The organism is Variovorax sp. PAMC26660 (assembly GCF_014302995.1).
Lineage (GTDB): Bacteria > Pseudomonadota > Gammaproteobacteria > Burkholderiales > Burkholderiaceae_C > Variovorax.
This window is the reverse complement of the sequence record NZ_CP060295.1, coordinates 3,054,223-3,110,147: the sequence shown is the minus strand read 5'-3', so window position 1 is coordinate 3,110,147 and position 55,925 is coordinate 3,054,223. Positions and strand designations below refer to the sequence as shown.

51 protein-coding genes (2 of these 51 only partly in view) are annotated in these 55,925 nt (G+C 66.9%); 20 read left to right on the top strand and 31 right to left on the bottom strand.

What is annotated here, in order from left to right; translation table 11 throughout:
- The 7 genes from H7F35_RS14925 to argS form a co-directional block, all read right to left on the bottom strand.
- Nucleotides 1–51 carry the start of a phospholipase D family protein gene (locus tag H7F35_RS14925; RefSeq protein ID WP_187113604.1) on the bottom strand. 1,563 nt of this gene lie to the left of the window's left edge, so 51 of the gene's 1,614 nt are visible here — the first part of the coding sequence; it begins with the start codon at nucleotides 49–51; its stop codon lies off the left edge, out of view.
- Nucleotides 52–61: 10 nt separating this feature from the next.
- A complete protein-coding gene (gene rpoN / locus H7F35_RS14920; protein ID WP_187113603.1) occupies nucleotides 62–1,660 on the bottom strand; it encodes an RNA polymerase factor sigma-54 in 1,599 nt (532 codons plus the stop codon).
- A gap of 17 nt (nucleotides 1,661–1,677) precedes the next feature.
- Nucleotides 1,678–2,472, bottom strand: coding sequence for an LPS export ABC transporter ATP-binding protein (gene lptB / locus H7F35_RS14915; RefSeq protein WP_187113602.1), 795 nt, complete (start codon nucleotides 2,470–2,472; stop codon nucleotides 1,678–1,680).
- Nucleotides 2,469–3,182: a lipopolysaccharide transport periplasmic protein LptA gene (gene lptA, locus H7F35_RS14910; RefSeq protein WP_187113601.1), complete on the bottom strand. Its 714-nt coding sequence runs from the start codon at nucleotides 3,180–3,182 to the stop codon at nucleotides 2,469–2,471. Before lptA ends, lptB begins: the two co-directional genes overlap by 4 nt.
- Nucleotides 3,183–3,380: 198 nt before the next feature.
- Nucleotides 3,381–4,028 (bottom strand): thiol:disulfide interchange protein DsbA/DsbL, encoded by a 648-nt coding sequence (locus H7F35_RS14905; RefSeq protein WP_187113600.1) that lies wholly within the window; start codon nucleotides 4,026–4,028, stop codon nucleotides 3,381–3,383.
- A 265-nt stretch (nucleotides 4,029–4,293) separates the two neighbouring features.
- Nucleotides 4,294–5,070, bottom strand: coding sequence for an SPOR domain-containing protein (locus H7F35_RS14900; RefSeq protein ID WP_187113599.1), 777 nt, complete (start codon nucleotides 5,068–5,070; stop codon nucleotides 4,294–4,296).
- Between the two features lie 8 nt (nucleotides 5,071–5,078).
- Entirely contained in the window at nucleotides 5,079–6,764 is a 1,686-nt protein-coding gene (argS, locus tag H7F35_RS14895; protein WP_187113598.1) for an arginine--tRNA ligase, read from the bottom strand.
- A 131-nt stretch (nucleotides 6,765–6,895) separates the two neighbouring features.
- Here argS and H7F35_RS14890 point away from each other — a divergent pair, with 131 nt between their 5' ends.
- Nucleotides 6,896–7,231: a hypothetical protein gene (locus tag H7F35_RS14890; protein ID WP_187113597.1), complete on the top strand. Its 336-nt coding sequence runs from the start codon at nucleotides 6,896–6,898 to the stop codon at nucleotides 7,229–7,231.
- A 73-nt stretch (nucleotides 7,232–7,304) separates the two neighbouring features.
- Here H7F35_RS14890 and H7F35_RS14885 read toward each other — a convergent pair whose 3' ends face one another.
- From H7F35_RS14885 to H7F35_RS14865, 5 genes are read right to left on the bottom strand one after another with little or no spacing between them, the layout of a single operon-like run.
- Entirely contained in the window at nucleotides 7,305–7,757 is a 453-nt protein-coding gene (locus H7F35_RS14885) for a DUF2214 family protein (protein WP_187113596.1), read from the bottom strand.
- A gap of 60 nt (nucleotides 7,758–7,817) precedes the next feature.
- A complete protein-coding gene (locus H7F35_RS14880; protein ID WP_187113595.1) occupies nucleotides 7,818–8,744 on the bottom strand; it encodes a LysR family transcriptional regulator in 927 nt (308 codons plus the stop codon).
- Between the two features lie 40 nt (nucleotides 8,745–8,784).
- Nucleotides 8,785–9,771, bottom strand: coding sequence for a Bug family tripartite tricarboxylate transporter substrate binding protein (locus H7F35_RS14875; RefSeq protein WP_187113594.1), 987 nt, complete (start codon nucleotides 9,769–9,771; stop codon nucleotides 8,785–8,787).
- A gap of 4 nt (nucleotides 9,772–9,775) precedes the next feature.
- Nucleotides 9,776–10,978: a CaiB/BaiF CoA transferase family protein gene (locus H7F35_RS14870; RefSeq protein WP_187113593.1), complete on the bottom strand. Its 1,203-nt coding sequence runs from the start codon at nucleotides 10,976–10,978 to the stop codon at nucleotides 9,776–9,778.
- Complete coding sequence (locus H7F35_RS14865; protein ID WP_187113592.1) at nucleotides 10,971–11,906, bottom strand: hydroxymethylglutaryl-CoA lyase; 936 nt, start codon at nucleotides 11,904–11,906, stop codon at nucleotides 10,971–10,973. Before H7F35_RS14865 ends, H7F35_RS14870 begins: the two co-directional genes overlap by 8 nt.
- A 117-nt stretch (nucleotides 11,907–12,023) precedes the next feature.
- On the opposite strand from H7F35_RS14865, the gene H7F35_RS14860 reads away from it, so the two are divergent.
- Entirely contained in the window at nucleotides 12,024–12,764 is a 741-nt protein-coding gene (locus tag H7F35_RS14860; RefSeq protein WP_187113591.1) for an IclR family transcriptional regulator, read from the top strand.
- A 322-nt stretch (nucleotides 12,765–13,086) separates the two neighbouring features.
- Here H7F35_RS14860 and H7F35_RS14855 read toward each other — a convergent pair whose 3' ends face one another.
- Entirely contained in the window at nucleotides 13,087–14,058 is a 972-nt protein-coding gene (locus H7F35_RS14855) for a Bug family tripartite tricarboxylate transporter substrate binding protein (RefSeq protein ID WP_187113590.1), read from the bottom strand.
- Nucleotides 14,059–14,103: 45 nt separating this feature from the next.
- Nucleotides 14,104–15,084, bottom strand: coding sequence for a histidinol-phosphate transaminase (gene hisC / locus H7F35_RS14850; protein WP_187113589.1), 981 nt, complete (start codon nucleotides 15,082–15,084; stop codon nucleotides 14,104–14,106).
- Nucleotides 15,085–15,308: 224 nt separating this feature from the next.
- Here hisC and H7F35_RS14845 point away from each other — a divergent pair, with 224 nt between their 5' ends.
- Complete coding sequence (locus H7F35_RS14845) at nucleotides 15,309–17,483, top strand: malate synthase G (RefSeq protein WP_187113588.1); 2,175 nt, start codon at nucleotides 15,309–15,311, stop codon at nucleotides 17,481–17,483.
- Between the two features lie 138 nt (nucleotides 17,484–17,621).
- Nucleotides 17,622–18,899, top strand: a complete 1,278-nt coding sequence (locus H7F35_RS14840; RefSeq protein ID WP_187113587.1) for an MFS transporter — start codon at nucleotides 17,622–17,624, stop codon at nucleotides 18,897–18,899.
- A gap of 39 nt (nucleotides 18,900–18,938) precedes the next feature.
- Here the strand turns inward: H7F35_RS14840 and H7F35_RS14835 are convergent, their stop codons facing one another.
- Nucleotides 18,939–20,240, bottom strand: coding sequence for a YhcG family protein (locus tag H7F35_RS14835; protein WP_187113586.1), 1,302 nt, complete (start codon nucleotides 20,238–20,240; stop codon nucleotides 18,939–18,941).
- 55 nt (nucleotides 20,241–20,295) lie between these two features.
- Here H7F35_RS14835 and H7F35_RS14830 point away from each other — a divergent pair, with 55 nt between their 5' ends.
- Nucleotides 20,296–21,324 carry a hypothetical protein gene (locus H7F35_RS14830; RefSeq protein ID WP_187113585.1) on the top strand — a complete coding sequence of 343 codons (1,029 nt, stop codon included), beginning with the start codon at nucleotides 20,296–20,298 and terminating at the stop codon, nucleotides 21,322–21,324.
- A gap of 11 nt (nucleotides 21,325–21,335) precedes the next feature.
- Here the strand turns inward: H7F35_RS14830 and H7F35_RS14825 are convergent, their stop codons facing one another.
- Both H7F35_RS14825 and H7F35_RS14820 read right to left on the bottom strand, forming a co-directional pair.
- On the bottom strand, nucleotides 21,336–22,115 hold the full coding sequence (locus H7F35_RS14825) for a hypothetical protein (protein ID WP_187113584.1): 780 nt from the start codon (nucleotides 22,113–22,115) through the stop codon (nucleotides 21,336–21,338).
- A complete protein-coding gene (locus tag H7F35_RS14820) occupies nucleotides 22,108–22,335 on the bottom strand; it encodes a hypothetical protein (RefSeq protein ID WP_187113583.1) in 228 nt (75 codons plus the stop codon). Before H7F35_RS14820 ends, H7F35_RS14825 begins: the two co-directional genes overlap by 8 nt.
- Between H7F35_RS14820 and H7F35_RS14815 the strand changes: the two genes are divergently transcribed.
- Together H7F35_RS14815 and H7F35_RS14810 are read left to right on the top strand one after the other, a co-directional pair.
- Nucleotides 22,334–22,747: a hypothetical protein gene (locus H7F35_RS14815; RefSeq protein WP_187113582.1), complete on the top strand. Its 414-nt coding sequence runs from the start codon at nucleotides 22,334–22,336 to the stop codon at nucleotides 22,745–22,747. The genes H7F35_RS14820 and H7F35_RS14815 overlap by 2 nt on opposite strands.
- Entirely contained in the window at nucleotides 22,744–23,313 is a 570-nt protein-coding gene (locus H7F35_RS14810; protein WP_187113581.1) for a fasciclin domain-containing protein, read from the top strand. Before H7F35_RS14815 ends, H7F35_RS14810 begins: the two co-directional genes overlap by 4 nt.
- 37 nt (nucleotides 23,314–23,350) lie before the next feature.
- Here H7F35_RS14810 and H7F35_RS14805 read toward each other — a convergent pair whose 3' ends face one another.
- A complete protein-coding gene (locus H7F35_RS14805; RefSeq protein WP_187113580.1) occupies nucleotides 23,351–24,286 on the bottom strand; it encodes a LysR substrate-binding domain-containing protein in 936 nt (311 codons plus the stop codon).
- A gap of 82 nt (nucleotides 24,287–24,368) precedes the next feature.
- On the opposite strand from H7F35_RS14805, the gene H7F35_RS14800 reads away from it, so the two are divergent.
- The 3 genes from H7F35_RS14800 to H7F35_RS14790 all read left to right on the top strand — a co-directional run bounded on the left by H7F35_RS14800 (nucleotide 24,369) and on the right by H7F35_RS14790 (nucleotide 26,799).
- Entirely contained in the window at nucleotides 24,369–24,689 is a 321-nt protein-coding gene (locus tag H7F35_RS14800) for a DUF2917 domain-containing protein (protein WP_187113579.1), read from the top strand.
- Between the two features lie 128 nt (nucleotides 24,690–24,817).
- Nucleotides 24,818–25,996, top strand: a complete 1,179-nt coding sequence (locus H7F35_RS14795; RefSeq protein ID WP_187113578.1) for an acetyl-CoA C-acetyltransferase — start codon at nucleotides 24,818–24,820, stop codon at nucleotides 25,994–25,996.
- Nucleotides 25,996–26,799, top strand: coding sequence for an enoyl-CoA hydratase-related protein (locus H7F35_RS14790; RefSeq protein WP_187113577.1), 804 nt, complete (start codon nucleotides 25,996–25,998; stop codon nucleotides 26,797–26,799). Before H7F35_RS14795 ends, H7F35_RS14790 begins: the two co-directional genes overlap by 1 nt.
- Nucleotides 26,800–26,827: 28 nt before the next feature.
- Here H7F35_RS14790 and H7F35_RS14785 read toward each other — a convergent pair whose 3' ends face one another.
- On the bottom strand, nucleotides 26,828–27,721 hold the full coding sequence (locus H7F35_RS14785; RefSeq protein WP_187113576.1) for a DUF4261 domain-containing protein: 894 nt from the start codon (nucleotides 27,719–27,721) through the stop codon (nucleotides 26,828–26,830).
- Between the two features lie 247 nt (nucleotides 27,722–27,968).
- Here H7F35_RS14785 and H7F35_RS14780 point away from each other — a divergent pair, with 247 nt between their 5' ends.
- Complete coding sequence (locus H7F35_RS14780) at nucleotides 27,969–29,231, top strand: 6-phosphofructokinase (protein ID WP_187113575.1); 1,263 nt, start codon at nucleotides 27,969–27,971, stop codon at nucleotides 29,229–29,231.
- Nucleotides 29,231–29,458: a cysteine-rich CWC family protein gene (locus tag H7F35_RS14775; RefSeq protein WP_187113574.1), complete on the top strand. Its 228-nt coding sequence runs from the start codon at nucleotides 29,231–29,233 to the stop codon at nucleotides 29,456–29,458. Before H7F35_RS14780 ends, H7F35_RS14775 begins: the two co-directional genes overlap by 1 nt.
- On the opposite strand, the gene H7F35_RS14770 is transcribed toward H7F35_RS14775, so the two are convergent.
- Nucleotides 29,449–30,804 (bottom strand): putative zinc-binding metallopeptidase, encoded by a 1,356-nt coding sequence (locus H7F35_RS14770; protein WP_261803630.1) that lies wholly within the window; start codon nucleotides 30,802–30,804, stop codon nucleotides 29,449–29,451. The two genes, H7F35_RS14775 and H7F35_RS14770, sit on opposite strands and share 10 nt — an antisense overlap.
- Before the next feature lie 125 nt (nucleotides 30,805–30,929).
- Here H7F35_RS14770 and H7F35_RS14765 point away from each other — a divergent pair, with 125 nt between their 5' ends.
- The 4 genes from H7F35_RS14765 (at nucleotide 30,930) to H7F35_RS14750 (ending at nucleotide 36,850) form a co-directional block, all read left to right on the top strand.
- The gene (locus tag H7F35_RS14765) at nucleotides 30,930–32,432 is read left to right on the top strand and encodes a DHA2 family efflux MFS transporter permease subunit (RefSeq protein WP_187113573.1); all 1,503 of its coding nucleotides are present in this window, start codon (nucleotides 30,930–30,932) and stop codon (nucleotides 32,430–32,432) included.
- A gap of 75 nt (nucleotides 32,433–32,507) precedes the next feature.
- On the top strand, nucleotides 32,508–33,647 hold the full coding sequence (locus tag H7F35_RS14760) for an ABC transporter substrate-binding protein (protein ID WP_187113572.1): 1,140 nt from the start codon (nucleotides 32,508–32,510) through the stop codon (nucleotides 33,645–33,647).
- Between the two features lie 76 nt (nucleotides 33,648–33,723).
- The gene (locus H7F35_RS14755) at nucleotides 33,724–34,491 is read left to right on the top strand and encodes a class II glutamine amidotransferase (protein ID WP_187113571.1); all 768 of its coding nucleotides are present in this window, start codon (nucleotides 33,724–33,726) and stop codon (nucleotides 34,489–34,491) included.
- 115 nt (nucleotides 34,492–34,606) lie between these two features.
- Entirely contained in the window at nucleotides 34,607–36,850 is a 2,244-nt protein-coding gene (locus H7F35_RS14750) for a TonB-dependent receptor (protein WP_187113570.1), read from the top strand.
- A gap of 19 nt (nucleotides 36,851–36,869) precedes the next feature.
- Here the strand turns inward: H7F35_RS14750 and gshB are convergent, their stop codons facing one another.
- The 8 genes from gshB to leuS all read right to left on the bottom strand — a co-directional run bounded on the left by gshB (nucleotide 36,870) and on the right by leuS (nucleotide 48,178).
- A complete protein-coding gene (gene gshB / locus H7F35_RS14745; protein WP_187113569.1) occupies nucleotides 36,870–37,823 on the bottom strand; it encodes a glutathione synthase in 954 nt (317 codons plus the stop codon).
- Complete coding sequence (locus tag H7F35_RS14740; RefSeq protein WP_187113568.1) at nucleotides 37,823–39,094, bottom strand: benzoate/H(+) symporter BenE family transporter; 1,272 nt, start codon at nucleotides 39,092–39,094, stop codon at nucleotides 37,823–37,825. Before H7F35_RS14740 ends, gshB begins: the two co-directional genes overlap by 1 nt.
- Before the next feature lie 21 nt (nucleotides 39,095–39,115).
- Nucleotides 39,116–40,984: a potassium transporter Kup gene (locus tag H7F35_RS14735; protein WP_187113567.1), complete on the bottom strand. Its 1,869-nt coding sequence runs from the start codon at nucleotides 40,982–40,984 to the stop codon at nucleotides 39,116–39,118.
- Between the two features lie 165 nt (nucleotides 40,985–41,149).
- The gene (gshA, locus tag H7F35_RS14730; protein WP_187113566.1) at nucleotides 41,150–42,466 is read right to left on the bottom strand and encodes a glutamate--cysteine ligase; all 1,317 of its coding nucleotides are present in this window, start codon (nucleotides 42,464–42,466) and stop codon (nucleotides 41,150–41,152) included.
- Nucleotides 42,467–42,558: 92 nt separating this feature from the next.
- Nucleotides 42,559–43,851, bottom strand: a complete 1,293-nt coding sequence (locus H7F35_RS14725; protein WP_187113565.1) for a glutamate-5-semialdehyde dehydrogenase — start codon at nucleotides 43,849–43,851, stop codon at nucleotides 42,559–42,561.
- Nucleotides 43,852–43,920: 69 nt separating this feature from the next.
- Nucleotides 43,921–44,994, bottom strand: coding sequence for a DNA polymerase III subunit delta (gene holA, locus H7F35_RS14720; RefSeq protein WP_187113564.1), 1,074 nt, complete (start codon nucleotides 44,992–44,994; stop codon nucleotides 43,921–43,923).
- Between the two features lie 20 nt (nucleotides 44,995–45,014).
- Complete coding sequence (gene lptE, locus H7F35_RS14715; protein WP_187113563.1) at nucleotides 45,015–45,536, bottom strand: LPS assembly lipoprotein LptE; 522 nt, start codon at nucleotides 45,534–45,536, stop codon at nucleotides 45,015–45,017.
- Nucleotides 45,537–45,547: 11 nt separating this feature from the next.
- A complete protein-coding gene (leuS, locus tag H7F35_RS14710; RefSeq protein WP_187113562.1) occupies nucleotides 45,548–48,178 on the bottom strand; it encodes a leucine--tRNA ligase in 2,631 nt (876 codons plus the stop codon).
- A 160-nt stretch (nucleotides 48,179–48,338) separates the two neighbouring features.
- On the opposite strand from leuS, the gene H7F35_RS14705 reads away from it, so the two are divergent.
- Complete coding sequence (locus H7F35_RS14705; RefSeq protein WP_187113561.1) at nucleotides 48,339–49,313, top strand: Bug family tripartite tricarboxylate transporter substrate binding protein; 975 nt, start codon at nucleotides 48,339–48,341, stop codon at nucleotides 49,311–49,313.
- On the top strand, nucleotides 49,306–50,385 hold the full coding sequence (locus H7F35_RS14700) for an NAD/NADP octopine/nopaline dehydrogenase family protein (RefSeq protein WP_187113560.1): 1,080 nt from the start codon (nucleotides 49,306–49,308) through the stop codon (nucleotides 50,383–50,385). The genes H7F35_RS14705 and H7F35_RS14700 overlap by 8 nt, the downstream gene beginning before the upstream one ends.
- Here the strand turns inward: H7F35_RS14700 and H7F35_RS34785 are convergent, their stop codons facing one another.
- The 3 genes from H7F35_RS34785 to H7F35_RS14685 are packed head-to-tail and all read right to left on the bottom strand — an operon-like array spanning nucleotide 50,386 to nucleotide 52,957.
- Nucleotides 50,386–50,982: a peroxidase-related enzyme gene (locus tag H7F35_RS34785; RefSeq protein ID WP_187113559.1), complete on the bottom strand. Its 597-nt coding sequence runs from the start codon at nucleotides 50,980–50,982 to the stop codon at nucleotides 50,386–50,388.
- Entirely contained in the window at nucleotides 50,979–51,500 is a 522-nt protein-coding gene (locus H7F35_RS34780) for a CMD domain-containing protein (protein ID WP_187113558.1), read from the bottom strand. The genes H7F35_RS34785 and H7F35_RS34780 overlap by 4 nt, the downstream gene beginning before the upstream one ends.
- A 5-nt stretch (nucleotides 51,501–51,505) precedes the next feature.
- Nucleotides 51,506–52,957, bottom strand: a complete 1,452-nt coding sequence (locus H7F35_RS14685; RefSeq protein ID WP_187113557.1) for a SidA/IucD/PvdA family monooxygenase — start codon at nucleotides 52,955–52,957, stop codon at nucleotides 51,506–51,508.
- Nucleotides 52,958–53,085: 128 nt separating this feature from the next.
- On the opposite strand from H7F35_RS14685, the gene H7F35_RS14680 reads away from it, so the two are divergent.
- Together H7F35_RS14680 and glgB are read left to right on the top strand one after the other, a co-directional pair.
- Nucleotides 53,086–54,759, top strand: coding sequence for an alpha-glucosidase (locus H7F35_RS14680; protein WP_187113556.1), 1,674 nt, complete (start codon nucleotides 53,086–53,088; stop codon nucleotides 54,757–54,759).
- 5 nt (nucleotides 54,760–54,764) lie between these two features.
- A protein-coding gene (glgB, locus tag H7F35_RS14675; protein ID WP_187113555.1) for a 1,4-alpha-glucan branching protein GlgB crosses the window boundary here: on the top strand, nucleotides 54,765–55,925 show its 5' portion. 1,014 nt of this gene lie beyond the right edge of the window; only the first 1,161 of its 2,175 coding nucleotides appear in the window; it begins with the start codon at nucleotides 54,765–54,767; its stop codon lies off the right edge, out of view.

Genomic DNA, 55,925 nt, shown 5'->3' with positions numbered 1-55,925 from the left:
GACCCAACGTCCACAGCGCGACAGCAGGCGGCTCCGTGGGCGATGGGCCATTGGCGGTCTTCTACAGGGCTTTGCGCAGGTTCGCGGGCGCGATGCGCAGCGCTTCGCGGTACTTGGCCACCGTGCGCCGCGCGCATTCGATGCCTTGTTCCTTCAGCATCTCGGAGATCTGGCTGTCCGACAGCGGCTTCTTGATGCTCTCGGAGGTCACGAACTGCTTGATGAGCGCGCGCACCGCGGTGCTCGATGCGTTGCCGCCGGTCTCGGTGCCCAGCGCAGAGCCGAAGAAATACTTGAGCTCGACCGTGCCGAAAGGCGTGGACATGTACTTGGCGGTGGTCACGCGCGAGATGGTCGACTCGTGCAGCCCCAGTTCGTCGGCAATCTCGCGCAGCACCAGCGGCCGCATCGCGAGTTCGCCGTGCACGAAGTAGCTCTTTTGCCGTTCGACGATGGCATTGCTCACGCGCAGGATGGTGTCGAAGCGCTGCTGGATGTTCTTGATGAACCAGCGCGCCTCCTGCAGACGCTGCGACAGCGCCTGGCTGCCCTCGCCCTTGTGCGCCTTGAGCGCGCCAGCATAGATGTCGTGCACGCGCAGGCGCGGCATCACCTCGGGGTTCAGCATGACGCGAAACTTGATGCCGGTGCCGCGTCCGGTCTTGGTGACGATCACGTCGGGAATGACGATGTTGCGCTCGACGTCGACAAAGCGGCGCCCCGGCTTGGGTTCGAGCCGCGCAATGACCTGCAGCGCCGAGCGCACCAGCTCCTCGTTGCTGCGGGTGAGCGTGGCCAGCCGCTTGAAGTCGCGTCGCGCGAGCAGCTCCATCGGCTGCTTGCAGATGGCAATGGCGATCTTGTAGACCTGCGCCTGCGCTTCGTCCATGTCGCGGTCTTCGGCAGCCAGTGCGCGCAACTGGATGCCCAGGCATTCGCCCAGGTCGCGCGCGCCCACGCCCACGGGCTCCAAGCTCTGCAGCAGGCCCAGCGCCACCTGAAAGTGGTGCACGAGGTCGTCGAACTGATCGTTGTCGTCGCCCGCGAGGCCCGAAGCCAAGGCAGGCAGCGAGTCTTCGAGGTAGCCGTCGTCGTTGAGCGACTCGATCAGGAAGCGCAGCGCGGCGCAGTCGTTTTCGTTCAGGCGCAGGCTCAGCGCCTGGCGGTGCAGGAACGATTGCAGCGACTCCTGGCTGCGTGCGAGTTCGGTGGCGTCGGCGCGCTCGTCGTTGCCCAGGTTGTTCTGTCGCGCGGGTGCATCGCTGCCCCACTCGCTGTCGTCCGGTGCCATGTCGACGGTGCCGTCGCCTTCCCAGTCGGGCTCGCGCTCGGCGATCTCGGCGGCGGGGCCGTCGGATTCGCCCGGGGTGCTGGTCTCGGTGGACGCGGTGCTCGTGCTGCTGGTGGGCGCCGAGGCGAATTCGCTTTCGGCGGCTTCGCCTGCCTCGTCGCGCTGGACCGGCGTGTCGACGGCATCGAGCCCGAACTCCTCACGCGCCGCTTCTTCGGCGGTGCGTTCGAGGAACGGGTTCTCGTCGAGCATCTGCTCCACCTCCTGGCTCAGTTCGAGCGTGGAGAGCTGCAGCAGACGGATCGACTGCTGCAGCTGGGGTGTGAGCGCGAGATGCTGCGAGACGCGAAGGGACAGCCCTTGCTTCATGGGGAAAGCCGCCCTCCCTACATCCGGAAGTGTTCGCCCAGGTACACCCTGCGTACTTCGGCGTTGTCGACGATCTCCGAGGGCGTGCCTTGTGCCAGCACATGCCCGTCGCTGATGATGAACGCGTGATCGCAGATGCCCAGCGTTTCACGCACGTTGTGGTCGGTGATGAGCACGCCGATGCCGCGCTCTTTCAGGAAACTGATGATCCGCTGGATTTCAATGACCGCGATCGGGTCGATGCCGGCAAAGGGTTCGTCCAGCAGGATGAAGCGCGGCTGGGTGGCCAGCGCGCGCGCGATCTCGACGCGGCGGCGCTCGCCGCCCGACAGGGCGAGCGCAGGCGAATCGCGCAGGTGGTCGACCCGCAGGTCGGTCAGCAGCTCGGTCAGGCGCTCTTCGATGTGCTGCTTCGACAGGGACACGAGCTTGCCGCTTTCGTCGGGCTCGCTCTGGAGTTCCAGCACGGCACGCACGTTTTCCTCGACCGTGAGCTTGCGGAAGATCGAGGCTTCCTGCGGCAGGTAGCTCAGGCCCATGCGGGCACGGCGGTGGATCGGCATGTGGGCGATGGGCTCGCCGTCGATCGTGATGTCGCCCGCGTCGGCACGCACCAGGCCCACGATCATGTAGAACGAAGTGGTCTTGCCGGCGCCGTTGGGCCCCAGCAGGCCGACGACTTCGCCCTTCTGCACGTCGAGCGAGACGTCCTTGACGACCGTGCGGCTGCCGTAGCTCTTCTTCAGGCCGCGCGCGACCAGGCGGCTGCCCGGCTTGCCGTTGGCGTCCTGGGTTCCAGCGGTTTCGATCACTTTCGGGTTTCTCCCTCGGCACCGAGCGTGGTGGTCGAACGCAGGCCCTTGCCGGCGGCCGGGGTGGGCGCCGCTGCCGCAGGCTTCGCGCCGGCCGGGGCGGAAGCGCCGGCTGCAGGCGCCGGGACGGCCTTGGGTGTAAGGATGGTCTTGACGCGGCCGGTCGGGGACGACGCGTTGACCGCCGTGTTCGGCGGCACGGTAGAACCGTTGACCGTGTAGGTGTCGTTGCTCTGGTCGTAGACGATCAGGGCGCCGTGGCTCTCGTCGTTCGGCGTCGAGCCGAGCAGGCGGCGCATCTCGGCATTGCGGATGAACTTGACGTTGTCAGCGCGGCTGTCGTACTCGATGACTTCGGACTCGCCCTCGATCCACTCGTCGGGCGCATTGCGTTTCTGCTTGTAATACGCCCGCTTGCCAGGCGCCGCCGTGACCACGCCGTACTGGTAGCCCTCTGGGTCCTGGCGCACATCGAGGCGCGCGCCGCGAATGATGATGGTGCCCTTCGTGACCAGCACGTTGCCGGTGAACACGCTGGTCTGTTTCAGGTCGTCGTAGCGCATCGCGTCGGACTCGATGTTCATCGGCTTGGAGCGGTCGGCGGTCTCGGCCAGCGCGCCTGAGGCGAGACCGGCCAGCAACAGCGCGCTGGCGGCCAGGCGGCCGATGCGACGGAGGAGGGAAGTGATGGGGTAAGAATGCAATGTCATAGAGGCACGAAACTTGCTCTGCGGCATTGTATGCGGCTGATTACAGCAGCCCACCATCGCCGATGAAAAAGCCCGCCAAAGCGAGCTTGTGTTCCATTCAGGAAACACCCTGAAACCGATCGGGCCGGTTCGCCGGTGCCATCCCTGTGGAAAGAAGGCGCCGCGGACACGAAGTGCCCCGCGCCTGGAAAGGGCCGATCAGCCCTTCTTTGCTTCGCCGACCAGGTAATTGACGACCTGGAGCACCTTGGTCATGCTGCCGGCGGTCTCGCCATCCACATACCAGCGGCCGGCCACGGCCATGGCCGGCACGCCGGCCACCTTGTAGGCGTCGGTCATCTGCGAGGCGCGCTTGGCCTTGCTGGCCACGCCGAACGAGGTGAAGACTTCCTTGAACTTGGTGCCGTCCAGGCCGTTCGCCGCTGCCCAGGCAATGATGTTGGCGTCGCCGTTCACGTTCTGGCGCTGTGCGTGGATCGCGTTGAACACCTTCGGCTGGTATTCGTCGATCTTGCCCATGGCTTCGAGCGCGTAGTACAGGCGCTGCTTGGCTTCGACGTCGTTGCCCACGAAGGGCACCGGGATGCGACGGAAGGCCACTTCCTTCGGTGCTGTCTTGACCCAGGCTTCGAGCGCCGGCTCGAAGTCGTTGCAATGCGGGCAGTTGTACGAGAAGAACTCGACCACCTCGATCTTGCCGGCCGGTGCATCGACCGGCACGCGCTTGTCGAGCACCAGATACTCGGTGCCGGCCTTGGGCGCGCGCGCCTGGGCGTGGGCCGGGTTGGCAGCCAGGGACAGCAGCCCAAGCGAAGTGGCGGCCAGCGAAAAGTCACGACGTTTCATTGAAAGGGTTCTCCTGTTGGTACGGCAGACTGAGCCGGTGCGCGGCGGGGAGTTCCCCCGCTCACGGCGCGCCCAAGGCGATGAATGGTGGCGGCAAACGCCGCGCGGCGAAGCTTAAAGGCTATTTGTGGCGGCGCCCCGCCGACAAGGTGTGAAGAAACCGTAGCGAGCGCGCCGAGCTTGCATCGAGGACCGCAGCCGTACTCTGTACGGTGAGGACCGCAGGTGCGAGATCGGGGCGCGCAGCAGGTTTATTCACACCTTGTCAGCGCTGCACGCGGACCAGGGCTGACTCCAGGCCGCCGCCGTCAAGCCGCTCCTTGAGCCGGTCGGCGTCGTCCTTCTTGTTGAACGGGCCGGCGCGCACGCGGTAGACCGTGCGGCCCGCCTGCTCGCGCTCGGTGACCTTGGCCTCGACGCCCATCAGCGACAGCTTGGCGCGCTGGGCCTCGGCATCGTCGGTGGTGCGGAAGGCGCCGGCCTGCACGAAGTACATGAACGGATCGGCGCCCGAGGCGGCCGCCGGGGAGGTCGCCGTGCTGTTGGCGTGGCTGCTCGGCGCGGCCGAGGCCGTGGTCGTGCTGCCCGAGCCGCCACCCGAGCGCGCGCGGGCAAGGTCACCCAGCGGATCGTTCGACGGCGGCAGCGCATTGGCTTCGGCCGGCACGGGCGCGGTGCGCGGCGGCTTGGTGGTGGGCGCCACCACCACGGGCACCGGCGGCGCGGTCGTGGGTGGCACGGTCGTCGGCGTCACGGCAGTCGTTGCCGGCTCGCCGGTGACGGGGTTGACGGGACCGGTGGCGGTCGGCGCGGGCTTGGCGGCTCCAGCCTTGCCAGCCAAGGGCGCGTTCGGGTCCCAGTCGCGGTTCTTGCGCGCTTCGGCTTCGTCCTGCTCGGCGCCGCCCTTCTGGGTCTTGGTCACGAACGGGATCGGCACCTTGGTCACGTAGACCGCGATGCCCAGCGCGACGCCAAGGCCGAGCACCAGTCCGATGATCAGGCCGATGACGATGTTGCCGCGTTGTCTGGTTGTCTTCTTCATGGTGGGATTTACATCTTGCTCGGCGCACTGACGCCAAGAATCGCGAGGCCATTGTGCAGCACCTGCGCGGTCGCGGCGACCAGCGCCAGCCGGGCCAGCTTGACCGCCTCGTCGTCGACCAAAATGCGCTCGGCGTCGTAGTAGCTGTGGTAGCAGGCGGCCAGTTCGCGCAGGTAGAAAGTGACGTCGTGCGGCGCGAAATCCTTGGCCGCGGCCGTGAGCATGGCCGGGTACCTGGCCAGCAGCAGCATCAGCGCCTGGGCCGCCGGGCTTTCGAGCGGCGACAGATCGACGCCCTCCAGCGTGGCGCGGTCTCCGCCCCAGCCCGCCAGCACCGAGCAGATGCGCGCATGGGCGTACTGCACGTAGTAGACCGGGTTGTCGTTGTTCTTCGTCACCGCAAGGTCGATGTCGAAGGTGTATTCGGTGTCGGGCTTGCGGCTGAGCAGGAAGAAGCGGATCGCGTCGGTGCTGGTCCACTCGATCAGATCGCGCAGCGTGACGTAGCTGCCGGCGCGCTTGCTGATCTTGACCTCTTCGCCGCCCTTCATCACGCGCACCATGGTGTGCAGCACGTAGTCGGGGTAACCCTCGGGGATGCCCTCGCCCGCAGCCTGCAGGCCGGCGCGCACCCGCGCGATGGTGCCGTGGTGGTCGGTGCCCTGGATGTTGATGACCTTGTGAAAGCCACGCTCCCACTTGGCGATGTGGTACGCGACGTCAGGCACGAAGTAGGTGTACGTGCCGTCCTGCTTCTTCATGACGCGGTCTTTGTCGTCGCCGTAGTCGGTCGACTTCAGCCACAGCGCGCCATCTTGTTCGTAGGTCTTGCCCGCGGCCACGAGCTTCTGCACGGCGGCTTCGACACGGCCGCTGGTGTAGAGGCTGGACTCCAGGTAGTACTGGTCGAAATGCACGCGGAAGGCCTGCAAATCGAGGTCCTGTTCGCGGCGCAGGTAGGCCACCGCGAACTCGCGGATTGCGTCGATGTCCTCGATGTCGCCGGTGGCGGTGACTTCGCGGTCTTCCGACTTGACGGTCTTCTTCTGCTTGAAGTCTTCGGCGATCTCGGCGATGTAGTCGCCGTTGTAGGCCGGCGCCTTTTCGCCGCTGGGCCATTCGGCGTCGCCGGGCTTGAAGCCGCGCGCGCGCAGTTGCGTGCTGTTGGCCAGCGTCTGGATCTGCACGCCGGCGTCGTTGTAGTAGTACTCGCGCCAGACGCTCTCGCCCTGCGAGGCGCGCAGGCTGCAGATGGCGTCGCCCAGCGCGGCCTGGCGGCCGTGGCCGACGTGCAGCGGGCCGGTCGGGTTGGCCGAGACGAATTCGACCAGCACCTTTTCGCCAGTGGCGGGCTGCTGGCCGAAGGTTTCGCCGGCGGACAGCACCTCGCGCACGATCTGCTGCTTGGCAGCCGTCTTCAGACGGATGTTGAGAAAGCCGGGGCCGGCGATCTCGATGGCTTCGACCCATTGGCCGAAAGCGGGGGTGGCGAGCAGCGCAGCGCTCAGTTGCTCGGCCAGTTCGCGAGGCTTGCGCCCCAGCGGCTTGGCGAGCTGCATCGCGGCAGTGCTGGCGAAATCGCCATGCGCTGCCACCTTGGGCGACTCGAACGCGGCTTTGGGGCCAGCGCCGGGCGAGAGGGATTCGAGCGTGTTCGCGAGCGCCGCGAGCAACTCTTGTTTGACCAATAGCATCCGTGAATTTTACCGGGGGCAAACCCGGGGACAGTTAACGTTGGTCATCCGATCGTTGTCCTGGCCCGTTAGGATGGTCGGCCCCGAGGAGGGGCTCCTGTCAAACCAACCTTGCAAGGACACATCCCATCATGAAGAAGCTCCTTTCCCTGGTCGTTCTGGGCGCATGCCTTTCCTTCGGCGCCGCGCAGGCTCAAGACAAGGCCGCCGCACCGGCAGCAGCCCCCGCCGCTGCGGCCGCACCCGCCGCCGGCGCAAGCTGTGACGCCAAGGCTATCGACAAGAACGGCAAGGCCCTGGCTGGCGCCGCCAAGGCCAGCTCGATCAAGAAGTGCGAGAAGGAAACCAAGGCTGCAGCGGCGCCCGCTTGCGCGACCAAGGCCATCGACAAGAACGGCAAGGCCCTGGCCGGTGCCGCCAAGAACAGCTTCATCAAGAAGTGCGAAGCGGATGCAGCCAAGGGCTGACACCGCGCTGCGCTGAATCTGGCGCAAGAAAGAAGGCCCGCCGCGTGCGGGCCTTTTTCATGGGCCGGCTTGCTTACTTGCCGAAACCGCGCGCGAGGAACACGGCCACCAGTGGAATCAGCGCGATCAGGTGCGCCTGCACCATCACCAGCTTGCGCGTCTTCTTGATGTCGTCTTCGAGCGGCAGCTTGCCGGTGGCGCGCAGCGTCTTGCGCCAGCGGAAGTAAGTGAGCGTCGGAAAGATCGACAACACGCCCACGATGATGAACAGCCCCAGCTTCACGTGCAGCAGCGGGTTGGTCCAATACCAGGCCGTGCCCTTCACGCCCCACCAGGTGCGCGCGATGCCGGTCGCGAGCACCGCGATGGCCGCGATGCCGTAGACCATGTCGATCTTGGCCAGCCGCTCCACCACCGCGGCATTGAGCCACTGCACCCGGCACAGCGCGGCTTCGCTGGAAATGAAGACAACCATCGTCAGGATGGCCAGCAAGTGCAGGTACGCGAGGATGGCTTCGAGCGTCATCGATGGCTTTCTTCTCAGTGAGTTGCAAATGCAAACAGATTGTGCCGCCACTGAAGCACCCTACGCCCTGCCTCCCCAGAATTCCGGGTTTCCGTACTGCGCCTTGAGGAAATCAAGCCACAGTCGCACCCGCAGCGGCAGGTGCTTGGCGCCTGCGAACACCGCGTAGATGCCGTTGGGCGGCGCGGCGAAGTCGTCGAGCAGCGGCACCAGCAGGCCCGCATCGATCTCGGCCTCGACCTCCCAGGTGCTGCGCCACGCAATGCCGTGGCCGGCCAGGCACCAGTCGTGCAGCACCTGTCCGTCGGAACAATCGAGCGGTCCGCTCGGGCGCAGATGGATCAGATCCTGTGCGCCGCCCTCGGCGGTAATGCGAAAGGCCCAGCCGCGCGTCTGCGAGGCATCGCTCGACAGCGTGAGACAGGCAAAGCGCGTGAGTTCGCCGGGGTGCCGCGGCATGCCGTGCCGCCGGATGAATTCGGGCGTTGCCACGCAGCGCCGGCGATTGTCGGCCAGCCGCACGCTGACCAGCGACGAGTCGGGCAGGTCGCCCACGCGCACCGCGCAATCGAAGCTCTCGCCGGTCACGTCGACCACGCGGTCGCTGAGATTGAGCGAGATCGTCACCTCGGGATGCAGCGCATGAAAGCGCGGTACCAGCGGCGCCACATGGCGACGGCCGAAGCCGGCCGGCGCCGTCACGCGCAAATGCCCGCTGGCCTTGATGCCGCCGGCGCTCACGCTCGCTTCGGCATTCGCGAACTCGGTCAACAGGCGCTGGCAATCTTCGAGGAAGGCGCTGCCCTCGTGCGTGAGCGTGATGCGGCGCGTGGTGCGCACCAGCAGCTTGACGCCCAGCCGCTCTTCGAGCGCGTCGAGGCGACGCCCCATGATCGCGGGCGCCACGCCCTCGGCCTTGGCCGCGGCGGTGAGCCCGCCACGCGTCGCGACCGAGACGAAGGATTCGAGTTGCTTCAGGCGGTCCATGGGGCCGGAACTATATCGCCCGCTGGCGGGGCGGCGGCGCTTATTCGGGCTGGACACCCGCCTCGCGCACTGCCGCGCCCCAGCGCGCATGCTCCGACCGGATGTACTGCGCCGCCTGCTCCGGGCTGCCGCCACCGGGCGTGCTGCCCTCGGCCAGCAGTTGCGAGATGGTGGCGGGCTTGGCCAGCGCCCGGTCGATCGCGGCATTGAGCCTCTTCACGATGTCGGCGGGCGTGCCGGCCGGCACGACGATGGCCTTCCAGTCCACCGCCTCGAAGCCCTTGTAGCTCTCGCCCACGGTCGGCACCTCGGGCATCACCGGCAGCCGCTTGGCCGAAGTGACGGCCAGCGCGCGCAGCTTGCCGCCCTTGACCATGGCGAGCGCGCCCTGCGGCGTGGCGAACATGTAGTCGGTCTGGCCACCGAGCAGGTCGGTGATGGCGGGCGCGGCGCCCTTGTACGGCACGTTGAGCACCTTGAAGCCGGCGCGCTTGGCCAGCACTTCGCCGGCCATGTGGCCCAGCGTGCCGGTGCCGGCGAGCGCCTGCTTGATCTCGCCGGGCTTGGCCTTGGCGGCCGTGACCAGGTCGGCCAGCGACTTGAACGGCGCGTCCGCCCGCACCACCAGCACCACAGGCTGCGAGGCGACGATCGACACCGGCACCAGGTCCTTCAGCGCGTCGTACGGCATCTTGGGGAACAGCGTCGGGTTGATCGCCAGGTTGGCGGTCTGGCCCAAGCCGACGGTGTAGCCGTCGGGCCTGGACTTGGCCACCACGTCCATGCCGATGTTGCCGTTGCCGCCTGCGCGGTTGTCGACGATGAAGGTCCACTTGGTGTCGTCGATGAGCTTCTGCGCGATCAGGCGCGCCACGATGTCGGTGGCGCCGCCCGGCGTGTAGGGCACGACGAGGCGCACCGGCTTGTCGGGCCAGGCGGCGGTGTCCGCGGCGATGGCGTCGATGACGGGAAGGCATGCAGCGGCTGCGGCGCAAGCCAGCAAGGCGCGCCGTGTGAATGAAAACATGGGGTCAGTCTCCGAGGGTGATGTGGTGTGTCTTGAGGGCGGCGATCTCTGCGTCGCTGTAGCCCACTTCCTTCAGCAACTCGCGGCTGTGCTCGCCGATGTGCGGCGGCTGCAGGCGGATGCCCGGCCGCTCGCCGTCGAGCGTGAACGGCATCAGCGGCACCTTGGCCGTGCTGCCGTCGTTCATGCGCACCGGCGCCAGGCCGCCGGTGGCGTTGAGGTGCGGGTCGTCGAACAGGTCCTGCGGCTTGGTGATGGGCGCGAAGGGCAGCTCGTTCTTTTCGAACACCGCGCTGAGTTCGGCCGCGCTGCGGCCCGCCAGATGCGAGCGCAGGATCGGCATCATCCAGTCGCGCGCCAGCACGCGGTCGTTGTTGGTCTTCAGGCGCGGGTCGGCCAGCATCTCTTCGAGGCCGAAGGCCTTGCAGAAGATGGCCCACTGCTTGTCGCTGACGGCGGCAAGGAAGATCTGCTCGCCGTCCTTCACGGTGAACACGTCGTACACGGCCCAGGCCGAGATGCGGCTGGGCATCGGGTCGGCCGCCTTGCCGGTGGCGGCGAACTGCATCATGTGCTGCGCGACGAGGAACACGTTGTTCTCGAACAGCGCCGACTGCACCTCGCAGCCCTTGCCCGTGAGGTCGCGCTGACGCAGCGCGGCCATTGCGCCGATGGCGCCGAACATGCCGCCCATGATGTCGTTCACGCTGGTGCCCGCACGCAGCGGATCACCCGAGCGGCCGGTCATGTAGGCCAGGCCGCCCATCATCTGCACCACTTCGTCGAGCGCGGTGCGATGGTCGTACGGGCCGGGCAGGAAGCCCTTGTGGCTCACGTAGATCAGGCGCGGGTTGAGCTTGACCAGCGTGTCGTAGTCGAGCCCCAGCTTCTTCATCGTGCCGGGCTTGAAGTTCTCGCTCACGATGTCGGCGGTGGCGATCAGGCGCAGCGCGGCTTCCACGCCTTCGGGCTTCTTCAGGTCGAGCGCGATGCTCTTCTTGTTGCGGTTGAAGGTCGGGAAGAAGCCCGAGCCCGAGCCGAGCAGCCGACGCGTGTTGTCGCCCTCGATGGGCTCGACCTTGATGACCTCGGCACCGAGGTCGGCCAGCAGCAGGCCGCAGGTCGGGCCCATCACCATGTGGGTGAACTCGACGACGCGGATGCCGGCGTACGGCAGCGGATTCGGCGATGTGTTGGCTTCAGACATGTGCGTTGTTTTCCTGGACAAAGCCCTTGGGCAGGCCGGCTTCGGGCGTCATGCCGTAGACCGGTTCGCCGGGCAGGCCGGCCATGAGCGGCGCGCGCGCCGCGATGAGTTTTTGAATGTCGATGCCCGTGCGAACACCCATCGCCTCGAACATGAAGACGAGGTCTTCGGTCACCGCGTTGCCCGACGCGCCGGGCGCATACGGGCAGCCGCCGAGGCCACCGAGCGACGAATCGAAGGTGCGCACGCCCTCGTCCCATGCCGCCAGACAGTTCGCAAGGCCAAGGCCGCGCGTGTTGTGCATGTGGGCGGCGCCCGCATGCTGGCCGATCTCGGCGCGCAGCCGCTTGAAGAGGCGACGCACCTGCGCGGGGTTGGCATAACCCACGGTGTCGGAAAGTCCCGATTCGTCGGCGCCGGCCTCGATGCATTGCGCGGCAAGGCGGATCACGTCGTCTTCCGGCACCAGTCCTTGCAGCGTGCAACCGAAGGCGGTGGAAATGCCGGCTTCGAGCTTCACTTGCGGCGCGATGGCGCGGCGCAGTTCGGCGATGGCACGCACCTCCTCGACCATCTCCGTCGGCGTCTTGCGCACGTTGGCCAGCGAGTGCGCCACGCTGGCCGACACTGGCATCGTGAGCTTGTGCACGCCCGCCTCCAGCGCGGCCTGCGCGCCCTTGCGGTTGGGCACCAGCGCCATCACCACGAGACCGGGCAGCGTGATCGCATGGCGCACCACCTCGGCGGCGTCGGCCATCTGCGGGAGAAGCTTCGCGGGCACGAAGGACGCGACCTCGATCTCGCGCACACCGGCCGCGTAGAGCGCGTCGATCCAGCGCAGCTTGTCGGCCGTGGGCATGGTCGCCTTAACCGATTGCAGGCCGTCGCGCGGGCCGACCTCGCTGATGAGGACATCGGGGGATGTCATTGAATTTGTCTCCTTGCAGCGATCCGGCTCGAATCGCTTGACAGTTCTATTAGACAGAACTAAATTCCGCCAAACAGAATTAAACCGCCGGTCGACTTTCACTGTCAAGCCCAAGCCATGCCCCGCAAAGCCCAGACCGAATCGGTTTCCGACCTCAATGCCGCCCCCGGCGGTGCCGCCGCAGTCGACCGTGCGCTGAGTCTTCTCTCGACCTTCCAGGCGGGCGACGAGGCGCTGACGCTCGCGCAATTCGCCGAGCGCACGCAGCTCTACAAGAGCACGGTGTTGCGGCTGCTGGCGTCGCTCGAACATGCGCGCCTGATCCGCCGGCAGGACGACGGGCGCTATGCGCTGGGCATGGAAATCGCGCGGCTGCATGGGCTCTATGCGGCCTCTCAATCGCTCGACGGCATCGTGTTGCCGGTGCTGCGTGCGCTCGCAACCGCCACCGGCGAGAGCGCGGCGTACCACGTGCGGCAGGACCAGGGCGACAGCTGGGTGCGCCTGTGCCAGTTCCGGGTCGACTCATCGCATGTGGTGCGCGACCACGTGCGCGCCGGCGACCTGCTGCCCAACGACCGGGGCGCGGGCGCACGCGTGCTGATCGCCTTCGGACCCGAGGCCGAACGACCGCGCGGCGCGAAGGAACGCAAGCTGTACGAAGCCATTCGCGCGCAGGGCTACTGCGCGTTGGTGGGCGACCGCACGGCCGAGTTGGCCGGCATCTCGGCACCGGTGTTTCGTGCCGATGGCAGCCTCGCCGCAGCGGTCACGCTGACGATGCCTACGCACCGCTATGACGAGCGATACGTCGAGCCGGTGCGCGCTGCGGCGAAGGAACTCAGCGGGCAGGTTTGAACTGCGTGCGTGGTGTACGTGCCGATTCAGGGCGGGTGCGAATGACACCAGGTGCTCCCCTCCGCGAATGTCCCCCGCTTCGCTCCTCCTTTATTTCGCTGCGGGGAGCACCTGGCGTCATTCGCACAGAGGCACGCTGCTGGTGATCCTGAGATCAACGACCGCTCTGAGCGCTCACGCCGATACGGGGCTCTTTTTAGCTAAACAAAGGAGGAGCGAAGCGGGGGACATTCGCGAAAAAGAGCACCGTGTCGGCGTGAGCGACGCCCTGAACAGCAGCGCCAACACAAGCGCCCAGAACAGACGACAGACAGCAGCAGTCTCAGGCGTCAGCCTTGAAGCCCGAATTCTTGACCGGCATTTCCCAGCGCTTCAGATGCGCGGCCTGAATCGCGGCAAGTTCAGCCGGCCCCGCATGCGTAGGAACCAGCCCCAGCGCGTAGATCTTTTCCTGCACATCGGGTGCCCGCATCGCATCGGCCACGGCCTTGTCGATGCGCGCGACCAGGGCAGGCGACATCCCCGGCGGGCCATACAACCCGAAGAAAGCGTCGGCCGTCACATTGAGTCCTGCCTCCTTCAGCGTCGGCACATCGGGCAGCGCACGATTGCGTTGGTCTCCCGTCACCGCGAGGATGCGGACCTTGCCGGCGCGGTGGTGCTCGATGGTTTCGGAAGCGGTGTCGACCATCAACGGCACCTGCCCACCGATCAGGTCCTGCGCGGCAGGCGCACCGCCGCGATAAGGCACGTGCGTCATCGGCACGCCGGCAGCCTGCGCGATCAGTTGGCCGGCAAAGTGCGGCACCGTGCCCGCGCCCGAGGTGGCGTAGTTGGCCTTGGCGGGGTTAGCCTTCATCCACGCCAGCACGGCTTTGAGGTCGCCGGGCGGCGCGCCGGGCCCGGCCGTCACCGCGAAGTCGAAGGTGCCGCCGAGCGAAATCGGCGTGAAGTCCTTCGCCGGGTCGTAACCGAGGTTCGGGTACAGCCACGGGTGAATCACCATCGCGCCGCTGGGCGAAAAAGCCAGCGTGTTGCCATCCGGCGCCGCGCGCCGCAGTTCGCCCAGCGCAAGGCGGCCGGCCGCGCCCGGCTTGTTGTCGATGATGACGGTCTGCCCCAGCGACGCGCGCATCTTGTCGGCGAGCACACGCGCCACCACGTCCGCCGACCCACCCGGCGGAAAGCCGACCAGGATGCGCACCGTGCGATCCTGTTGCGCGAGAGCCATCGGCGCGATGGCCGCGGTTGCGATGACGGCAGCGGCCTGCGCTGCGAACTGGCGGCGTTTCATGGGCTTTGTCTCCTCGGGTGGTGGTTGTCGGAAGGCGTGAACGGGTCAGCCGCGCAGCGCGGCCAGCACGGCCTTGTTCTGCGCCGGCAGGCCGATGCTGATGCGCAGCCACTGCGGCAGGCCGTAGGTGGCGAGCAGCGAGACCTCGATGCCGGCGGCCAGCAGGCGCGCGTGCACCGCCTGGCCGTCGCCGACCTGCACCGTCAGGAAGTTGCCCGAAGAGGGGATGTACGTCAGGCCCAGTTCGGTGAAACCTGCCGCGAGCTGGTCACGTCCGGCGGCGTTCAGTTCATAAGTGCGCGCGAGAAATTCGGCGTCGGCCAATGCGGCCACGGCTGCAGCCTGGGCCGGCGTCGTCACGTTGAAGCGCGGGCGTTGCGCGTTCATGCGCGCCGTCAACGCCGGCTGCGACACGCCATAGCCGATGCGCAGACCCGCCAACCCGAAGGCCTTGGAGAAAGTGCGCGCCACGATCAGGTTGGGCAGGCGCCGCACCCATTCGATGCTGTTGTAGCGCTGCGCCGGCGAGAGGTACTCAGTGTAGGCCTCGTCCAGCAGCACCGTCACATGCGCGGGCACCGACTGCAAAAAGGCCAGCAGCGGCGCAGCATCGATGAAGGTGCCGGTGGGGTTGTTGGGGTTGGCAACGAACACCAGCTTCGTGTCGTCGCCGATGGCCGCGCGCATCGCGTCCAGGTCATGCCCGAAATCGCGCGAGGGCACGACGGTGGCGTGCGCATGGGCATGCGCCGTGGCCGCCGCATAGACGATGAAGCCGTACTGTGAATAGACGACGCCCTCGCCCGGCTTCAGGCTCACCTGCGCCGTGAGTTCGAGGATTTCGCTCGACCCGCTGCCGAGCGTGAGCCATTCGGGCGGCACATCGAGCTTTGCGGCGAGTGCGTTCTTGAGCGCGGTGCCGTTGGCATCGGGGTAGTTGCCCGCACCTTCGAGGGCGGAGGCTGCCGCGCGGCGGGCCGATTCGGGCATGCCGAGGGGGTTTTCGTTGGAGGCCAGGAGGATCATTGCGGCAGGCGTGGATTTATTTAAGAAGTTAAATATATCCCGCGTTGAAGACCTCCCCATCAGGGCCTACCCTTTGAGCGGAACGGCGCCCTTACGCCGATTACCTTCATTTTTGTCACTGATAAATCCCGCTTTCGACTCTTACTCACCAGCAAAGTATCGAATAAAGTTCAGCCATCCTTCGTTTTCAAGTTTCAGCATTGCGTTCTCTAGGAGAGAAAAACATGACTGCCCGCACCCCCTCCCACGGACTCCAGGTCGCGACCGAGCTTTACCGTTTCATCGAAGACAAGGTCCTGCCCGCCAGCGGCGTGGCCAGCGAGGTCTTCTGGAAGGGCTTCGACGCCATCGTCAGCGACCTCGCGCCGAAGAACATCGCGCTGCTCGCCGAACGCGACCGCCTGCAGATCGAACTCGACACTTGGCACAAGGCCCACCCCGGCCCTATCGCCGACATGCCGGCCTATCGCGCCTTCTTGGAGAAGATCGGCTACCTGCTGCCGCAACCCAAGGGCGCCAAGGCCACGACCGCGAACGTCGACTCCGAACTCGCGCTGCAAGCCGGCCCGCAACTGGTGGTGCCCATCCTCAACGCGCGCTATGCACTGAACGCCGCCAATGCACGCTGGGGCTCGCTGTACGACGCGCTCTACGGCACCGATGCCATTCCCGAAACCGATGGCGCCGAAAAGGGCAAGGGCTACAACCCCGTGCGCGGCGCCAAGGTCATCGCGTTCGCGCGCAACGTGCTCGACCAGGCCGCACCGCTGGCCAACGGCTCGCACAAGAACGCCACCGGCTACAGCGTGAAAGACGGCCAACTGGTCGTCGCGCTGCAAAGCAGCAGCACCGGCCTGGCCGACCCCACGCAGTTCATCGGCTACCAGGGCGATGCAGCCGCACCGTCTTCCGTGCTGCTCAAGCACAACGGCATTCACCTGGACATCCGCATCGACCGCAGCACCGCCATCGGCAAGACCGATGCGGCCGGCGTGAGCGACCTCGTGCTCGAAGCCGCGCTCTCCACGATTCTCGACCTCGAAGACTCGGTGGCCGTGGTCGATGCCGCCGACAAGGTGGTCGCGTATTCGAACTGGCTCGGCATCGTCGAAGGCACGCTCACCGAAGAAGTCGCCAAGGGTGGCAAGACCTTCACGCGCGGCCTGAACGCCGACCGCGAATACACCGGCGCCAACGGCCAGCCCGTGAAGCTGCATGGCCGCTCGCTGATGTTCCTGCGCAATGTGGGCCACCTGATGACCAACCCGGCCATCCTGTACGCAGGCGGCAAGGAAATCCCCGAAGGCATCCTCGATGCCGTGGTGACCACCACCATTGCCACCATCGACCTCAAGCGCAAGGGCAACTCGCGCACCGGCAGCATCTACATCGTCAAGCCGAAGATGCACGGCCCGGCCGAAGTGGCCTTCGCCAGCGAGCTGTTCGGCCGCGTCGAGCAACTGCTCGGCCTGCCCGCCAACACGGTGAAGCTGGGCATCATGGACGAGGAGCGCCGCACCAGCATCAACCTGAAGGCCTGCATCGCCGAAGCCGCCGCGCGCGTGGCCTTCATCAACACCGGTTTCCTCGACCGCACCGGCGACGAGATGCACACCGCCATGCAGGGCGGCCCGATGATCCGCAAGGGCGACATGAAGTCCAGCGCGTGGATCGGTGCTTATGAAAAGAACAACGTGCTGGTCGGCCTGTCGTGCGGCCTGCGCGGCAAGGCGCAGATCGGCAAGGGCATGTGGGCCATGCCCGACCTGATGGCCGCCATGCTCGAGCAGAAGATCGCGCACCCCAAGGCCGGCGCCAACACCGCCTGGGTGCCCTCGCCCACCGCCGCCACGCTGCATGCGCTGCACTACCACCAGGTCAGCGTGACCGCGGTGCAGCAGGAGCTGGAAAAGATCGACGCCGACGCAGAGCGCGACAACATCCTCAACGCGCTGCTGCAGGTGCCGATCGCACCCGAAGCCAAGTGGACCGCCGAAGAGCGCCAGCAGGAAATCGACAACAACGTGCAGGGCATCCTGGGCTACGTGGTGCGCTGGATCGACCAGGGCGTGGGCTGCTCGAAGGTGCCCGACATCCACAACGTCGGCCTGATGGAAGACCGCGCGACGCTGCGCATCTCCAGCCAGCACATTGCCAACTGGCTGCTGCACGGCGTGGTGACCAAGGCGCAGGTCGACGAGACCTTCCAGCGCATGGCGAAGGTGGTCGACGGGCAGAACGCGGGCGACGCGCTGTACCAGCCGATGGCCGGCCACTTCACGACCTCGGCGGCCTACAAGGCGGCGCAGGACCTGGTGTTCAAGGGCATCGAGCAGCCGAGCGGCTACACCGAGCCGCTGCTGCATGCATGGCGCCTGAAGGTCAAGGGCGAGGCTTGATCCCCTGACGCGCATCGGCCCGGCACCCTGCCGGGGTTGACCGAACGAACGGCGCCCGAGGGCGCCGTTCTGCATGAAGCGCGGCATGCCATTAGCATTCGTGCCGCCCCCCTTCTTCTTTCAGCTCCTCCCCTTTCGATGAACACGAACGCGGCATCGCCGCCCCCGCCGCGCTGGTCGACCTCCGCGGCCGCCATGCTCGTGGCCCTTGCCAGCGCCTTCGCGCTGAGCCAGGCCTTCCGCACCGTCGGCGCCATGATGGCCACGCCGCTCAGCAGCCACTTCGGCCTGTCGCCCCAGCAGCTCGGCACATGGGCGGGCACCTTTCACTTCATGTTCGGGATCATGCAGCTCGCGATGGGCGTGTCGATCGACATGTTCGGCGTGCGGCGCACGGTGCTCACCGCCTTTCCACTGGCCATCGCGGGCGCTGCGCTGTGCGCGGTGGCATCGAGCTTTCACATGCTGCTGCTCGGGCAGGCGCTGATCGGCGTCGGCTGCGCGCCGGCGTTCCTGGCCTGCACGGTGTTCATCGCGCGGCACTTCGACGCCTCGCGCTTCACCGCGATGTCGGGGCTGGTGATGAGCATGGCCGGCCTGGGCATCGTGTTCACCGGCACGCCGCTGGCGCTGCTGATCGAGGCCGCCTCCTGGCGCGCCGGCTATGCGGTGCTGGCCGCGTTCGCGGTGCTCTCGTGGATCGTCATCTTCTGGCGCGTGCGCGAACCGGCGCGCGCGGTGGACGCAGCGCCGCAGTCGGCGCCGACCGAACGCCAGTCGCTGCGCAAGGCCGTGCGCGAACTGCTTCCGCTGTTTGCGATGCCGCACACGCTGGGCCTGCTGTGCTTTGCCTGCGTCTCGTATGCGGCCTTCATCACGCTGCGCGGCCTGTGGCTCGGGCCGGTGCTGCACGACCGCCACGGCCTGTCGCTCGTCGCCAGCGGCAACGTGGCGCTGGTGATGACCGTCACCGGCATGATCAGCCCGATGCTGTTCGGCCGCATGGACCCGGGCGCCACGCGGCGCCCCCGCTGGATGATGGGCTGCGCCTGCGCCGGCGCGCTGATGTTCGCGGCGATGGCGCTGACGCATTCGCGTGTGGTCGATATCGGCCTGCCGATCATCTACGGCCTTCTCTCCGGCTACAGCGTGCTGCAGTACGCGTACACCAAGAATGGCTACCCAGCCGCCATGACGGGGCGCGCGATGGCGCTGATGAACATGGCGATGTTCCTGGGCGTGTCGTTGATGCAATGGACGACGGGCGTGGCCGCGTCGTGGGCGGTGGCGCATGGCGTCGAGCCGTTTCGCGCGGTGTTCCTCACGGTGGCGGGGATGCTGGCGGCGGGGACGCTCGCGTTCCTTGTGCTGCCGCGCGCGCATGAACGCTCTGATACTGCATCAGCCGTTCTTTGACCGAAGCACCACGCAGCACCTTCCGGTGCCGTCTTCTTTTTATGCGCCTCGTTTCGCCTTCTTTTTTGCGGGTGCGCGGGCTGGCGCTGCCGTCGACAGTTGGCGAATTTCGCGGCGCAATTCCCGCTCGAGTTCCTGCTCGGTCGGCAAATGCAACTGATAGCGGCTGGCGAAGATGTTGCGTTCCTGTTGCTCGCCCAAGGTGTACTTCACCACTGCATCGTTCTTGTCGGGGCACAGAATGACGCCCAATGTCGGGTTGTCGCCTTCGGTGCGACGCTCGCGATCGTAGTAGTTCACGTAGAACTGGATTTGCCCGAGGTCAGCGTGAGTCAGCTTGCCAACCTTGAGGTCGATCAGTACATAGCATTTCAGCACCGCGTGATAGAAAACCAGGTCGATATAGAAATGGTCGCCATCGATCGTGATGCGCTCCTGCCGTGACACGAATGCGAAGCCTTTGCCCAGCTCGAGAAGAAAGGTCTGCAGGTTGTCGATCAACGCCTGCTCCAACGCCGACTCCACGAGCCTCGGGGATTCGGGCAGCCCGAGGAATTCGATCACCACCGGGTCTTTCAATGCATCGAGAGGCTGTGTCACCTCCTGCCCGTGCGTTGCCAGCCGCATCAAGCCCTTCTTGTCCTTGCTCTTCGCCAGGCGGTCATACAACAGGCTCGCCGTCTGGCGCTGCAACTCGCGCACCGACCATGCATTTCGGATCGCCTCAATCTCATAGAAAGCGCGTGCTTCCAGCCGTGTCACGCGCAAGAGCTGTCGGTAGTGACTCCAGGAAAGAGAAGGATGCAGCGCACCGGGCAGCCAGTCCGGCTCGGTTGTCGATTTCCGAGACGGTGTCGCGGAAATCGGCTGCAGGGGCAACACTTGAGCCGCGGGAAATTTCCGAGGCATCGTCTCGGAAATCAATTGCGGGTAGTCAAGATAGAACTGCCGGAACGCCTCAAGGTTGTCCACCGAGTAGCCGCGACCGAATTCCGTGTTCAAGCGAGCGGACAGCTCGGCAAGTAGCTTTGCGCCATAGCCGGCGCGCCGCTGCCCGCGCTGTTCTTCCTCGACGATCTCGCGCCCGATCAACCAATTGGCGGCAACCTGCGTCGTGTTGACTGTCCGAGCTACACCCTCACGCGCGGCCTCCAGAATCTCGCGCACCCGCCCGAAAAGAGGGCGCGTGGAAGGTGCGGCCTTTGCGCGAGTTGGCGTCGTCGCGCGAACATGGGAGTTGTCGGAAGTTGGCAATGCAGCGCTCTGAGGGAGTTCTTCAGGAATTATGCAGGTGTGATAGACGACCGACAGACGGCCAGGGCGAGCCAGTTCCGGTGCCATCGCGCTCGTGATGCTCGTCCTGTGCGGGCAACGACGCGCTTCTATCATCGTGGCGATGAACCCTCGCATTCACAACGCGCTCACCCGCTGCCTTCACGCGATCGCCCTCGACAACACCTTCGGCTATTCCCCGAGCGCCGAGCAGAAAGCACAGCTCGATGCGCTGGCCGTTGAAATCCAGCCGCTGATCGACGCGCTCGCTGCCGAGCCCTACGCGGGCAAGGGGCTGGGTTGCGGCTACCTGGGCCATCGCGGCTATCGCACGCCGTGGGCCGGCATGATGTACCAGCTGCGAGGCAACCGCAGCGGCGACAGCCTGAGCTGGAAGGATCGCATCGAAGTCCTGTTCGACACGGCCGGCCTCGACGCCAGCGAGATGCTGGCCTGGACGCTGCAGGTGGACGACGACATCCTGCGCGACCATCTGCTGCTGCACATTGCAGCCGATCTCGCGATCGAAGGCGAGATGGCGCGCGTCGAGCAGGAGATCACGCCGCGCCTGCGCCCCGACATGGCCCATCGGGCCGACCGCGTGCTGCTGATGGAATACGCGCGTCGTGGCGATGTCGATAACTTTCTGCGCAAGCACAAGAAATCCGAACAGCGCAAGGAACGCCACACGCTGCTCGATGCGCGCGAGTTGCTGGTCGAGCAGGTGGCCGCGCGGCAAGGCCTCGATGCGGCACTGCGCCTGTGCGAAGAGACCAAGGGCTTCGGCGACAGCTATCGCGAAACGGCCATGCGCACCTATGCGGCCACGGTGAATGTGGCAGCGATGCGCGCATGGATCGCGGCGCACGCGACGCTCTTCGCATCGACACCGGGCTTGGAAGAAGAACTGCTGGTGAAGGCCTATGCCAAGGGGCCGCGACCCGATGGCATCGACAGCAACGACGGCAGCGATCCCTTCGACGAACTGTTCGCCAGGGTCGATGCGCTCGACAAGTCGCTGCGCCACGGGGCGGCCCGCTTGCGCGATGCGCTGCTGCTCGACCTGGGCATGGCCGTGGGGCCGGGCGCGCGCCGGCTGCTGTGCCGAAAGAAGATCGGCAATGCGTCGATCAAGCGCGAGCTTGATGGTTAGACGCGCGCACCTCAGGCCCCGTCGCCGAGACGCGCCCGCACTTCGCGGCGGCTCAACTGGCGCTTGGCTGCGGCATAGACATACGGTTGTCCGTACATCGCCTGATTGCTGGACACACCAAAGGCTGGCCGGCCACAGGCGCTGGAGTTCGTCACCCAACACCGCCGCAGCACGTCGTAGCGCTTCTCCCAGACCCCCGGCGCCTTCATCGGCGGCGAAGGTGCAAGCGTGACTTCAAACCAGTCGCCATTCACGCAATGCCATTGGGTGACCTGGTCAATCACGTGGAAGGATGCATGCGCCTTCTTGCCACGCCGCTCGGCACTCTCGCCCCGAGCCCACTGCAGCGCTTGAGCAAGACGGCGGTTGGGCAGCAGGATGCCCGTGCCCGGGTGCACGAACAACGCCACATGTGGGGCTTCGTGCAACGGCGCGCGACTGCCGTCGCTCCACCAGCGCGATCGCACCCACACCTCGCCGTCGCGCATCACCGCCTCGCGTTCGACGAACTGATCGATGTGCTCGAAGATGTGCGCCTGCACCGTGCTGCGACGGTCGATGCCGCTGCAGAGTTCCGCATACACCTTGTCCCACGGCCGGTGCACCTGCTTGTGCAGCCAGCGCTTGAGCGGCGCGAGGTTCTCGTTGAGCCACTTCCTGTGCTTGTAGCCGCGCCTCATGCCCAGGTGCGAGCCCGCCTCCTTGCTGTTGCGCCAGATGCGCCCATCGCCCTGCACGCGCCAACCGGTTCGCGGCCGCTCGACGATGACCTTGTCCATATCGTCACGCATCGTCGCCCCTCCCCACCAGGCTGCGTGCAGCCTTCTGCAAAGCCACCTTCTGCGCACGCCGTTCCGCACGGTGCGTGCGCAGATGGCGCCCTGCGCCCTGGCTCGATTCGCGGCGTGCCATCGCGGCCACCACGGGATTGCGAGGTGCCGTTGCCGGCACCGAAAAGTAAAACCGGCCCAGACGCTTCTCGTCGTCGCGGGCCTTCCGTTGAGCACTCATGTGCGCACACTCCAAAAACAAAAAGGCCCCGGCGAATGGCTGCGCGGGGCCTTTGTCGATGGGCCTCGGCGGATGCGTGGATGCACATCCGGCCGGGGCGGTCGGTGTGCGGGTCAGGTGTTCAGAAAACGGTTCATTGATGTGTGTTGTCGCCCGGGAGGTTGGTCGTCGCCAGGCGAGGAGAGAAAAACTGTTGCTGAAAAACGAAGGGCGGATTGTGGCGAGCGCGCATGCGATGCGCAAGCACTCCACCCAGCGCTGTGGCGCAAAGCCGACGCGCAACAAATCCGTCGACGGGTGCGAATCCAAACGCGAACAGGCGCCGTATTCGATTCAAGCGCATCGCGCCCCCGAGCTGTTGGCGGTTTCCACAGACACCTCAAGAACCATTCTTTCCAGGAGCCTTCAATGAAAAAACTCATGATTGCAGTCGGCGTTTCGGTCCTGCTCGGCGCTTGCGCGGGCGGCATGGGCATGAGCGGCAGCGGCATGTCGTCGAACCCGATGGTCGGCGGCGCCGCGATGTACCCGACGAAGGACATCGTCGACAACGCCGTGAACTCGAAGGACCACACCACGCTGGTCGCCGCCGTCAAGGCCGCAGGCCTGGTCGATACGCTCAAGAGCCCGGGCCCGTTCACCGTGTTCGCGCCGACCAACGAAGCCTTCGCCGCACTGCCGGCCGGCACGGTCGACACGCTGCTCAAGCCCGAGAACAAGCCCACGCTGACCAAGGTGCTGACGTACCACGTGGTGCCCGGCCGCATGGACGGCCCGGCGCTGATGAGCGCGATCAACGCAGGCGGTGGCAAGGCCGTGCTGAAGACCGCCAGCGGCGGCACGCTGACCGCGACGATGAGCGGCGGCAACGTGTGGGTGACCGACGCCAAGGGCGGCACCGCGATGGTGACGATTGCCAACGTGTACCAGTCGAACGGCGTGATCCACGTGGTCAACAAGGTGCTGCTGCCGGGTTGATCTTTCTGCAGCGCGGCAACGGCGCGGCGGGCCTTCATCAGGTCCGCTGCGCCGCGTCCGCTTCGTCGCGCAGCCATTGCGCGAAGTCGAGCGCGTCGCGGTTGTTCGCAGCGCGCTTCGAAGTTTCGACGAAGTAGGCGCGACGCGATGCGGCGCCCTCGCCCAGCGGTGCCACCAGCCGGCCTTCGCGCACCAGCTCGCGCAGCAGCGGCAACCGGCCGATCACCACGCCCTGGCCCGCCACGGCGGCCGCCACCGCATCGGCGTATTGCGTGAAGCGCAGCGTGCTCTTCATGCGCAGGTCGTCCAGCCCCATCACCTTGAGCCAGGGTTCCCAATCGACAGTGGGGGCTTCGCTGTGGTCCGGGTATTCGACGGTCAGCAGCGTGAAGTTGGCAAGGTCCGACGGCTTGCGCAGGGTTGCAGCGAGTTGCGGCGAGCACAGCGGCACCACCGATTCCTCGAACAGCGCCGGGCCGACACCACGGCCGATGGGCGCGAAGCGTACCGCCAGGTCGATGCGGCTGCTTTCCAGGTCGAGCACGTCGAGCGTGGCCGACACGCGCACATCGACCTGCGGGTGCGTGCCGGTGAAGCGCGCCAGCTTGGGAATGAGCCACAGCGATGCAAAGCCCGGCGTGGTGGTGATCGCCACCTGGCGCGGCGCGGAGCTGGCACGCACGCGCGCCGTGGCATCGCGCAGGCGCTCCAGACTGTCGGTCACGGCCCTTTGCATGACGCCGCCCGCTTCGGTGAGCGACAGCGCGCGATGGTGGCGCTCGAACAGCGGCACGCCCAGGCTGGCTTCGAGCTGCTGCATCTGCCGGCTCACGGCCGATTGCGTCAGGTGCAACTCGCCGGCCGCCAGCGTGAAACTGAGCCGCCGCGCAGCCGCCTCGAAACTGCGCAGCAGTTCGAGCGGTGGCAGTTCGCCACCCACGGCGCCAAGGGCTTTCGCATTCTCTGGATGCATGCAACGAGTTCCAAATGACCGCGTGTAAAGGAGGAGCCGGCTCACTATATTCATTCGTATCACGAATGCAATGGAGCTTGTCATGAGCACCCGGAACCCCTCTTCCCGTTTTCACCTCAGCCTGCAGACCCGGTCCATCTTTGCGGTGCCCGATGGTGCCGGCGTGGGCATCGAATGCCGCAGCGGCTCGGTCTGGGTCACGCTCGACCGCGATCCGCGCGACATCGTGCTGACACCCGGCGAGCGCTTCGAGGGCACCGAGCACCGGCGCGTGCTGGTGTCGGCGCTGGAATCCTCGTGCATCACCGTGTCCGATGCACAACCGGCTGCAATGCCGCTGCCCAAGCCCGTGCGCCAGTGGTCGCCTTGGCGACTTCTGCCCCACGGGTTGTCCCCGGCTTGACCTGAGTGCCACCGGCATCGACCCTCGATGCCATGGACTTGCCGAAACTGAATGCCGCCGTTGTGACGGGCGGCTTTTTGCTTTGGGCGCACGATTGACGCTGTTTTCTTTTTGAGAAGGACATGAACATGGCAGAGGCATACATCGTGGCCGCCGCACGCACGGCGGGCGGGCGGCGTGGCGGCAAGCTCGCGGGCTGGCATCCCGCGGATCTGGCGGCGCAGGTGATCGATGCGCTGGTGGCGCGCAGCGGCATCGACCCTGCGGCGGTGGAAGACGTGATCCTCGGCTGCGTGAGCCAGGTCGGCGAGCAGGCGACCAACATCGCGCGCAACGCGGTGCTGGCGTCGAAGCTGCCTGAATCGGTGCCGGGCACTTCGGTCGACCGGCAGTGCGGCTCGTCGCAGCAGGCGCTGCATTTCGCGGCGCAGGCCGTGATGTCGGGCAGCATGGACGCGGTGATCGCAGGCGGCGTCGAGAGCATGACGCGCGTGCCGATGTTCACGCCCAACGTGCTGCCGGCCAAGGCCGGCCTGGGCACCTACATGAGCCCGGCGATGAAGAAGCGCTACCCCGGCGTGGAGTTCAGCCAGTTCACCGGCGCCGAGATGATCGCGCGCAACTACGGCATCGAGAAGGACATGCTCGATCGCTACGCGCTCGAAAGCCACCACCGCGCCATCGCTGCGAGCCGCGTGGGTGCGTTCAACGAAGAGATCGTGCCCATCGAGATCCTGCTGGCCGACGGCACGGGCACGGGCGAGCAGCACACGGTGGACGAAGGCATCCGCTTCGATGCAACGCTGGAAGGCATCGCGGGCGTCAAGCTGATTGCCGAGGGCGGACGCTGCACCGCCGCCACAGCGAGCCAGATCTGCGATGGCGCGAGCGGCGTGCTGGTGGTGAACGAACGCGGCCTGAAGGCGCTGGGCGCAAAGCCCCTTGCGCGCATCCACCACATGAGCGTGATGGGGCACGACCCGATCATCATGCTGGAGGCACCGCTGCCCGCCACGCAGCGCGCGTTGAAGAAGGCCGGCATGCGCATCGAGGACATCGACCTCTACGAAGTCAACGAAGCCTTCGCGCCCGTGCCCATCGCATGGCTGCAGGCGCTGGGTGCCGACCCGGCGCGGCTCAACGTGAACGGCGGCGCGATCGCGCTGGGCCATCCGCTGGGCGCCTCGGGCACCAAGCTCATGACCACGCTGATCCACGCACTGGGCCAGCGCGGCAAGCGCTACGGCCTGCAGACCATGTGCGAAGGCGGCGGCATGGCCAACGTGACCATCGTCGAAAGGCTCTGATGACCACGCCGCAATACGTCCTCTACGAACTGGCCGACGGCATCGCCACGCTCACGCTGAACCTGCCGGCCAAGCTCAACCCGATCGCGCATGGGCTGCAGGTCGAGCTGAAGGAAACGCTGGAGCGCATCCGCGACGACCACGCGGTGCGCGCCGTGATCCTGACCGGCGCCGGCAAGGCCTTCTGCGTGGGCGCCGACCTGAGCGCGATGGCGCCCAACGAAGCGGGCAAGTCGCTCGGCACGCAAGCGGCCGAAAACATGCAGACGCTCAGCAACCCGCTGATCGAAACGCTGCGCACACTGCCGATTCCGGTGGTGGCTGCCGTCAACGGACCAGCGGCCGGCGCGGGCGTCGGCCTGGCGCTCGCAGCGGACGTGACGATCGCGGCGCGCAGCGCCTACTTCTACCTGCCCTTCCTGCCCAAGCTGGGCATCGTGCCGGACCTGGGCTGCACCTGGGCCATTCCGCGCCGCGCCGGCAGGGCGCGCGCCATGGGCATGGCGCTGCTCGACGAGCGTGTGGGGGCCGGGCGTGCCGTGCAATGGGGACTGATCTGGGCCTGCGTGGACGACGAGCAACTGCTCGAAGAAGCCCGCAGGATCGCGCAGCGCCTGGCGAGCCTGCCGGCGCACGCGGTGGTGGAGGCCCGCGAAGCCTTCGAGGCCTCGGAACGCCACACGCTGAAGGAGCAGTTGCACTACGAGAGCGAGCGACAGCGCGAGCTGATCGACCGCCCGAGCTTTCGCGAAGGCGTGAGCGCGTTCATGCAGAAGCGCCCGCCGGTTTTCGAGAGCCGCTGAACGGGACTCAACGCGACGGATCGCGGGGTCAATGCGGGCGCGAATTGACCTCGTCGGCGCCGATCAATTCAGCTACCAGCACGGCGTCGGGGCCATCGAGAAAGTACTCCGTTGCGAGCGGTGCACGCAGTCGCATGAACTTGTCTTCACCGACCTGCATGGTGTGGCCCGCGCCCATCTCGGCGCCGCTGTCGATCAGGTAGCGCAGGACATTGCCGAACACATCGAAGTACTTCTGGCCTTCGTGGTGGCCCTCGGCCAGCGCGGCGAAATCGGGATGGCCGAAGTGATGCGCGCCATAGGTGCGCATCCAGACGCCCTGCACGCCTTCGACCTCGTACTTGACGAAGCCGCAGTACAGGGCCGGCAGGTCGAAGTGCCGCAGCAGTTCGATGCTGTCGCCTTCGTTCTCGGCGTCGAACACGCCGGCCGGCAACGAGGTGCGGGCCGATTCGTTCAGCACCGCCAGCGCACCGAGGCGGGCCAGTGCGCCGGCCACGGTCGCGAGGGCCACGTACTGTTCGAGCACCGAGGCCTCGTAGCCCGCGTAGTAGAGGATGACGTGGCTGCGGTGCGCGCGAACCCGGGCCTTGAGTTCTTGCGGATAGTGCGCTGGCGCGACGCAAACCTCGACCGATTCGCCCGGCATCGGCGCGTCGAAGCCGACCATCCGTACCACGTGTTTCTTCCAGCCCGCCAGCGCAAGAAAGGTGCCGGCTTCTTCCGCGATCTCGCAGCGCGCGTCGCCGGTGGAGGGGTGGTAGGCGCGCAATGCCTGCGCGAATGCAGCGACATCGATGGCCAGCGCATCCGCGAACACGACCGTCAGCGCAATAGGGTCCTCGAGGTCGGGGTTGGCCACCAGCGCACCGGCATCGCCTGGTTCGTCCGTGCGGCCAAAGAAACGGGAAAAGATGCTCACGCGCGGACTCCTGAAAAGTTGTGTGTCTGTTGCCCAGGGGAATGGCGCGGCTCCGGTTGCGCGCCATGCGCGCACGCCCTCGTGCGCAGCGTGCAGAAACGAACTGTAATCGCGCGGGATCGATCGATCGGCCATTGGCCTGCGGCTGGCGATTGCGCCAGAATGGCCCTCCCGCGAAGCGTTGCCGCCATGCGCCCTGGATGCCCCCAGGGCGATGACCGTCGCGCCACAGCACGGAGATTGCCCAATGAGCACCGCCATCCTCAACGCCTTCTACGCCCAGTCGGGCGGTGTCACCTCGGTCATCAACGCGTCGGCCTGCGGCGTGATCGAAACGGCGCGCCGGCACCCTGACCGCATCGGCAGGCTCTACGCCGGGCGCAACGGCATCATCGGTGCGCTGACCGAGGAGCTGATCGACACCGGCGCCGAATCGGCGGAAGCCATTGCTGCATTGCGCTCCACGCCCTCCGGCGCGTTCGGCTCGTGCCGCTACAAGCTCAAGTCGCTCGAGAAGAACCGGCGCGAGTACGAGCGGCTGATCGAGGTGTTCAAGGCACACGGCATCGGCTATTTCTTCTACAACGGCGGCGGCGATTCGGCCGACACCTGCTTCAAGGTGAGCCAGTTGTCGCAGTCGCTGGGCTATCCGCTGCAGGCGATCCATGTGCCCAAGACCATCGACAACGACCTGCCGCTGACCGACTGCTGCCCCGGTTTCGGCTCGGTCGCGAAGTACGTGGCGGTGTCCACGCTGGAAGCCTCGTTCGACGTGCGCTCGATGGCGGCCACCTCGACCAAGGTGTTCGTGCTCGAAGTGATGGGGCGGCATGCGGGCTGGATCGCGGCAGCCGGTGGGCTGGCGGCCGACCACGGCATTCCGGTGGTGGTGCTGTTCCCCGAGATCGAATTCGACAAGCCGCGCTTCATCGCGCGCGTCGACGAGTTGGTGAAGCAGCACGGCTACTGCTCGGTGGTGGTGTCCGAAGGCTGCCATCACCCCGACGGCACCTTCCTGGCCGAGCAGGGCACCCGCGATGCCTTCGGCCATGCGCAGCTTGGCGGCGCGGCGCCGGTGGTGGCGCAGATGGTCAAGGACGCGCTGGGCCACAAGTTCCACTGGGCCGTGGCCGACTATCTGCAACGGGCCGCGCGCCACATCGCCTCGGCCACCGACGTGAAGCAGGCCTACGAGCTGGGCCAGCGCGCGGTGGAGCTGGCACTCGAAGGCCGCAACGCGGTGATGCCGACCATCGAGCGCATCTCCGATGTGCCGTATGCCTATCGCCTGGGCAGCGCGCCGCTCGAATCGGTGGCGAATGTCGAGAAGCCGATGCCGCGCGATTTCATCTCGGACGACGGCTACGGCATCACCGAGAAGTGCAGGCGCTACCTGCTGCCGCTGATCGAAGGCGAGGACTATCCCGCCTACCGCGATGGTCTGCCGGTCTACGTGACGCTGCAGAACGTGGCGGTGGCGAAGAAGCTGCCGGCTTTCAAGATCGCGTGATGACAACGACCGCTGCGATCATCGACACCACGCGCTGCCCGCTGTGCGGCGAGTTGAACCGCTGCGCGATGGAGATCGAGCGCGAGACGGGCCAGGTGCAGCCGCCCTGCTGGTGCATGCAGGCCGACTTCAGCAATGCGCCGCTGACCAATCTGCCGGAGACCATGCGGGGCATGTCCTGCATCTGTGCCCGCTGTGCCGCGGGCGCCGCGCCCGCTCAGGACTGACCAGTCCCCTGCGACTGCGACTGGGTCTGCACCTGTTGATCGGGGGCAGGCTGCTGCTCGACGGGCTCGGGGGCTGGCGCCACCACGTCGCTGGCCATCACCATCGTCGGCGCGGAGCCGTACCGCTGCCCGGTGATCACGCCATGGATGAACTGCAGCTTGCCCACTGCCGCGCGCGGCAGCACGAAGGGGTAGTAGTCGGGCTGACCCATGCTGCGCGACAGCTCGTTCAGCACGTTGGTCAGCAGCACCCAGCCGTTGATGAAGTCAAGGAATTTCGCGGCATCTGGATGCTCGGGCTGCCAGAGGTCATCGACGGTGAAGAGGTCGCTCGCCAGCTCCACGGTGGTGGCATCGACACCGAAGCTCATCGCAGTGTCGGCCGTGTCGGCCATGTGCAGGTAGTGGGCCCAGGTCTCTGCCCAGTCTTCCCACGGATGCGTGCTGGCATAGCTGCTGACGAAGCGATCGGCCCAGTCGGGTGGCGGTCCCTGCTCATAGTGCGTCTGCAGTGCGGCGGCGTAGTCGGCACGGTCGTCGCCGAAGAGCGCGCGGAAGTCGTCGATCCACGGCGTGGGCAGCACCAGCAGGTCCCAGTAGTAGTGGCCGATCTCGTGGCGGAAGTGGCCGAGCAGTGTGCGGTAGGGCTCGCGCATTTCGGCGCGGATGCGCTCGCGCACGGCGTCCTCGGCTTCTTCCGCGTTGAGGGTGATCACGCCGTGCTCGTGGCCCGTCATCACGTGCGGGCCGCCCGGCATGTTGCTGAGGAAGTCGAAAGCCAGGCCGTGCACCGGGTCGGCATGGCGGCTCACCACCGGCAGGCCGAGCGCGAGCAGTTGCGAGATCAATCGGCGCTTGGCGGTTTCGAGCTTGCGCCAGAGTTCGCCGTTGCTCTCCACCGAGAGATCGGGAATGGTGCGCGTGACGCTGCATGCCAGGCAGTAGCCGGGCGCCAGGCCCTGGGTGTCGACGGGAATCGTCTCGCCCTCGCGCGGCGCCGGCACCATCCAGCTGCAGGCGGCGGGGGTCATGAGGTTGGCGCAGCGGCGGTACGTGGGGCCGTGCGGATCGCCGAAGACGGTGAAGGTGTCGGGCAGCGCGCCTCCGTCCACGGCCGGTGCGAGCGGCATGACGCCGAGGCGATCGATCACGTAGCCCAGGGGCGTGTGGCAGGCCAGGCATTCGCTGTTGCGCAGGAACACGGGGCGGCCGCACTGGCAGCGGTAGGCACGGCTGACGGTCGGCGCGGCAAGCTCGGTCGCGAGCGTGGGCGCGGCCTCCGGCTCGGTGTTGCCGGCGGGACCGTCGAGCGGGCCGTTGGCTTGTTCGTTCAATGGAGAGTCCATGTCGTTGTACGGCGCTTGACGCGAAGGGGACAGCCGCTGCATTGTGCGACCGCCCGATGCGCCCTTCGCCGCGCAAACACCGATATGCTTGTAGGACGACGGACCCCGAGACATTCCGCCGCCCCATGACCTCCCCACAGACATCCGAAGCCGCGATCACGCCGGCCCCGCCTTCCATCGGCACGCTGCGCCAGCGCTATGGCGAACGCTATCGCTGGTACCTGCTGCTGTCGGTGATGGTGGGGACGATGGCATCGATCATGTCCTCGACCATCGTGAACGTGGCGATCCCCGGCATGAGCCATCACTTCTCGCTCGGGCAGGAGCGCGCGCAATGGGTGAGTTCGGGCTTCATGGTGGCGATGACGGTGTCGATGCTCACCACGCCCTGGCTGCTGTCGCGCTACGGCTACCGGCGCACCTATGTGGGCACGATGTTGCTGCTTCTGCTGGGCGGCATCGTGGGCGGGCTGGCCAACAACTTTTCTCTGGTGCTGTTCGCGCGCGTGGCCGAAGGGCTGGCGGCGGGCGTGGTGCAGCCCATTCCGGCCATCATCATCCTGCGCGCCTTCGAGCCGCACGAGCAGGGGCGCGCGAGCGGCATCTTCGGCATGGGCGTGGTGCTGGCGCCGGCCATCGGGCCGAGCATCGGCGGCGTGCTGGTCGATCTGTTCGGCTGGCGCTCGATCTTCTTCATGGTGGTGCCGTTCTGCCTGGCCTCGCTGTGGCTGGCCTACAAGTTCGTGCCGACCACGGCGCCCGGTGGCGTGGCAGCCGTGCGCGGCGGCGGGCTCGACGGGCGCGGACTGGCGCTGGGCACGGTCGGCACGCTGTGTCTGCTGAACGGGCTGGTCGAGTTGCGCGGCGATTCGCCCCTGCAGGCAGCCCTGCTGCTGGCCGGCGCGCTGGCGGCTTTCTCGGCCTTCGTGTGGTGGCAACGGCGGCTCGCGGCCTCGGGCGGCACGCCGCTGATGAACCTCGCGCTGTTCCAGTACCGGCAGTTCGCGATGGGCAGCGTGGTGGCGTTCATCTACGGCACGGCGCTGTTCGGCTCGACCTACCTGCTGCCGGTGTACATGCAGGTCGGGCTGCACCTGTCGGCCTCGCATGTGGGCACGATCCTGCTGCCGGCGGGCATCGTGCTGGCGGTGACCATCGCGGGCGTGGGCCGGCTGGCCGACCGGCATCCGACCTGGGTGCTGGTCACCATCGGACTCGTGCTGCTGGCCACCTCGTTCACGCTGATGATGCTGCTGCGGCTCGACAGCGCGCTCTGGCTGCTGGTGGCCTTCGCGATCATCGGGCGCATCGGGTTGGGGTTCATCCTGCCGTCGCTCAACCTCGGCTCGATGCGGCCGCTGGCCAAGCCGCTGATTCCGCAGGGCGCGAGCGCCATCAACTTCGTGCGCATGCTGGGCGGGGCTGCCGGCGTGAGCCTGTGCGCCATCGTGCTGGAGTGGCGGCTTGCAGCGCATGGCGATTCGCTCGCCAACCCGATGAGCAGCCCGGCGCGGCTGGCGGCGTTCGACGAAGTGTTCGCGATGCTGGCGGGGCTGTGTGCGCTGGCCGTCTGTGCCGCGTGGCAACTGCGCGAAAGCCCAAAGAGGACGGCGCGCAACACGGGGTAAACCACCGCCGGTGGGGAGGGTCGCTTTCGCATTCAATTGTTATCAGTTGTATCGATATCGCGAAACGGGTTCCCCATGCACCGCAGAAATTTTCTTGCCGCCTCGGCTGCGGCCATGGCCGGGCTCAGCCCCTTGTCGTCCGCCATTGCCGCGGAGAGTGGCGTGAGCGATGGCGAAATCGTGCTCGGCCACACCGGCATCCTGAGCGGCCCGCTCGGGGCGCCGATCAAGGTGGTGATGGCTGGCGCAGGGCTGGCCTTCGACGCGGTCAACGCACAGGGCGGGCTGTCGGGCCGCAAGATCAAGCTGGTCTCGCTGGACGACGAGCTGGTGCCCGAGAAGGCCGTTGCCAATTACGAGAAGCTGCTGGGCGAGCACCATGCGTTCGCCTTCTTCGGCTGCGTGGGTTCGGGCACCACCGCCGCGGCGGCCAAGGTGCTGAACCAGAGCGGCGCGCCGATGGTGGGCGGCTATGCGGTGTCGGACTCGGCGCGCGACAAGGTCAACGGCTCGGGGTACTTCGTGCGTGCCACCTTCGCGCGTGAAGCGCAGGCGCTGGTGCAACACCTGACGACCATCGGCGTGTCGCGCATCGGCGTGGCGTACCTTGACAACCCGGGCGGCGCCGAAGTGGCCAAGCTCGTCGAGTCGGCGTTGACCGCGCTGCAACTGAAGCCGGCGGCGGCCGTGCCGGTGAAGGGCGACGGCTCGACCAACGAGGCCGCCGGCAAGGCGCTCGCGGACAGCAAGGCGCAGGCGGTGATCATGTACCTGGGCGGCGGCATCGGCGGCGAGGTGATGAAGAGCGCGTGGGCGGCGGGCGGCCGCCAGATGTTCTACGGCATGTCGATCGTGCCGGGCGACGTCACGGCCAAGCTGGTGGGCGACAAGACCAGCGGGCTGGCCATCTCGCAGATCGTTCCGTACCCGTGGAGCGAGGTCGATGCGGTGGCGCGCGACTACCGCCAACTGGCCGAGCGCGCCAAGGTCGACGTGGGCTACCTGAGCTATGAGGGCTATGTCAATGCGCTGGTAATGATCGAGGCGCTGCGCCGCACGGGCCGCGAACTGACGCGCACGAAGCTGCACGCCACGCTCAAGGCCATGAAGCTGCGCGTGGGCAACATGGAGATCGACTTCACCGGCGCCAGCAACACGGGCTCGCGCTTCATCGAGATGGTGCGGGTGACCAAGGAAGGCAAGTTCCTGCGCTGAAGCGCTGCAGCGCGAAAAGGTCGGATAAGCGGCATCGGCGGCGGGGGCCTGCGGGAATCGCGGTCTAATCGCTGCCATGTGCCAATTGCTAGGGATGAACTGCAACACGCCGACCGATGTGACCTTCAGCTTCACGGGGTTCGCGCAGCGCGGCGGCCGCACGGACCATCACGCCGACGGCTGGGGCATCGCGTTCTTTGAAGACCGCGGGCTGCGCCACTTCGTCGATCACCAGCCGGCGTGCGAATCGCCGGTGGCGGAGCTGATCCGGCGCTACCCGATCCAGAGCCGCAACGTCATTGCGCACATCCGCAAGGCGACGCAGGGCGAGGTCAATCTGCAGAACTGCCACCCCTTCGTGCGCGAGCTGTGGGGCCGCTACTGGGTGTTTGCCCACAACGGCGACCTGAAGGATTTCCGCCCGCGCCTGCACGGCAACTTTCACCCGGTCGGCAACACCGACAGCGAACATGCCTTCTGCTGGCTGATGCAGGAGCTGGCCAAGTCGCATGCGGGCGTGCCGAGCGTCGAAGAGTTGACGCTCACGCTGCGCGAACTGGCGCCGCAGCTTGCGAGCCACGGCACTTTCAACTTCATGCTGTCCAACGGTCAGGCGCTGTGGGCGCATGCCTCGACGAACCTCTGGTACGTGGAGCGCCAGCACCCCTTCGTCACCGCGCAACTCTCCGACGAAGACCTGGCGATCGACTTCGCGCAACACACCACGCCCACCGACCGCGTGGCCGTGGTCGTGACCGCGCCACTGACCACCAACGAGACCTGGACACCCTTTGCACCGGGCGAACTGCTTGTGTTCGTGGACGGGCAGCGCTCCACCCCCTGAAGATCGCATGTAGCCTTTTTGGCTGACACATTTTTGCAACAGTGCAAGAAAGTATCAGCGGTTCGACGCAAACAGAGAACAATAACGGTTCTCATTTGCATCTTACGAACCGTCCATGTCCGTCCCCTTCTTCCATCTCCGGCCCACCGTGGCCGCGTCGCTGCTCGCCCTCAACGCCCTGACGGCCATGGCGCAAACACCGCCGGCCGAGCCGGCAGCGGCATCGAGCGGCACGCTGTCCACCGTCACCGTGGAAGCCAGCGCCGACGCATCGGCCGAAGGCCTGACCAAGCCTTACGCAGGCGGCCAGGTGGCACGGGGCGGCCGGGTCGGCATCCTGGGCAACCAGGACATGATGAGCACGCCGTTCTCGAGCACCAGCTACACGAATGAGCTGATCCAGAACCAGCAGGCCCGCAGCGTGGCCGACGTGCTGCAGAACGATCCGACGGTGCGCGTGGCGCGCGGCTTCGGCAACTTCCAGGAGTCGTATTTCATCCGCGGCTTCATCGTCAACTCCGACGACATCGCCTACAACGGCCTCTACGGCCTGCTCCCACGCCAGTACATCTCGTCCGAGCTCTTCGAGCGCGTGGAAGTGTTCCGCGGCGCGAGCGCGTTCCTGAACGGTGCCACGCCCACGGGCGGTGGCATCGGCGGCAACATCAACCTGCTGCCCAAGCGCGCGCCGAACGATCCGCTCACCCAGGTCACGGTCGGCACCGCCAGCGGTTCGCAGTCTTATGTCGCGACCGACATCGCGCGCCGCTTCGGCCCCGACCAGAGCCTGGGCGTGCGCCTGAACGCCGCGCATCGCGATGGCGGAACGGCCGTGGATGGCGAAGGCGTCAAACTCGACGTGCTGTCGGTCGGCCTCGACTGGCGCAGCCGCGACGCGCGCATTTCGGCCGACATCGGCCATCAGGAGCACCGCCTGCGCAACACGCGTCCCAATGTGACGCTGGGCAGCGGCGTCACCGTGGTGCCGAAGGCGCCCGACAACGACACGAACTTCTCGCAGCCCTGGACCTATTCCTACGAACGCGACACCTTCGGCTCCGTGCGCGGCGAGTACGACATCACGCCCGACATCACCGCCTGGGCCGCAGCCGGCGCACGCAGCAGCTACGAGAACAATTCGCTCGCTGGCCCCACGGTATCCAACGGATCGACCGGCGCTTTCACCACCAGCCGCTTCGACAACACGCGCGAAGACCGGGTCAAGACGGCCGAGCTCGGCCTGCGCGGAAAGCTGCGCACCGGCAGCGTCGGCCACGAGTGGGTGATCGGCTATTCCTATTTCGATCTTCAGAAGAAGAACGCCTACGGCCTGGGGCTGGGCACCGGCGGCACGCTCAACAGCAACATCTACTACCCGCGCGGCTACCTCCAGCCGGCGCTGACCTATCTGGGCAACGACCTCGCCAACCCGGCGCTCAACGGCACGACGACACTCAAGAGCCTGGCGATCGGCGACACGCTGTCGTTCATGGACGACCGCCTGCGCCTGACGCTCGGCGTGCGCCGCCAGACGCTCGAGACCAGCGATATCAGCTACCGGATCGTGAGCAACGGCAAGCAGACTGCCGCCGGCGGCACCATCACCTCCTACGACCAGAGCCGCACGAGCCCGATGGCAGGCATCGTGTTCAAGGCCAGCAACGAGCTGTCGGTCTATGCGAACTACATCGAAGGACTGGCGCAGGGCGACACCGCGCCCGCGCAGTCCGGCGGCCAGCCGGTGCTCAACGCCGGCCAGCAATTGCGCCCCTATGTGTCCAAGCAGAAGGAAATCGGCATCAAGTACGACGCCGGCCAAGTGGGCGGAACCCTTGCCCTGTTCTCCACCGAGAAGCCACGCGCCTACATCGAGAACAACTACTTCTCTTCAGCCGGCAAGGACCGCCATCAAGGCGCCGAACTCAGCGTCTTCGGCCAGGTCACCAAAGGCGTGCGCCTGCTCGGCGGCCTGACATTGCTGGACGCCAAGCAAAAGGACACCGGCAGCAGCACGACCGACGGCAAGCGCGTCATCGGCGTGCCCAAGGTGCAGGGCAGCATCGGCGTCGAGTGGGACGTGCCGGGCGTGCGGGGCCTCTCGCTCGACGGCCGCGTGGTGACGAGCGGATCGAGCTACGCGAACGCCACCAACACCCTGCGCGTGCCGGGCTGGACGCGCCTGGACCTGGGCGCGCGCTATGTGACCGAAGTGCGCGGCAAGCTGCTGACGCTGCGCGCGCGCATCGAGAACGTGGCCGACCGCAACTACTGGTCCTCGGTCGGCGGCTACCCTGGCTCCGGCTACCTGGTGCTGAGCGCGCCGCGCACCTTCACGGTGTCGGCGTCGATGGACTTCTGATGCCTTGAACCGGCCGGCGCTATGCGCCGGCCAGATGCGCTTCCAGCGCATCGATGAACATGGCCGGCACGTCGAAGCCGGTCTGTTCGGTGATTTCCTGGAAGCAGGTCGGGCTGGTCACGTTGATCTCGGTGACCGAGTCGCCGATCACGTCGAGCCCGATCAGCAGCAGCCCGCGCGGCGCGAGCACCCGGCCCACGGCTTCGGCGATCTCGCGGTTGCGCGCGGTCAGAGGCTGAGCCACGCCCTTGCCGCCGGCGGCCAGATTGCCGCGCACCTCGGTGCCCTGCGGAATGCGCGCCAGCACGAAGGGCGCCGGCTCGCCCGCGATGATCAGGATGCGCTTGTCGCCCTGCACCACCTCGGGCACGAAGCGCTGCACCATGATGGTCTCGGCGCCGTCCTTGTTGAGCGTCTCGACGATGGAGCCCAGGTTCAGCGCGTCCTGCTTCACCCGGAAGATGCCCATGCCGCCCATGCCGTCGAGCGGCTTCAGGATGATGTCGCCGTGCTCCGCATGAAAGTCGCGCACGGCCTGCGCGCTGCGCGTGACCAGCGTCGGCGTGACGAACTGCGGAAACTCCATGATCGCCAGCTTTTCGGGGTGGTCGCGCAACGCGCGCGGCGAATTGACCACGTGCGCGCCTTCGCGCTCGGCCTGCTGCAGCAGGTGTGTCGAGTAGATGTACTCGGCATCGAAAGGCGGGTCCTTGCGCATGAGCACCGCATCGAAGTCCTTCAGCGCCTTCGACTCCGTGATGTCGACGTGGTACCAATTCTTGCTGTCGCCGGTCAGCGTGATCTGCTGCACCACGGCCGTGACCAAGCCGCCCGACTTCCACTGGATGTCCTGCGGCAGGCACGCCGCGATGCGGTGACCGCGGCGCTGCGCCTCGCGCATCATCGAGAAGGTCGTGTCCTTGTAGATTTTGAACTGATCGAGCGGGTCGGCAACGAAGAGGATGTTTTTCATCAGGCGTTCTTTCCGGCGCCGGGAGCGGCGGCCACGTGTGTGTCTGGCGCGATGTTGCCGGAAGCGGCGATGCCCTTGCCGACCGGGGCCTTTTCCGCAAGGGATGCGCGCCCGATGTGCTGCACGGCGAGCGCGATGGCACCGGCCACCACGCCCCAGAATGCCGAGCCGATGCCCACGAGCGTGACGCCTGACAGCGTGACCAGGAAGGTGATCAGCGCCGCCTCGCGGTGCGACTCGTCGCGCACCGCTGCGGCCAGCCCGCCGCCGATGGTGCCCAGCAATGCCAGCCCTGCGATGCACGCAACCAGTTCCTTCGGGAAGGCCGTGAGCAGCCCCGTGACCGCCGCGCCAAAGAGCCCGATCACCACGTAGAGGGCGCCGCAGCTCACGGCCGCGGTGTAGCGTCGCGCCGGGTCTTCATGGGCTTCGCGGCCCATGCACATGGCGGCTGTGATCGCGCTCAGGTTCAGCGCGAACGCGCCGAAAGGCGCGAGCACCAGCGTCGCAAGGCCGCTGATGGTGATGAGCTTGCTGACCGGCAGGTCGCTGTACCCACTCGCGCGGATCGCAGCCACACCCGGCAGGTTCTGCGAGGCCATGGTCACGACAAACAACGGCAGCGACAGGCTGACGATGGCCTGCCAGCTGAAGACCGGCATCGTGAACACCGGCCAGGTGAGCGTGAAGTGCACGGAGGACCACGCCAGCTGGCCGCGCGCCGCCACGAAGACGATGGCCACGAGCAGCGTCAGCGGCACCGCGTAGCGCGGCACGAACCGCTTGGCGACGAGGTAGGTGCCGAGCATCAGCAGCACCAATGGCAACGCGGTCTGCGCCGCGGTGAAGGCCGACAGGCCGAAGCGCGCGAGCACGCCGGCAAGCAATGCGGAGGCAATCGCCATCGGGATCTTGTTCATCACCCGCTCGAACCATCCGGTGGCGCCCGCGAGCACGATCAGCACCGCGCACACGATGAATGCGCCCACCGCCTCGCCCATGCCGTAGCCCATGCCGGCAACAGCCAGCACCGCCGCGCCGGGCGTGCTCCAGGCAATCATCACGGGCTTCTTCCACCAGAGCGAGGGCAGCGCCGAAGCCAGCCCCATGCCGATGCCCAGTGCCCACATCCAGGAAGCCGCCATCTCCGGCGTGGCGCCGAAGGCCTGCGCGGCCTGGAACACGATGGCCACCGAACTCGTGAAACCCACGAGCACGGCGACGAAGCCCGCGGTGAAAGCCGAAAGGCTCAGGTCTTTGAAGAACGACATCCGGCGATTGTGCCGCCGCCGTCAGATCTCGATCTTCGAGCCCAGTTCGACCACCGCATTGTTCGGCAACCCCAGGAACGCAGCCGCCCCGCTCGCGTTGTGGTGCATCTGCGCGAACAGCTTCTCGCGCCACGGCGCCATGCCGCTGCCGAGCGTCGGGATCACGACGTCGCGCGACAGGAAGTAGCTGGTCGTCATCGGCTCCAGCTGGCAGCCGCGCATGCGCGCATGTTCGAGCGCACGCGGCAGATCGATGTCGTTCTTGAAGCCGTAGTGCACCATGATCTGCCAGCAATGGTGACCGAGCGCCTCGATCTCGATGCGCTTGTCCATCGGGATCCAGGGCACCTCGTGGTTGCGCACGGTGACGAACATGTTCTGCTCGTGCAGCACCTTGTTGTGCTTCAGGTTGTGCAGCAGCGCGTTGGGCACCGTGCCGGGCTCAGCCGTGAGAAACACCGCAGTGCCGTCGACGCGCGCCGGCGGGCTCACGAACACCGAGGCAAGAAAGGACTTCAGGTCGATCGCATCGGCGTGCTGCGCCTCGCCCATCAGGCGCCGGCCTTCCTTCCAGGTGATCATCAGCGTGAACACGAAGCCGCCGATCATCAGCGGGAACCAGCCGCCCTCGAACAGCTTGAGCAGGTTCGACGCGAAGAACAGGAAGTCGACCACGAAGAAGACCGCGGTCGATGCGATGCACAGTGCCAACGGCAGCTTCCACGCGTAGCGGATCACGAAGAAGGTCAGGATCGTGGTGATCAGCATGTCGGTGGTCACCGCAATGCCGTAGGCCGCGGCCAGGCTGCTCGAGGTGCGGAACATCACGACCGCCAGCACGATGGCCACGAACAGGCCCCAGTTGACCAAAGGAATGTAGATCTGCCCCGCCGTGCGCACGCTGGTGTGCTCGATGTTCAGGCGCGGCAGGTAGCCCAGCTGGATGACCTGGCGTGTGACGCTGAACGCTCCGGTGATGAGCGCCTGCGACGCGATCACCGTGGACGCCGTGGCCAGCATCACCAGCGGTATCAGTGCCCATTCGGGCGCCATCATGAAGAAGGGGTTCTTCACGGCCTCGGGGTTCTCCAGCAGCAGCGCGCCCTGGCCGAGGTAGTTGAGCGTCAGGGCCGGCATGACGACCGAGAACCACGCGATGCGGATCGGTTGCTTGCCGAAGTGGCCCAGGTCGGCATACAGCGCCTCGGCCCCGGTCACGCACAGCACCATGGCACCGAGCAGGATGAAGCTCGTTCCCGGGTTGCTCCAGATGAACTTCAGCGCATACCAGGGGTTCAGCGCCTTGATGATTTCAGGGTGGTGCAGGATCTGCCACACGCCCAGCACCGCGATCGCTGCGAACCACGCCAGCGTGATCGGGCCGAAGAATTTGCCGATGCCCGCGGTGCCGCGCTTTTGCACCGCGAACAGGCAGAACAGCACGACCAGGGTGATCGGGATCACGTAGTGCGTGAAGTGCGGCGACACCACCTCCAGGCCCTCGACCGCCGACAGCACCGAGATCGCCGGGGTGATGACCCCGTCGCCATAGAAGAGCGATGTGCCGAAGATGCCGACCACCAGCAGCAGATGGCGCAGCCTGGGCTTGTCGGCCACCGCCCGCGAGGCCAGAGCGAGCATGGCGACCAGGCCGCCCTCGCCTTCGTTGTCGGCCCGCAGCACCAGCACCACGTACTTGATGGAGACGATGACGGTCAATGTCCAGAAGAACATCGAAAGGATGCCGTAGACGTTTTCGACCGTGAACGGCACATGGCCGTGGCCGAACACTTCCTTGACCGCATACAGCACGCTGGTGCCGATGTCGCCATAGACAACGCCGATGGCGCCGACGATCAGGCCGGCTGAGAGAGATTTGGGGGCTGACACGAAGTCGATGGAAAAGGGCTGGCTGCTTGATCGACGCGTCAGACACGCCGGGGACCTATGGCAGCGGACTCTCGCCCGCCACGCATCCCCTCCGCCCTTTTGTTTCCTTTGATGTGGGGCCGCTATTTTGCCGTTGCGCGCCGCCGCCGCAACGTGCCCCTTCAATCATTCGTAGATTTCAGCGTCCGGATCGGTCGCTTCCATCTCGTAGCTGGCCGCCACCATGGCCAGCCGGCCGACCACGCCATACATGTAGAAGCGGTTCGGCGCGCTCGCGCCGGGCTTGGCGCCAGGCTGCGGCATGTGCGCGCTCTCGGAAAAAGCCAGCGGCACGAAGCTGGCGTCGGGCAGCTTGAGGTTTTCGTCGGCGGCGCGCTCGGCATGCACGCGGTAGAAGCCGCCGACCACGTAGCGGTCCATCATGTAGACGACCGGCTCGGCCACGCCGTTGTGCACGCGCTCGTTGGTGAGCACGCCTTCCTGGACGATCAGCTCGGTCGGCTCGCGCAGGTCCCTGCCGGCGCCGGTCTTCGCGGCAGAGGACGTGCTGGTACGCGACTTGCCGATCAGCGTCTCGACGTCCTTGGCGTCGCGCACGGTGATCACGCCCGGGCTGCCGCTGCCGCTGTGGCCGCCCTTGACGACCACGAAGGGCTTCTCGTTGATGCCGTATTCCTTGTACTTGCGGCGCACCTTGGTCAGCACCGCGTCGACATGGCTGGTCAGCACGTCGATGCCACGGCCCTCGGCCACGTCGACGCCTTCGGCGCGCGCGTAGATCGGGTTGATGAGCCAGGGGTCGATGCCCAGCAGCTTGCCGAAGCGCTTGGACAGCTCTTCATAGCTGTGCAGATGGTTGCTCTTGCGGCGCACCGACCAGCCTGCATGCAGCGGCGGCAGCAGGTACTGCTCGTGGAGATCCTCGAGGATGCCGGGCGTTCCTGCAGAAAGCTCGTTGTTGAGAAGAATCGTGCAGGGATCGAAGTTCTTCAGGCCCAGGCGACGCTTGCTGCGCACCACCGGCTCCAGCGTCACGGTGTCACCGTTCGGCAACTCGATCTTCTTGGGCGACTTGATCGCCGGATCGATCGAGCCAACGCGCACATTGAGCCCCGCCATGTGGAAGATACGCACGAGTTGCGCGACGTTGGCGAGATAAAAGGTGTTTTTCGAGTGGTTTTCCGGAATGACGAGCAGGTTGCGCGCCTCCGGACAGATCTTCTCGATGGCCGCCTGCGCGGCCTGCACCGCCAGCGGCAGCATCTCTTTGGTGAGGTTGTTCCAGCCACCCGGGAACAGATTGGTGTCGACCGGCGCCAGCTTGAAGCCCGCGTTGCGGATGTCGACGGCGCTGTAGAACGGCGGCGTGTGCTCCATCCATTCGAGCCGGAACCAGCGCTCGATGGCTGGCATCGAGTCGAGTACCCGCTGCTCCAGTTCGTTGATCGGGCCGGTCAGGGCAGTGACGAGATGCGGAACCATGCGGCGGCCTTCTTGGATTTGTACTTAGAGGTGGAGCGGAATTGTAGGATTTGGGGGTGGCCGCCCCAATGACAAGACCGAAGGGGCGCGCATCAGGTCCGCACTTCGCCTTGACCGAGCACCACATACTTGAGCGACGTCAGCCCTTCGATGCCGACCGGGCCGCGCGCGTGGAACTTGTCGGTGCTGATGCCGATTTCAGCGCCCAGCCCGAACTCGAAGCCATCGGCGAAGCGTGTGCTCGCATTGACCATGACGCTGGCCGAATCGACCTCGCGCAAAAAGCGCTGCGCATGCACATGGTCGCGCGTGACGATGGCATCGGTGTGGTGGCTCGAATAGCGGTTGATGTGCGCGATGGCTTCATCGACGCCAGCCACGACCTTGATGCTGATGACGGCGGCGAGATATTCCTCGGACCAGTCGGACTCGACCGCATCGATCACCCGGGCCTTCGGATCGAGCGCAGCGTCGGCACGCAGGATGGCGGCCGCCGCCGGATCGCAGCGCATTTCCACGCCCTTGGCCGCGAAGATGGCGGCGATCTCGGGCAGGAAATCATCGGCCACAGAAGCCGACACCAGCAGGCCTTCGGCGGCGTTGCAAGGGCTGTACTTCTGGGTCTTGGCGTTGTCGACGATGCGCAGCGCCATGTCGAACTCGGCCGTGTCGTCCACGTAGACATGGCAGTTGCCGTCCAGGTGCTTGATGACCGGCACCTTGGCGTCGCGGCTGATGCGCTCGATCAGGCCCTTGCCACCGCGCGGAATGATCACGTCTACGAACTCGGGCATGGCGATGAGCTGGCCCACCGCCTCGCGGTCGGTGGTCTGCACCAGTTGCACCGCCTCGACCGGCAGGCCGGCTTCGGCCAGTGCCTCGGACACCAGCAGCGCCAGCGCCTTGTTCGACTCGATGGCTTCCGAGCCGCCGCGCAGGATGGCGGCGTTGCCGCTCTTGATCGCGAGGCTCGCAGCCTCGATGGTCACGTTGGGACGGCTCTCGTAGATCATGCCGAAGACGCCGATCGGCACGCGCATCTGGCCCACGCGGATGCCGCTGGGCTGCTGCTTCATGCCGATGATTTCGCCGATCACATCGGCCATGCCGGCCAGCTGCTCGCAGCCGAGGGCGACGGTCTCGATGACCTTGGGCGTGAGCTTGAGCCGGTCGACCATCGGCGCCGAGAGGCCGGCGGCGGTGGCGCGCTCCAGGTCTTTCTGATTGGCGACGGACAGCACCGGGCCGGCGTCGCGCAGGCGCCGGGCCAGCGCCTTCAATGCTCTGTTTTTGGTAGCTGCATCCGCACGGGCCATGAGGAAAGCAGCGGCTTTGGCTTGCAGACCCAGGGTCTGCATGTGCTCGCTGACGTTGAACGCATTCATGTCGGCATTTTCCCACGCCGACCTGTGGCCCGGCTGACAGAGGCTTTTTGGCGCCTCCAGCCGCCAGGATCAGGCGCGGCGCGTGCCAACCGGTGCGCTGCTGCAGGCACGGCACAGCATCAGCGCCAGCCGCTGCAAAGCCTGCCAGCCGCTGGCGGGCCAGTCGGGCTGCTTCAACCCCTTGCAGATGCCGTCCACCAGGTGCGCGGCGCGCAGCAGCCGGGTCAGCATGCGGTCGTCCAGCCGCGGCAACACGCGCTCGAAGGCACGCTCGCGCGGGCCCCAGATGCGGTTTTCGCGCAGCGCCATCGGCAGCGGGCGGCCAGAAGCCATGGCGTCTTTCACGCGCTTCAGGGCGCGGATGTCTTCGGCAATCGTGTAGTGCACCAGCACTTCGGCCTCGCCCTCGGCCTGCAGGCCGTCGAGCATGCGCGCCACGCGCTGCGGGTTGCCGGCGAGCACGGCTTCGGAGAGTTTGAAGACGTCGTAGCGCGCCACGTTGTTGACCGCGCCCTCGACCTGCTCCCAGCTCAATTCGCCGGCCGGATGCAGCAGCGCGAGCTTCTGGATTTCCTGGTGCGCGGCCAGCAGATTGCCTTCGACGCGGTCGGCAAAGAACTGCAGCGTGCGCTGGCCTTCGTCGCCGGGCATCACGCGCTGGCCCTGCAGCCCGAGGCGCTGCGCGATCCATTGCGGCAGCGCCGCGCGCTCGATGGGGTCGACCTGGATGCTCACGCCGTTGTTCTCGAGCGCCGAGAACCACGCGCCGGTGCGCGTGGCCTTGTCCAGGCGCGGCAGCATCACCAGCGTGAGCGTGCTGTCGTTGCCGGGCGCGCCTTCGGCCATCTGCTGCAAGGCGATGCTGCCGTCCTTGCCGGGCTTGCCCGAGGGAATGCGGATCTCGACGATCTGCTTGTCGGCGAACAGCGAGAGCGAGCCGCCCGCCGCAAGCACGGCGCTCCAGTCGAAATGCGCGCCGGCCACGGTGTAGGAGCTGCGCTCGGTGTAGCCCTGCGTACGCGCGGCGGCGCGAATGGCATCGGCCGCTTCCTGCGCGAGCAGGGGCTCGTCGCCGTGGATCGTGTAGAGCGGCTTCAGGCCCTTCTGCAGGTGGGCACCGAGTTGGGCACTGGCAAGTTGCATGGAATCGCGAGGGCCGTGGCCTAGAGTTCTTTCACGGCCGCCAGGCGGCGCATCACCTGTTGGGCGATGTCGGCCTGCATGTCGCGGAACAGCAGTTCGGCTTCGCCTTCCTTGGCCAGCGCATTGGTTTCGTTGTAGCTCAGGTCGCGCGTCTGCGAGACCTCGGAGGCCGGCAGCAGGTCCTTGCCGCCTGGCGTGTGCAGCCGGAAGCGAACGCGCAGGCGCAGTTGCAGCTCGCGCAGCAGGCCCTGCGAATTGGTCGAGATGATCAGGCGGTCGCGGTCTTCACCGAGGATTTCAAGCACCGCATCGGCTGTCTTGGCTTCCTCGGGCGTCACCAGCGTCACGGTGCCCGTGGCCCGGAACTCGCGCCGAAGCTGGTTGATCATGGCCGTGTTGCCCGTCAACGACAGCGTCTTGAACGCGAAGACCGGCGCCTTGCGCAGCTCGAAGCCGCAGCCGGCCAAACCCAGGGAGGCACCCGCCACCGTGAGGCCGAGGAGAAAGCCGCGGCGCGGCAGCGAGACATTGCGTGTGTTCATGCTTGAGTCGTTCAAAGGACCACATTGACCAGACGGCCGGGAACCACGATCACGCGCTTGGGCGGCGCGCCTTCGGCGAAATTGACGAAGTCGTCGCAGGCGAGCGCCAGCTTCTCGATCTCGTCCTTGGAGGCGCCGGCGGGCACGAGCAACTTGCCGCGCAGCTTGCCGTTGACCTGCAGCATCAGCTCGATCTCGTCCTGCTGGAGCGCGCCGACGTCGACCGTCGGCCAGGCCGCATCGAGCAGGCCGCCGAAGGTCTTGTCGTAGCCGAGTTCGTTCCAGAGTTGCTGGGCGATGTGCGGCGTGGCCGGATACAGGCAGCGCAGCAGGATGCCGAAGCCCTCGCGCAGCGCGGCCGCATCGCCCCTGCTGCCATCGGGCTTGAAGCCTTCGAGCGCATTGAGCAGCTTCATCGCGCCCGACACCACCGTGTTGTATTGCATGCGCTGGTAGTCGTAGTCGACCTGGCGCAGCACCGTGTGCACCTCGCGGCGCAGCGCCTGGGCGGACTTGCCGAAGGTCTGGCCACCGGCCGGCACGGGCTGGACATCCGCCTGTGCCGCGCCGAAATTCCATACCCGGCGCAGGAAGCGGTAGCTGCCTTCCACGGCCGCGTCGTTCCACTCGAGCGTGGCTTCCGGCGGCGCGGTGAACATGGTGTACAGGCGTGCGGTGTCGGCGCCGTACTTCTCGATCAGGTCCTGCGGATCGACGCCGTTGCGTTCGCTCTTGCCCATCTTGCCGACGCCGCCGTACTCGACCTTCGTGCCGTCGGCGGTGGTGCCGCCGGTGATGCGGCCCTGCGCGTCGAGCACCGTCGTGACTTCGGTGGGCGGAAAGTAGTCCTTGCCGCCCTTTTCGTTGCGCTTGTAGAAGATGTGGTTGAGCACCATGCCCTGCGTCAGCAGCTTGCTGAAGGGCTCGTCGGCCTTCACCAGGCCCAAGTCGCGCATCACCTTGGTCCAGAAACGCGCGTACAGCAAATGCAGGATGGCGTGCTCGATGCCGCCGATGTACTGGTCCATCGGCATCCAGTAGTCGGCGCCGCCGGCCACCATGGCTTCGTCGTTCTTCGGGTCGCAATAGCGCATGAAGTACCACGACGAATCCACGAAGGTGTCCATGGTGTCGGTCTCGCGCCGCGCGGGCTTGCCGCAGACGGGGCAGACGACACCGGCGTGGAAGCCTTCATGCTTGTTCAGCGGATTGCCCGAGCCATCGGGCACGCAGTCGGTGGGCAGCACCACCGGCAGGTCTTTCTCGGGCACCGGCACCGCGCCGTGTTCATCGCAATGGATGATCGGGATCGGCGTGCCCCAGTAGCGCTGGCGGCTCACGCCCCAGTCGCGCAGGCGCCAGGTGGTCTGCAGCTCGCCCAGGCCCTTCTGGCCCAGCGCATGCGCCACGGCGGCCACGGCCTCCTTGTAGGTCATGCCGCTGAAGTTGTCGGAATTGATGGTCACGCCGCGTTGCTTGTCGCCGTACCAGTCCTGCCACTTGTGATAGTCGAAGTGCGGCTCGTCGTCGACCAGCACGACCTGGATGATCTCGATGCCGTACTTGTTGGCGAAGGCGAAGTCGCGCTCGTCGTGCGCGGGCACGCCCATCACGGCGCCGTCGCCGTAGCCGATCAGCACGTAGTTGCCGACCCACACGGGCACCTGCTCCTCGGTGATCGGGTGCGTCACGGTCAGGCCGGTAGGCACGCCCTTTTTCTCTTGCGTGGCGAGTTCAGCCTCGGTGGTGCCACCGTTCTTGCACTCTTCGATGAAGGCCGCGACCTTGGGGTCGCGCGTGGCGGCGTGCGCGGCCAGCGGGTGCTCGGGGGCCACGGCGCAAAAGGTCACGCCCATGATGGTGTCGGCACGCGTCGTGAAGACGTACATGCGGCCGTCCTGGATCAGCTTGCCGTCGGCACCCTTGATGTCATGGGGGAAGGCGAAGCGCAGGCCTTCGCTCTTGCCGATCCAGTTTTCCTGCATCAGCTTGACGCGCTCGGGCCAGCCCGGCAGCTTGTGCTGGGTGTGCTCGAGCAGTTCTTCGGCGTAGTCGCTGATCTTCAGGTAGTAGCCCGGGATCTCGCGGCGCTCGACCGTGGCGCCGGTGCGCCAGCCCTTGCCGTCGATCACCTGCTCGTTGGCCAGCACGGTCTGGTCGACCGGGTCCCAGTTCACGACCTGGGTCTTGCGGTAGGCAATGCCCTTTTCGAGCATCTTCAGGAACAGCCACTGGTTCCACTTGTAGTAGCTCGGATCGCAGGTGGCGATCTCGCGGCTCCAGTCGATGGCCAGGCCCATGGCCTGGAGCTGGCCCTTCATGTAGGCGATGTTCTCGTAGGTCCACTTGGCGGGAGGCACGCCGTTCTTGAGCGCCGCGTTCTCGGCCGGCAGGCCGAAGGCGTCCCAGCCCATGGGCATCAGCACGTTGTAGCCGCTCATGCGCAGGTAGCGCGTGAGCATGTCGTTGATCGTGTAGTTGCGCACATGGCCCATGTGCAGCTTGCCGCTCGGGTACGGCAGCATCGAGCAGGCGTAGTACTTCTTGCGGCTCGCGTCTTCGGTGACGCGATAGGCATCGGCGGCGCTCCATTGCGCCTGGGCAGCGGACTCGACGTCGCTGGGTTTGTAGCTGGGGTTCATGTCGGCTCGGCAAGAGCCCGGCGCGGGGTGGCCGGGGAAGGCGGATTATCGCGCCCGGGCGAAGCCCCGGCCCGCTGACCCTAGACTCGGGGCACGTAACCTGCATGTTGCGCGGGTAACTGCTTGCCCTTGGGCATGTTTTCGCACCGCCTGGAATGCCATGAAATTGCGCCTGAAACACCTCGCCCTGGGCCTTGCGGCCGCCGCCGGCCTCGCCGCCATGCCCCTGTGGGCCCAGCACAACGACAAGCCCCTGCGCATCGTCGTGCCCTTCGCTTCGGGCGGCGCGCAGGACGTGATCGCCCGTTACCTGGGCGCCAAGCTCACCGACAAGCTCGGCGCCCCCGTGATCATCGACAACAAGGCCGGCGCCGGCGGCATTGTGGCCGCCGATGCGGTGGCCAAGGCGACCGACGGGGCCACCGTGCTGCTGGCTACGGGCGGCGCCATCACCATCGCGCCCCATCTTCAAACCAAGCTGCCTTACGACCCGGTGCACGACCTGGTGCCCGTGGCACTGGTCGGCGACACGCCCATGACGGTGTCCGTGCGCAGCGAAAGCCCCTACAAGACGCTGGCCGACGTGCTGCGCGACGCCAAGGCCAAGCCGGGGCAAGTGACCTACGCCTCGACCGGCAACGGCACGGTGTCGCACCTGACGGGTGCGCTGCTGGCCCAGGCGAGCGGCGTGAACCTGCTGCACGTGCCCTACCGCGGCGCCGCGCCGGCGCTGACCGACCTGCTCGGCGGACAGGTGGCGCTGATCGTCACCAGCGTGGCGTCGATCGAGCCGATGGTCGTCAGCGGCAAGGCGCGCGTGCTCGGCACCTTCTCCCGTGTGGCCCTGCCCAGCATGGGCACGGCCCCGACCGTCGGCGACGCGACCGGCCTGCCCGGCATGGAAGTGCCAGTCTGGGTCGGCGTGATGGCGCCCGCGCGCATGCCGGCCGCGAGCGTCGAGAAACTCTCCGCCGCGCTGGTCGAGGTGTGCAACCTGCCGGAAACGAAACAGCGCTTTGCCCAACTGGGCGCGGTCAATACCTGCGGCAACGCGGCGGCGCTGGGCAAGGTGATCACCGAGGACAGCCAGCGCTGGGCCAAGGTGATCAAGCAGGGCAGCATCAAAGTTGACTGAGACCACGAAGAAGATTCCCCGGGTCGGCATCGCAGGCACCGGCGCCATTGCGCTGGCCAGTGCGGCCTGGTTGCGACACGCAGGCCACGCCGTCACGCTCTGGTCGCCGGGCGGCCAGGGCGCCGAGGCCCTGCGCACGCAGGCGCTGGAAGCCAGCGGCGTCCAGCCTTGCAACGTGACGGTCGAAGTGGCCGACGACCCGGCGCAGCTGTGCCGCGCCTCGGACGTGCTGCTGCTCGCCCTGCCCGTCAACGGCCACCGGCATGTGATGGATGCGCTGCTGCCCTTCATCCGCGACGGGCAGACGGTCATCGTCAGCTCGATGGCATCGCTGTCATCGCTCTATCTTTACGAAAGCGCCCGGCGCGCCGGCAAGCGGCTGACCGTCGCCAGTTTCGGCACGACCGTGCTGACCGCGCGCCGCGCATCCGGCACGCAGGTCAAGGTCATGACGCGGCGCAAGGCCGTGGGGGTGTCCGCCCTTCCGGGCGCGCACGTTGCGCAGGCAGTTGCGCTGTGCACCGAGTTGTTCGGCGACGGCTTCTTCGCGCAGGACAGCGCGCTCGCCAGCGCCCTGGCCAACGTCAATCCGCAATCGCACGGCCCGCTCGCGATCTTCAACTGGACGCGCATCGAGCGCGCCGAGAACTGGCCGCAGTACCACTGCATGACGCCGGGCGTGTCCCGCGCGATCGAGGCGCTGGACCTGGAGCGGCGTGCCGTGGCCCGGGCCTTCGGCATCGAGGTCGGCCCCATCGAGGAGCACTTCGCGCGCTCCTTCGGCACCGCATCCACGCGGCTCGAGGACATCGCGGCCGAACTGCACGCCAAGCGCGGCGGCCCGCCCGGGCCCGTCGACATCGACACCCGCTTCGTGACCGAGGACATGCCCTACGGCCTCGTGTTCATCGAGGCGCTGGGCGCCATCGCCGGCGTGCCGACGCCCGCCACGCGCACCATCGTGGACGCCGCCTCGCTGGTCAACGGCATCGACTTCCGGCGCGAGAACGACCTGCTGGCGCCGCTGGGCCTGGCGAACGAAACCGTCGCCGGGCTGCTCGGCCGCCTGTAGCTACAGCGCGGCGGGTGCCGGGAAGACCGGCTCGCCGAGATTGAGCATCAACCGGTTGGCCCAGGCGAACAGCGCCACCGAGTGGATCAGGTCGAGAATTTCCAGCTCGCTCAGCCCGACCTCCTTCAATTCGCGGACGTCCTCGGCCGACACCTTGTCCGGCTCGGCACCCAGCTTGACCGAGAACGCGACGATGGCCTTCTCGCGCGGCGTGGTGCCGGCGGACGTCGGCTCCTCGAACACCTGAGAAATCACGTCGTTGCGCTTGGCCAGTTGCTCGAAACGCTGCGCATGCACCGAGGCGCAATACACGCAGCCGTTGACGCGCGACTCCACCGTGGCGCCCAGCTCGCGCTCCGCGCGCGGCATGCCGCCCGGCGCGAACATGATCGCGTTGAAGGCGATCGAGCGCTGCAGCAATATCTCGGGCTGGTGCGCGAGCACCAGAAAGTACGGCGAGGTGCGCGCCTGCGGGCTCATCTCGTCCAGCGCCGCCAGTTGGGCCGGCGTGGCGGTGTCGACATTCACCGTGGCCAGCCATGGCTTCCATGTCAGCACCTCGTTGGTGAAGCCCTTGATGCGGATCGGGAGCGTCATGCCGACACCTCCGCCGCAGCCAGCGCCTGCAGGCCCGCGGCGACGCGGATCTGGTACGACAGGAACGCGATGAGCTGGCTCAGCGCCACGAGCGCCGGCGTCGACAGACCGCAGTCTGCGAGCGACTGGACCGCCGCCCTGTCCCCTTCGATGGGACGTTCGATCAACTTGCCGGTGAAGGCCAGCACCGCACCAAGGCGTGCATCCGCCGCCGGCTTTCCGCCGTCGACGGCGGCAATCACGGCGCTGTCCGCGCCCTCGGCCACGAGCCGTTCGCGATAGTGCGCGGCCAGGTTGCCGGCCTTCGACACGCGGCAGGCATGCAATGCGACGAGCAGGCGCTCGGCGACCGACAGGCCTTCGACCGTCGGAGCGAACATCGCGTCGTAGCTGCCCTGCGTCGCGGCGACGACCTTGTCGCGCTGACGGCGCAGCGCCCAGGTCGGCTGGTCCGGTGCCAAGGGCACGGCGGCGTCGAGCACATCGACGGCGAGAGATGAATCGGTGGTGTTTGTCATGAAGTTCAGTCTCGTTCGGACGGCGGCAGCGCGGGCACCCATTCGTCGCCGAACAGTTCCGGCTCGCTGTAGGCCTCGAGGTTGGCGTAGTGGTAGTCGAAGTCTTCGCGGTAGAACAGGCTGGCGATGCCTCTGGCCAGCCGCTTGGCACCTTCGCTGATGGCGGGGATGTCGCCCGACACCGTGCCGTGCGACAGCGCCGCCGGGTAGCAAAAACAATGGATGCGATCGAGCCCCGGGCACGCGCCCCGGACGCGCTGCTGGAACTCGAAGACCGGCCCGAGGTCGGGCGAGTCGGCCAGTTCCTGGTCTTCGTCGCCGGGGGCGGGCACGAAGCGGTCTTTCCAGGTCCGCACGTGCGACGCGATGCCGTCGAACTCGGGGCGATGGGCCCAATCGACCTTGAAGCCGGTCGAGACGATCAGGAAGTCGAACACGAAGTCGCCCTTGGGCGTCGACACGCGCATGGCCTCGCCCTCGGGCGTGACCGACAGGATCGGACAGCCGAAATTGAAGAAGGCGTTCGGATGAACCGACACCCGCAGCGTGCTGCCGTGCGGCGGCGGCACGTTCGCCACATTGATGTAGTGACGGATGCGCCACTTCAGTTCGTCGGGCAGGTCGTAGTGGCCCTGCGTGAGCCCCGGCACGCCGGCGCCCTTGCCCTTGTTGACGCGTGGCAGGTCGGGCCGGCGGATCAGCAGCTCGACACTGTGCGCGCCGGCTTCCAGCGCGGTGCCCGCGCTGTCCATGGCCGAGGAGCCCGCGCCGACCACGCCCACGCGCAGGCCGCGCAACTGGCCGTAATCCATCTCGTCGGAAGAATGCGCCCATTTCGAGCGCGGCAGGGCATTCACGAAGGCGGGAATGGCCGGGCCGCCGAGACCGTCGCGGCCGGTGGCCAGGACGACGCGGCGCGCCAGCACGCTGCGCAGGCCCTCCGGCGTGCGCAGGTCGAGACGAACGGCCGTCGCATCGGGCAACGGATGCATGCCGGTGACGGTGGTGTCGTTGCGCACGTCCACGCCCATCACGCGGCGATACCAGACCAGGTAGTCCATCCACTGCAGGCGCGGGATCTTGTCCAGGGCCGTCCAGGCTTCGAGGCCGAACTGGGCCTCGAACCACGCGCGGAAGGTCAATGCCGGCAGGCCCAGCGCGGGGCCGGTCAGTTCCTTGGGCGAGCGCAGCGTCTCCATGCGGGCCGTGGTCGCCCACGGGCCTTCGCTGCCGGAGGGCGAACGGTCGAACACGATGGCGCGAATGCCCTGCTGCGCCAGCGCGACCGATGCGGCCAGACCAGCCTGCCCCCCACCGATGACGACCACGTCCAGTACCGCCTCGCCAGCGATCTGCCGCGCGGGCATCCATTGACGGCCAGGCCAGCCGAGGTATTCGAGGTCCTGGGCGAGCCGCGCTTCGAGCGCGGCGAGGGAAGAAGCGGAATCTGATGTCATTTTGAAAAGCGGAAGCGGCGCCCAGTGTAGAAAGCTTCGCGGGCCTTCAAGCCGCTTGCACGCCGGCAAGCCCGTATCACTGGCCCGGATTTCGCATGCCACAATGAATTCCGACCACAGGGGCAGGCATGGGCAGCAGCAATAGCAGCAACAGCGAATGGTGGCGTGGCGCGGTGATCTACCAGATCTATCCGCGCAGCTTCATGGACAGCAACGGCGACGGCATCGGCGACCTGCCCGGCATCACCGCCCGGCTCCACCACGTGGCCAGCCTCGGGGTCGACGCGATCTGGGTCTCGCCCTTCTTCCGCTCGCCCATGAAGGACTTCGGCTACGACGTGGCCGACTACCGCGCGGTCGACCCGATGTTCGGCACGCTGGCCGACTTCGACGCGATGCTGGCGCGCATGCATGCGCTGGGGCTGAAGCTCATCATCGACCAGGTGCTCTCGCACACCTCCGACCAACATGCGTGGTTCGTCGAAAGCCGCTCCAGCCGCGACAACCCCAAGGCCGACTGGTACGTCTGGGCCGACCCCAAGCCCGACGGCACGCCGCCCAGCAACTGGCTCTCGGTCTTCGGCGGCTCGGCCTGGCAATGGGATTCGCGCCGGCGCCAGTACTACCTGCACAGCTTTCTCACCGAACAGCCCGACCTCAACTTCCATTGCCCCGCCGTGCAGGACGCGCTGCTGGGCGAGGTGCGCTTCTGGTGCGAGCGCGGCGTCGACGGCTTTCGCTTCGACGCCTGCAACCACCAGTTCCACGACGCGCTGCTGCGCGACAACCCGCCCGCCTCGGTCGAATCGCAGGGCGAGGTCAGCACGGTGCGCGTCGACAACCCCTATGCAATGCAGCAGCACCTGCATGACAAGAGCCAGCCCGAGAACCTGGTGTTTCTCGAGCGCCTGCGTCAGTTGCTCGACGGGTTCGGCGCGGTGGCGCTGGGCGAGGTCGGCGACGAGAACGCGCCGCCCGTCATGGCGCAGTACACGGAACGCGGCAAACGCCTGCACCTGGCCTACAGCTTCAGCCTGCTGACCGCCGACCACAGCGCGAAGCACCTGCGCCATCAGGTCGAGGCGCTTGACCATGCCTTGGCGGCCACAGATGGCTGGGGCTGCTGGGCGGTGTCGAACCATGATGTGCCGCGCGTCGCCACGCGCTGGAGCGACGGAGCCCCCGCCGACACGCGGCGCGACCGGCTCTGGCTGACCCTGCTGCTCACGCTGCGCGGCAGCGCCAGCATCTACCAGGGCGAGGAGCTGGGCCTGCCCGAAGCCGAGGTGCCGTTCGAGCTGCTGCAAGACCCATACGGCCGCGCCTTCTGGCCCGAGTTCAAGGGGCGTGACGGTTGCCGCACGCCGATGCCCTGGACCACAGACGCGCCGAATGGCGGCTTCACCACCGGCACGCCATGGCTGCCGATGTTCGGCCCGCACCTGCCGCTGGCCGTCGAACGACAGGCCGGCGACGCCGCCTCGATGCTGGCCTTCAGCCAGGCACTGCTGCACTGGCGCCGCACGCAGCCGCTGCTGCGCACCGGTGACATCGTTTTTTTCGATGCGCCCGAGCCGCTGCTGCGGTTCGAGCGGCGCGATGGCAGCCAGTCGCTGCAGGCGATCTTCAACCTGGGGAGCGAGCCGGTGTCGATGCCCTTGCCCGATGGGCTGGTGCCGCTCGCCGGCCAACAACCGCTCGCATCAACCACCACAGTGCAGGCTGAAAGCGAAAGGCGCATGCTGGTGCTGGCGCCATACGGTGTCTTCCTCGGTGAACCTGCCGGCGAAGGACAAGTCTGATCACCATGCCCCAGAAGCTTCTGCTGCCCGAATCCGAAGTCCGCGCGCTGATGCGCGCCGAGCATGGTGATCCCTTCGCCGTGCTCGGCCCCCACGAGACGCGCGAAGGACTGGTGGTGCGCGCCCTGATGCCCGGCGCGCAGAGCGTGGCGGTGATGCATTCGCGCACCGGCTGGCCGCTGGCGATGCTCACGCGGCTGGAAGACTCCGACGTGTTCAGCGCGCTGGTGCCGGCGGCGGAGGCCCGGCTGGGCTATTCGTTCCAGGTCGACTGGGGCACGCACAGTTCGCGGCTGCAGGACCCGTACCGTTTTCCGTTCGTGCTCGGCGACACCGACGTGTGGTTGCTGGCCGAGGGCACGCATCTGCGGCCCTGGGAACGGCTGGGCGCGCATCTGCGCGAGATCGACGGCGTCAAGGGCGTGGCCTTCGCGGTCTGGGCGCCGAATGCGCGGCGGGTGTCGGTGGTCGGCGACTTCAACAACTGGGACGGCCGGCGCCACATGATGCGGCTGCGCCGCGAGTGCGGTGTGTGGGAAATCTTCGCGCCGCACGTGGCCACCGGCGACGCCTACGAGTTCGAGATTCTTTCCGCGCAGGGCGAGGTGCTGCGCAAGGCCGACCCCTTTGCCTTCTCGTCGCAAATGCGGCCCGATACCGCCTGTGTCGTGGCGCCGCTGCCCGCGCCGGTGGCCATGCCCGAGGGCCGCGCGCAGGCCAACGAACGCCATGCGCCGATCAGCATCTACGAGGTGCACCTGGGTTCGTGGCGCCGCAAGAACGGCCACGAATGGCTGGACTACCGCGAGCTGGCCGACACGCTGGTGCCGTATGCGCGGGACATGGGTTTCACGCACATCGAGCTGCTGCCGATCAGCGAGCATCCTTTCGACGGGTCGTGGGGTTACCAGCCGATCGGGCTGTATGCGCCGACCTCGCGCTTCGGCACGCCGGGCGACTTTCGCCATTTCGTCGAAGCCGCGCATGCGGCCGGACTGGGCGTGATCCTCGACTGGGTGCCCGCGCACTTTCCCACGGACGCGCACGGCCTGGGTCGCTTCGACGGCACGGCGCTGTACGAGTACGCCGATCCGCGCGAGGGTTTTCACAACGACTGGCAGACGCTGATCTTCAATTACGCGCGCACGGAGGTGCGCAACTACCTG

Excerpts from the sequence above, each read along its gene's own strand:
- rpoN (WP_187113603.1), bottom strand. The coding sequence starts at position 1,660 with ATGAAGCAAGGGCTGTCCCTTCGCGTCTCGCAGCATCTCGCGCTCACA.
- lptA (WP_187113601.1), bottom strand. The coding sequence starts at position 3,182 with ATGACATTGCATTCTTACCCCATCACTTCCCTCCTCCGTCGCATCGGC.
- H7F35_RS14905 (WP_187113600.1), bottom strand. The coding sequence starts at position 4,028 with ATGAAACGTCGTGACTTTTCGCTGGCCGCCACTTCGCTTGGGCTGCTG.
- H7F35_RS14900 (WP_187113599.1), bottom strand. The coding sequence starts at position 5,070 with ATGAAGAAGACAACCAGACAACGCGGCAACATCGTCATCGGCCTGATC.
- argS (WP_187113598.1), bottom strand. The coding sequence starts at position 6,764 with ATGCTATTGGTCAAACAAGAGTTGCTCGCGGCGCTCGCGAACACGCTC.
- H7F35_RS14890 (WP_187113597.1), top strand. The coding sequence starts at position 6,896 with ATGAAGAAGCTCCTTTCCCTGGTCGTTCTGGGCGCATGCCTTTCCTTC.
- H7F35_RS14885 (WP_187113596.1), bottom strand. The coding sequence starts at position 7,757 with ATGACGCTCGAAGCCATCCTCGCGTACCTGCACTTGCTGGCCATCCTG.
- H7F35_RS14880 (WP_187113595.1), bottom strand. The coding sequence starts at position 8,744 with ATGGACCGCCTGAAGCAACTCGAATCCTTCGTCTCGGTCGCGACGCGT.
- H7F35_RS14875 (WP_187113594.1), bottom strand. The coding sequence starts at position 9,771 with ATGTTTTCATTCACACGGCGCGCCTTGCTGGCTTGCGCCGCAGCCGCT.
- H7F35_RS14870 (WP_187113593.1), bottom strand. The coding sequence starts at position 10,978 with ATGTCTGAAGCCAACACATCGCCGAATCCGCTGCCGTACGCCGGCATC.
- H7F35_RS14865 (WP_187113592.1), bottom strand. The coding sequence starts at position 11,906 with ATGACATCCCCCGATGTCCTCATCAGCGAGGTCGGCCCGCGCGACGGC.
- H7F35_RS14860 (WP_187113591.1), top strand. The coding sequence starts at position 12,024 with ATGCCCCGCAAAGCCCAGACCGAATCGGTTTCCGACCTCAATGCCGCC.
- H7F35_RS14855 (WP_187113590.1), bottom strand. The coding sequence starts at position 14,058 with ATGAAACGCCGCCAGTTCGCAGCGCAGGCCGCTGCCGTCATCGCAACC.
- hisC (WP_187113589.1), bottom strand. The coding sequence starts at position 15,084 with ATGATCCTCCTGGCCTCCAACGAAAACCCCCTCGGCATGCCCGAATCG.
- H7F35_RS14845 (WP_187113588.1), top strand. The coding sequence starts at position 15,309 with ATGACTGCCCGCACCCCCTCCCACGGACTCCAGGTCGCGACCGAGCTT.
- H7F35_RS14840 (WP_187113587.1), top strand. The coding sequence starts at position 17,622 with ATGAACACGAACGCGGCATCGCCGCCCCCGCCGCGCTGGTCGACCTCC.
- H7F35_RS14835 (WP_187113586.1), bottom strand. The coding sequence starts at position 20,240 with ATGGCACCGGAACTGGCTCGCCCTGGCCGTCTGTCGGTCGTCTATCAC.
- H7F35_RS14830 (WP_187113585.1), top strand. The coding sequence starts at position 20,296 with ATGAACCCTCGCATTCACAACGCGCTCACCCGCTGCCTTCACGCGATC.
- H7F35_RS14825 (WP_187113584.1), bottom strand. The coding sequence starts at position 22,115 with ATGCGTGACGATATGGACAAGGTCATCGTCGAGCGGCCGCGAACCGGT.
- H7F35_RS14815 (WP_187113582.1), top strand. The coding sequence starts at position 22,334 with ATGTGCGCACACTCCAAAAACAAAAAGGCCCCGGCGAATGGCTGCGCG.
- H7F35_RS14820 (WP_187113583.1), bottom strand. The coding sequence starts at position 22,335 with ATGAGTGCTCAACGGAAGGCCCGCGACGACGAGAAGCGTCTGGGCCGG.
- H7F35_RS14810 (WP_187113581.1), top strand. The coding sequence starts at position 22,744 with ATGAAAAAACTCATGATTGCAGTCGGCGTTTCGGTCCTGCTCGGCGCT.
- H7F35_RS14805 (WP_187113580.1), bottom strand. The coding sequence starts at position 24,286 with ATGCATCCAGAGAATGCGAAAGCCCTTGGCGCCGTGGGTGGCGAACTG.
- H7F35_RS14800 (WP_187113579.1), top strand. The coding sequence starts at position 24,369 with ATGAGCACCCGGAACCCCTCTTCCCGTTTTCACCTCAGCCTGCAGACC.
- H7F35_RS14795 (WP_187113578.1), top strand. The coding sequence starts at position 24,818 with ATGGCAGAGGCATACATCGTGGCCGCCGCACGCACGGCGGGCGGGCGG.
- H7F35_RS14790 (WP_187113577.1), top strand. The coding sequence starts at position 25,996 with ATGACCACGCCGCAATACGTCCTCTACGAACTGGCCGACGGCATCGCC.
- H7F35_RS14780 (WP_187113575.1), top strand. The coding sequence starts at position 27,969 with ATGAGCACCGCCATCCTCAACGCCTTCTACGCCCAGTCGGGCGGTGTC.
- H7F35_RS14775 (WP_187113574.1), top strand. The coding sequence starts at position 29,231 with ATGACAACGACCGCTGCGATCATCGACACCACGCGCTGCCCGCTGTGC.
- H7F35_RS14770 (WP_261803630.1), bottom strand. The coding sequence starts at position 30,804 with ATGGACTCTCCATTGAACGAACAAGCCAACGGCCCGCTCGACGGTCCC.
- H7F35_RS14765 (WP_187113573.1), top strand. The coding sequence starts at position 30,930 with ATGACCTCCCCACAGACATCCGAAGCCGCGATCACGCCGGCCCCGCCT.
- H7F35_RS14760 (WP_187113572.1), top strand. The coding sequence starts at position 32,508 with ATGCACCGCAGAAATTTTCTTGCCGCCTCGGCTGCGGCCATGGCCGGG.
- H7F35_RS14755 (WP_187113571.1), top strand. The coding sequence starts at position 33,724 with ATGTGCCAATTGCTAGGGATGAACTGCAACACGCCGACCGATGTGACC.
- H7F35_RS14750 (WP_187113570.1), top strand. The coding sequence starts at position 34,607 with ATGTCCGTCCCCTTCTTCCATCTCCGGCCCACCGTGGCCGCGTCGCTG.
- gshB (WP_187113569.1), bottom strand. The coding sequence starts at position 37,823 with ATGAAAAACATCCTCTTCGTTGCCGACCCGCTCGATCAGTTCAAAATC.
- H7F35_RS14740 (WP_187113568.1), bottom strand. The coding sequence starts at position 39,094 with ATGTCGTTCTTCAAAGACCTGAGCCTTTCGGCTTTCACCGCGGGCTTC.
- gshA (WP_187113566.1), bottom strand. The coding sequence starts at position 42,466 with ATGGTTCCGCATCTCGTCACTGCCCTGACCGGCCCGATCAACGAACTG.
- H7F35_RS14725 (WP_187113565.1), bottom strand. The coding sequence starts at position 43,851 with ATGAATGCGTTCAACGTCAGCGAGCACATGCAGACCCTGGGTCTGCAA.
- holA (WP_187113564.1), bottom strand. The coding sequence starts at position 44,994 with ATGCAACTTGCCAGTGCCCAACTCGGTGCCCACCTGCAGAAGGGCCTG.
- lptE (WP_187113563.1), bottom strand. The coding sequence starts at position 45,536 with ATGAACACACGCAATGTCTCGCTGCCGCGCCGCGGCTTTCTCCTCGGC.
- leuS (WP_187113562.1), bottom strand. The coding sequence starts at position 48,178 with ATGAACCCCAGCTACAAACCCAGCGACGTCGAGTCCGCTGCCCAGGCG.
- H7F35_RS14705 (WP_187113561.1), top strand. The coding sequence starts at position 48,339 with ATGAAATTGCGCCTGAAACACCTCGCCCTGGGCCTTGCGGCCGCCGCC.
- H7F35_RS34785 (WP_187113559.1), bottom strand. The coding sequence starts at position 50,982 with ATGACGCTCCCGATCCGCATCAAGGGCTTCACCAACGAGGTGCTGACA.
- H7F35_RS34780 (WP_187113558.1), bottom strand. The coding sequence starts at position 51,500 with ATGACAAACACCACCGATTCATCTCTCGCCGTCGATGTGCTCGACGCC.
- H7F35_RS14685 (WP_187113557.1), bottom strand. The coding sequence starts at position 52,957 with ATGACATCAGATTCCGCTTCTTCCCTCGCCGCGCTCGAAGCGCGGCTC.
- H7F35_RS14680 (WP_187113556.1), top strand. The coding sequence starts at position 53,086 with ATGGGCAGCAGCAATAGCAGCAACAGCGAATGGTGGCGTGGCGCGGTG.